General features: G+C 38.2%; 37 protein-coding genes. 28 read left to right on the top strand and 9 right to left on the bottom strand.

The genetic code is table 11. The annotated features are described in order from the left end of the window. Nucleotides 1-340: 340 nt before the first annotated feature. Nucleotides 341-856, bottom strand: a complete 516-nt coding sequence (gene purE, locus BC008_RS44825; protein ID WP_027846864.1) for a 5-(carboxyamino)imidazole ribonucleotide mutase — start codon at nucleotides 854-856, stop codon at nucleotides 341-343. 342 nt (nucleotides 857-1198) lie between these two features. Between purE and nagA the strand changes: the two genes are divergently transcribed. Further along, on the top strand, nucleotides 1199-2389 hold the full coding sequence (nagA, locus tag BC008_RS44830; RefSeq protein WP_036269010.1) for an N-acetylglucosamine-6-phosphate deacetylase: 1191 nt from the start codon (nucleotides 1199-1201) through the stop codon (nucleotides 2387-2389). Between the two features lie 60 nt (nucleotides 2390-2449). Here the strand turns inward: nagA and BC008_RS52410 are convergent, their stop codons facing one another. Further along, nucleotides 2450-2581, bottom strand: a complete 132-nt coding sequence (locus tag BC008_RS52410; protein WP_268768298.1) for a hypothetical protein — start codon at nucleotides 2579-2581, stop codon at nucleotides 2450-2452. A 158-nt stretch (nucleotides 2582-2739) separates the two neighbouring features. On the opposite strand from BC008_RS52410, the gene bchM reads away from it, so the two are divergent. The 3 genes from bchM to BC008_RS44845 all read left to right on the top strand — a co-directional run bounded on the left by bchM (nucleotide 2740) and on the right by BC008_RS44845 (nucleotide 4741). Then, nucleotides 2740-3429: a magnesium protoporphyrin IX methyltransferase gene (gene bchM / locus BC008_RS44835; RefSeq protein ID WP_027846086.1), complete on the top strand. Its 690-nt coding sequence runs from the start codon at nucleotides 2740-2742 to the stop codon at nucleotides 3427-3429. Between the two features lie 43 nt (nucleotides 3430-3472). Then, nucleotides 3473-3937 (top strand): hypothetical protein, encoded by a 465-nt coding sequence (locus BC008_RS44840; RefSeq protein ID WP_063800877.1) that lies wholly within the window; start codon nucleotides 3473-3475, stop codon nucleotides 3935-3937. A gap of 309 nt (nucleotides 3938-4246) precedes the next feature. Beyond that, entirely contained in the window at nucleotides 4247-4741 is a 495-nt protein-coding gene (locus tag BC008_RS44845) for a hypothetical protein (RefSeq protein WP_027846087.1), read from the top strand. Between the two features lie 284 nt (nucleotides 4742-5025). Here BC008_RS44845 and BC008_RS44850 read toward each other — a convergent pair whose 3' ends face one another. From BC008_RS44850 to BC008_RS44865, 4 genes are all read right to left on the bottom strand, one after another. Next, the gene (locus BC008_RS44850; RefSeq protein ID WP_027846089.1) at nucleotides 5026-5634 is read right to left on the bottom strand and encodes a flavodoxin domain-containing protein; all 609 of its coding nucleotides are present in this window, start codon (nucleotides 5632-5634) and stop codon (nucleotides 5026-5028) included. Nucleotides 5635-5709: 75 nt separating this feature from the next. Next, a complete protein-coding gene (locus BC008_RS44855; protein ID WP_027846090.1) occupies nucleotides 5710-6444 on the bottom strand; it encodes an SDR family oxidoreductase in 735 nt (244 codons plus the stop codon). Between the two features lie 303 nt (nucleotides 6445-6747). Beyond that, nucleotides 6748-8214, bottom strand: coding sequence for an aldehyde dehydrogenase family protein (locus BC008_RS44860; protein ID WP_027846091.1), 1467 nt, complete (start codon nucleotides 8212-8214; stop codon nucleotides 6748-6750). Nucleotides 8215-8307: 93 nt separating this feature from the next. Then, nucleotides 8308-9336, bottom strand: a complete 1029-nt coding sequence (locus BC008_RS44865) for an MBL fold metallo-hydrolase (RefSeq protein ID WP_201026242.1) — start codon at nucleotides 9334-9336, stop codon at nucleotides 8308-8310. A 665-nt stretch (nucleotides 9337-10001) separates the two neighbouring features. Between BC008_RS44865 and BC008_RS44870 the strand changes: the two genes are divergently transcribed. Further along, entirely contained in the window at nucleotides 10002-10877 is an 876-nt protein-coding gene (locus BC008_RS44870; protein WP_027842378.1) for a LysR family transcriptional regulator, read from the top strand. Between the two features lie 535 nt (nucleotides 10878-11412). Then, nucleotides 11413-11793 (top strand): DUF423 domain-containing protein, encoded by a 381-nt coding sequence (locus BC008_RS44875; protein WP_027842377.1) that lies wholly within the window; start codon nucleotides 11413-11415, stop codon nucleotides 11791-11793. 1134 nt (nucleotides 11794-12927) lie between these two features. Here BC008_RS44875 and katG read toward each other — a convergent pair. Continuing rightward, entirely contained in the window at nucleotides 12928-15123 is a 2196-nt protein-coding gene (gene katG / locus BC008_RS44885) for a catalase/peroxidase HPI (protein WP_027842375.1), read from the bottom strand. Nucleotides 15124-15776: 653 nt separating this feature from the next. On the opposite strand from katG, the gene BC008_RS44890 reads away from it, so the two are divergent. The 9 genes from BC008_RS44890 (at nucleotide 15777) to BC008_RS44930 (ending at nucleotide 24935) form a co-directional block, all read left to right on the top strand. Beyond that, nucleotides 15777-16295 (top strand): phycocyanin subunit beta, encoded by a 519-nt coding sequence (locus BC008_RS44890; protein ID WP_027842374.1) that lies wholly within the window; start codon nucleotides 15777-15779, stop codon nucleotides 16293-16295. Between the two features lie 78 nt (nucleotides 16296-16373). Beyond that, nucleotides 16374-16862 (top strand): phycocyanin subunit alpha, encoded by a 489-nt coding sequence (gene cpcA, locus BC008_RS44895; protein WP_027842373.1) that lies wholly within the window; start codon nucleotides 16374-16376, stop codon nucleotides 16860-16862. A 244-nt stretch (nucleotides 16863-17106) separates the two neighbouring features. Continuing rightward, the gene (locus tag BC008_RS44900; protein WP_027842372.1) at nucleotides 17107-17925 is read left to right on the top strand and encodes a phycobilisome linker polypeptide; all 819 of its coding nucleotides are present in this window, start codon (nucleotides 17107-17109) and stop codon (nucleotides 17923-17925) included. Between the two features lie 54 nt (nucleotides 17926-17979). Further along, nucleotides 17980-18840 (top strand): phycobilisome linker polypeptide, encoded by an 861-nt coding sequence (locus tag BC008_RS44905; protein WP_027842371.1) that lies wholly within the window; start codon nucleotides 17980-17982, stop codon nucleotides 18838-18840. 75 nt (nucleotides 18841-18915) lie between these two features. Next, nucleotides 18916-19173: a phycobilisome linker polypeptide gene (locus tag BC008_RS44910; protein ID WP_058184869.1), complete on the top strand. Its 258-nt coding sequence runs from the start codon at nucleotides 18916-18918 to the stop codon at nucleotides 19171-19173. Nucleotides 19174-19437: 264 nt separating this feature from the next. Then, nucleotides 19438-21735 (top strand): ATP-binding protein, encoded by a 2298-nt coding sequence (locus tag BC008_RS45980; RefSeq protein ID WP_058184871.1) that lies wholly within the window; start codon nucleotides 19438-19440, stop codon nucleotides 21733-21735. Next, the gene (locus tag BC008_RS44920) at nucleotides 21728-22108 is read left to right on the top strand and encodes a response regulator (RefSeq protein ID WP_027842370.1); all 381 of its coding nucleotides are present in this window, start codon (nucleotides 21728-21730) and stop codon (nucleotides 22106-22108) included. Before BC008_RS45980 ends, BC008_RS44920 begins: the two co-directional genes overlap by 8 nt. Nucleotides 22109-22581: 473 nt before the next feature. Further along, nucleotides 22582-24456, top strand: coding sequence for a response regulator (locus tag BC008_RS44925; protein ID WP_027842369.1), 1875 nt, complete (start codon nucleotides 22582-22584; stop codon nucleotides 24454-24456). Nucleotides 24457-24527: 71 nt separating this feature from the next. Continuing rightward, the gene (locus BC008_RS44930; protein ID WP_058184873.1) at nucleotides 24528-24935 is read left to right on the top strand and encodes an REP-associated tyrosine transposase; all 408 of its coding nucleotides are present in this window, start codon (nucleotides 24528-24530) and stop codon (nucleotides 24933-24935) included. Between the two features lie 248 nt (nucleotides 24936-25183). Here the strand turns inward: BC008_RS44930 and acnB are convergent, their stop codons facing one another. Beyond that, the gene (gene acnB, locus BC008_RS44935; RefSeq protein WP_027842368.1) at nucleotides 25184-27853 is read right to left on the bottom strand and encodes a bifunctional aconitate hydratase 2/2-methylisocitrate dehydratase; all 2670 of its coding nucleotides are present in this window, start codon (nucleotides 27851-27853) and stop codon (nucleotides 25184-25186) included. Between the two features lie 593 nt (nucleotides 27854-28446). On the opposite strand from acnB, the gene BC008_RS44940 reads away from it, so the two are divergent. The 13 genes from BC008_RS44940 to BC008_RS44995 all read left to right on the top strand — a co-directional run bounded on the left by BC008_RS44940 (nucleotide 28447) and on the right by BC008_RS44995 (nucleotide 45673). Then, nucleotides 28447-28767, top strand: a complete 321-nt coding sequence (locus tag BC008_RS44940; protein WP_027842367.1) for a 2Fe-2S iron-sulfur cluster-binding protein — start codon at nucleotides 28447-28449, stop codon at nucleotides 28765-28767. A gap of 645 nt (nucleotides 28768-29412) precedes the next feature. After that, a complete protein-coding gene (locus BC008_RS51050) occupies nucleotides 29413-29589 on the top strand; it encodes a hypothetical protein (RefSeq protein WP_201026243.1) in 177 nt (58 codons plus the stop codon). A gap of 181 nt (nucleotides 29590-29770) precedes the next feature. Beyond that, complete coding sequence (locus BC008_RS44945) at nucleotides 29771-30835, top strand: DUF3326 domain-containing protein (protein ID WP_027842366.1); 1065 nt, start codon at nucleotides 29771-29773, stop codon at nucleotides 30833-30835. 229 nt (nucleotides 30836-31064) lie between these two features. After that, nucleotides 31065-31670, top strand: coding sequence for a CPBP family intramembrane glutamic endopeptidase (locus tag BC008_RS44950; RefSeq protein ID WP_027842365.1), 606 nt, complete (start codon nucleotides 31065-31067; stop codon nucleotides 31668-31670). A gap of 700 nt (nucleotides 31671-32370) precedes the next feature. Beyond that, entirely contained in the window at nucleotides 32371-33969 is a 1599-nt protein-coding gene (locus BC008_RS44955) for a sensor histidine kinase (protein ID WP_036265043.1), read from the top strand. 799 nt (nucleotides 33970-34768) lie between these two features. Next, nucleotides 34769-35437, top strand: a complete 669-nt coding sequence (locus BC008_RS44960; protein WP_027842363.1) for a response regulator transcription factor — start codon at nucleotides 34769-34771, stop codon at nucleotides 35435-35437. An 84-nt stretch (nucleotides 35438-35521) separates the two neighbouring features. Further along, on the top strand, nucleotides 35522-35881 hold the full coding sequence (locus tag BC008_RS44965) for a response regulator transcription factor (protein ID WP_027842362.1): 360 nt from the start codon (nucleotides 35522-35524) through the stop codon (nucleotides 35879-35881). A 1068-nt stretch (nucleotides 35882-36949) separates the two neighbouring features. After that, on the top strand, nucleotides 36950-38206 hold the full coding sequence (locus tag BC008_RS44970) for a glycosyltransferase family protein (RefSeq protein ID WP_027842361.1): 1257 nt from the start codon (nucleotides 36950-36952) through the stop codon (nucleotides 38204-38206). Nucleotides 38207-38300: 94 nt separating this feature from the next. After that, complete coding sequence (locus BC008_RS44975) at nucleotides 38301-39506, top strand: glycosyltransferase family protein (protein WP_235596030.1); 1206 nt, start codon at nucleotides 38301-38303, stop codon at nucleotides 39504-39506. 72 nt (nucleotides 39507-39578) lie between these two features. After that, entirely contained in the window at nucleotides 39579-41435 is a 1857-nt protein-coding gene (locus BC008_RS44980) for an ABC transporter ATP-binding protein (RefSeq protein WP_027842359.1), read from the top strand. Further along, nucleotides 41419-42639 carry a histidine phosphatase family protein gene (locus BC008_RS44985; RefSeq protein ID WP_027842358.1) on the top strand — a complete coding sequence of 407 codons (1221 nt, stop codon included), beginning with the start codon at nucleotides 41419-41421 and terminating at the stop codon, nucleotides 42637-42639. Before BC008_RS44980 ends, BC008_RS44985 begins: the two co-directional genes overlap by 17 nt. A gap of 523 nt (nucleotides 42640-43162) precedes the next feature. Beyond that, nucleotides 43163-44452 (top strand): glycosyltransferase, encoded by a 1290-nt coding sequence (locus BC008_RS44990; RefSeq protein WP_027846775.1) that lies wholly within the window; start codon nucleotides 43163-43165, stop codon nucleotides 44450-44452. Between the two features lie 177 nt (nucleotides 44453-44629). Beyond that, nucleotides 44630-45673 carry a glycosyltransferase family 2 protein gene (locus tag BC008_RS44995; protein WP_027846774.1) on the top strand — a complete coding sequence of 348 codons (1044 nt, stop codon included), beginning with the start codon at nucleotides 44630-44632 and terminating at the stop codon, nucleotides 45671-45673. Between the two features lie 393 nt (nucleotides 45674-46066). On the opposite strand, the gene BC008_RS51985 is transcribed toward BC008_RS44995, so the two are convergent. After that, the coding region (locus BC008_RS51985) for a hypothetical protein (protein WP_235596031.1) at nucleotides 46067-46271 on the bottom strand (205 nt) is incomplete at its 5' end.

A 46271-nucleotide genomic window follows, 5' to 3' on the forward strand; every position in this document is an offset into this window, starting at 1 on the left:
AGACTGTTTTCTTGCATCTGAATATATTCCTTGGGTCTGATAATGTATTAACCATCACCTTTTTGTATTTATTCAGCAAGCCCTACCTAGTAGTGAATACAAAATATTAGAAGAATATTGTCTTGAAAACTAAGAAACTAAAAGACAAGTTATTCGTACCTTTATCCGAAATTTAAAATGACTATGGTCGCTGAAGTTATTGAAAAATATATTAATGACTCACATCATGGCTAATATTCACGGCAATCGAAATTGCCGCCAATTATTGAGTATTATTACTCGTTTCTGGGGAACGGATTACGCCCTGATTGAAATTTAGGGGCTTCCCCTCGATATTTTCTTATGATTTTTGTAAATATTTTTGATAACCTAACTCATCAAGTCGTTCTTGTTTAGCCATCACAGAGTCATTCAAACTTTGACGGTACTGCTGTATTTTTTCTAATAATTCTGGTTGCTGTGTGCCAAGAATTTGTAATGCTAATAGTCCGGCATTTTTAGCATTACCGATCGCAACGGTCGCGACAGGAATACCCCCCGGCATTTGAACTATAGAATAAAGCGAATCAACTCCTTGTAAGTTGCGAGTTGCGACGGGAACGCCAATAACTGGTAGAGGTGTTAAAGATGCAACCATACCGGGAAGATGGGCTGCACCGCCAGCCCCTGCAATAATTACTTTTATCCCGCGCTCATGTGCTGATTGGGCGTATTCAAACATTCGTTGGGGAGTGCGATGGGCGCTAACGATTGCAACTTCTGTGCTTACATTAAATTCTTCACAAATTGCGATCGCAGCTTGCATGGTGGGCAAATCTGAATCACTGCCCATAATGATACTAATAAGAGGGTTCATAGGGGATTAGGGATTGGCGACTAGGGACTGGGGATAGCACTGCGTGCCGCCTTGCGGCATAGAGCCTACGGCGTCGGCAGATCCGCAGGTGACGGCTCCGGATCCGTAGGTAGCGCAGCTATAGGTAGCGCAGCTATAGTCATAGCCTCTGCCGACTGGGAAAAAGTAAGAAAATTTCTAACCTATTGTGTTCGGGTATACTTCCGCTAAGTGCTAACGTAATGGAGCAATTACGTAAATTTTGCGTAAGTCCCATAATAGATGACCGCAGGTCATATGTTTACTTTTTACTTGCGCGTAGCGCCATAATCGGTTCATATTTAGCGATTTTTGCCAAAATTCATGATTCAAAACCAAGATAATCTTAATCTTATACCTAAACCTTTTAATATTATTAACGCTCGGTTACCGGGTTCTAAAAATTTACATACGCTCTTTATTAACCGTGAAGGTAATGTGGAGCAAATACTTCCAATGGATGCAATCCTTAAACAGGAACCTATAAGTGATTTACAAATATTGGACTTTGCTGGTGACTGGGTATCTTTAGGTGGAGTAGATTTACAGATTAATGGTGCTTTGGGTTTAGCATTTCCAGATTTGTGCTCGGAAAATGCCGATATGTTGCCAAAAATATCGCAGTTTTTGTGGAAAATGGGGATAGATGCATTTTTACCAACTTTAGTAACTACCTCTGTAGAAAATATTCACCGTTCCTTAGCTGCGATCGCTAATGAAAAAGAAAAAACTGAAAGCAGCGCTAAAATTATCGGAGTTCATTTAGAAGGTCCATTTTTAAACTCCGAAAAACGGGGCGCTCATCCTGAAGAATACTTGTTACCCCTAACAGTAGAAGAAGTAAAGCGGATCCTAAGCGATTATACTCATTTAGTAAAAATAATTACTATCGCTCCTGAATTAGATACAACTGGAGAAGTAATTCCATATTTAATTTCCCAAGGAATTACCGTTAGTTTGGGACATTCTCAAGCAACAGAAGTCCAAGCAAGAAAAGCTTTTGAGCAAGGTGCAACAATGATAACCCATGCTTTTAATGCTATGCCACCACTGCACCATCGCGAGCCTGGTTTATTAGGTGCGGCGTTATTAAACGAAAGAGTAATGTGCGGTTTAATTGCTGACGGTAAGCATGTTTGCCCAACGATGATAAATATATTATTACGTGCGAGCAAATTCGCCGGTGGAATTTTCTTGGTTAGCGATGCTTTAGCACCTTTAGGATTACCTGATGGTACTTATCCTTGGGATAGCCGGGAGATAGTGGTTAAAGATGGTACTGCTCGACTGCATAATGGAACTTTATCTGGGACAACTTTACCCTTATTGGTGGGAGCACAAAATTTAGTTAAGTGGGGAATTTGCGATGTTGAGACTGCAATTGAATTAGCGACAGAAGCACCGCGCAAAGCCATGAATTTACCAGGTTTAAATGGTGGTGCAATGGCAAATAAATTGACTCGATGGCATTTTGATGAGAAGAGTAAAGAACTATCTTGGCAGCGTTTGGAGTAATGAGTAATAAGTAATAAGTAATGAGTAATAAGTAAGGAGTAATAAGTAATAAGTAAGGAGTCAGTTACTCATAAATATGTTCTTCCAAATATCTAAATACCTAATACCCAAACTTACACTACTTTCTAAACTTCCCAAACTCCTCACACTTCCCACACTTCCCACACTCCCCACACTCCCCACACTCCCCACACTTTCCTAATCACCACACTCCCCACACTTTCCCAATCCCCTTATGACGCTTTCGCGTCACGCTGAGAACGCGCTGCGCGAACGCTAACGCTAATCCCCAATACCCCAATTCATGATACGTTTAAGCATTGAAACCACTAAACTAAATTTCGACTTTCATGAACGCAGCTGACGATAAAACAATTGTTAAGGATTATTTTAATTCCACAGGCTTTGACCGTTGGAAGCGTATCTACGGTCAAGGAGAAGATGTCAATAAAGTTCAACTAGACATCCGCACCGGACATCAACAAACTGTAGATAAAGTTATAGGTTGGCTGCAAGCGGATGGTAATTTGTCAGAAATATCTGTTTGTGATGCTGGATGTGGCGTTGGTAGTTTAAGTATTCCCCTAGCCCAAGAAGGTGCAAAAATATTTGCTAGTGATATTTCTGAAAAAATGGTCGAAGAGGGGAAACAAAGAGCTGCAAGTAATTCTAAAAGTAGTGAAAATATAACTTTTAATGTCCAAGATTTAGAAAGCTTAAGTGGAAATTACCACACGGTTGCTTGTTTAGATGTGCTGATTCATTATCCCCAAGATAAAGCAGACCAAATGATTTCCCATTTGTGTAGCTTAGCAGAATCACGGGTCATTCTAAGTTTTGCTCCCAAAACTCCAGCTTTATGTATTCTAAAGAAAATTGGAAGTTTCTTCCCCGGTCCAAGTAAAGCTACTCGCGCCTACTTACACCGCGAAGCAAAAATTGTCAAAGCCTTTGAAAATAATGGCTTTCAAGTGGGAAGAAAGGAAATGACTAAAACTCGCTTCTATTTTTCTCGCCTGTTGGAAGCTACGCGTAAGTAAGGTTAAGATCGCGGCAAGATAGGTAGTGTCTTCTGCTGCGATTATGAAATTTTTAAAAAAGATAAGTGCAGCTTGTTTGCTGTCAATAGGATTCTTATTTGCAATGTACGGCGTTGCTCAAATGCCGGAATTAGCAAATGAAGAACAGACCCATGAGTCAAAGCTTGAGATTAGAGAAAGCTTTTTTATGAGCATGGGTATTAGCGTACCAATGCTAGCAGGCGGAGGATTAATGCTTTGGAGATTACACCAAAGGAATAAAAAGCAATTGCGCGATCGCCTAGATCGGATTTTTTACCGGATATTGAAAATTAATCAAGGAAAAATAACTATCTTAGAATTTGCAATGGAAGGTAATCTTTCTGGAGAAGAAGCCAGAAAATACCTTGATACCAAAGCTAAGGAGTTTAACGCCCATTTTGAAACTGATGATAAAGGGCATATTAATTATCGTTTTGAAGTTCCGGTAAGTTTTTTCTATATTCCCAGTCAAATTGATTACTCATAAATAAAAAAGATATTTTTATTTATTAACTACGATTCCCAACGAAAAATCAGCTAAACTATAATTCAGAGAAAAACTACAGAAAGATCGAAATTAACGGGACAAAGCTATTTGTCAATCTATTTAATTTATCAGCTTAATCTACCAGTTCATTTTACAAAAATACACTAATCCAAAGTGTATTTTTTGTGGTACGTATTCTAAGTTAGAGGTATAAGTGCCTTAAACTAAGTGTGAATTCGTTTTTTCTTTCTGGAAGCTTTTTGCAGCAAGAGTTAAAATCGCAGATAAAGTAAAAATTTCACATGACCTATGAAGACTGCTGAAAAGTTCGCTGCAGGTTGGTTGTTGATACTTGGATTTATATTTTTAAGTTTATCTATTTCGGCAAAATTAGAAAAAGGTGTTTTTGAAAAAGCACTTAACAGAACTCCGGATCGATTTGAATTTGGTGTTCCAGATGACGAATTGATAGATGCAATTGAGGAAAAAAATAATCAATTTGTTGGAGGTCTTGCTTTTGGCTTACCCACATCAATTTTGGGAGGTTGGTTAGCTTTATCCTTATACCGTGACAAACGACAGCAAAGAAATGCGTTGAATCAAAAAATTAACGAACAGCTCCAATCAACTTTTTACCGCATGGTTTTGGAAAATGAAGGACGAATTACCGTTTTGAAATTTGCGATGCACTCCCAATTACCCCCTGCTACAGCAAGGGAATATCTTGACCAAAAAGCTAAAGAATTCAATGCTGATTTTAATGTCAACGAAGATGGAGGAATATCTTACTATTTCGATGTCTAATGGGAATTGGCAATTTTTCCGCAATAACAAATTCAGCACTTTTGATTTGCGGGACTCATATCTTGACAATAACCAAGCTACAAATATTGCTTCTTCTTTTGCTAATAAATCTGCTATTTACTGAAACTTCGATCTTCAGTGAATTTAAAAACAAAACTACGCCTTATAGAAATCAAATCCAGTTTTATAATATCAAGGATGTGAATAAGTCTTGAAAATTTGTTGCTTGGTTATCGCCACAAGATTTGCAACTTTAATTTCTAATTTCTATAAGGCGTAGATCGCTAACTGATAAACAGTTTTAAAACTTCAGGGGGAGGTGCAATGTTACCTTTGGCAAATAAATTTTTACCTTGGAGTTCTTTCGTGATACGGGCAATATTAGCTCCGTGATGATAGCCAGCTTGAGTCATTTCTTCCGTAATTCCCACAGGTTCCATTAGCGCTCCTCCAGAACGTCCATTTGGTCCCCAGTGCATTCCAGCGACGCCAAATCCAGGAGTCGTTTTCGGAAGGGTAACAATAATCATGCCACAACCAGCCATTGCACTTAGCATTCCTAACTGTGCGAGTTCGCAACCAGCGCCCATATTTCCGTATCCACCACCAACGGTAAATACTCCACCGACTTTACCTACCAATTCATCGGTTAGCCATAACTGTTCGAGAGTGTCTTCGATGAATTTTTTAATCCGAGCATCAGCAGTACGGTGACGAATGGGAGAACCCATAATTAAAGCGTCACAATTTTTGACATCATCTTTCGTTGCTCCATCGGAAGATTTGAGGGTAACTTCTGCTGCTTCGACAGAGCTAGCTCCGTCAGCAACTGCTTGAGCCATTTTTTGAGTATTGCCGAGACTTGTTGTATAAACTATTAAAATTTTTGTCATGAAAATAATCTAATTGTCCCGTTCAATAAATAATAATTATTAGTTTTTGGGTGTAAGCGCGATCAGATTACTGCGCTATACGTAACCACCACCTACTTGAAAAACATGTCCAGTCATCCAGCGACAATCATCGCTGACAACAAAAGCAACAACATCAGCAATATCTTTCGGTTGTCCGATACGATTAAAAGGTGACTGTGCTGCTGCTGCTTGAGCGTCATCACCAGAATTTGCGTACATTTCGGTTTCGGTAGGACCGGGAGAAACAACATTAACTGTAATATTGCGATCGCCTAATTCCATCGCTAATACTTTACTCATTGATTCTACTGCTGCTTTAGAACCAATATAAAGACTAAAACCAGGTTGGGGACGTACTACCAAACCGCTAGAAACAGTAACAATACGACCATTGTCTTTAAGTCGTTTAGCAGCTTCTTTCATGCAGAAAAAAGTACCTTTGGTATTTAAACCAAACACCTTATCAAAAGCTGCTTCATCCATTTCTGCTAATTTACCAACATCCCCAGTACCGGCAAAGTTCACCACTATATCTGGCTTTCCTAATTGTTGCTCAGTTTGCTCGAATAGCTTAACGACATCTGTGCTAACGCTCAAGTTTGCTTGGAGAGCGATCGCTTCACCATTTTGCTCCTTGATTTTGCTTACTACTTTCTCTGCAGCATCTTTACTACCACCGTAATGAACAACGACTTTAGCACCAAGTTCGGCAAGTTTTAAACAGACAGCAGAACCTATACCGCCAGAACCACCAGTAATGATGGCGATTTTTCCAGAAATTGTATTCATTTCACTATTATTCCTTGTTGAGTCATTAACCTAGGTTGCTAATTACAAATATTAGACTTTTAGATTTCCCCTACTGCCTTTCTAGGGGGGGAAATTAGACCCAAGTCCCCCTTCTTTAGACTGATTTAGGGGGACTCAAGAGAATTTGAATTAAAAAGTTTTGCTTATAATTAGCAAACTTGAGTTGTGATTTTTTAGATATTTTAGAGCGCAGTCAGACTTGTGTCTTGTCTTTCATTGTCGCGATTAGTCTTTTCTTGCTGTCTCACCTTTACGTAACTCATTTAACAAAGCACCACATTATTATTCTGAAGATATTAAGGAAGGTTTTTCCGAAACAGTGAACCAACGCCACTGGGTATATTCATTCCAATTTACGTAGCTACCATAACGTCCACCATTACCAGATAGTTTTACCCCGCCAAAGGGCACGTAAGCACTATCATCAGTAGTGCGATCATTAATATGGATCATTCCGGTGTGAATTTGTTCGGCGACGCGAGTCGCTCGTGTGGGCGAGCCAAAAACTGCTCCAGAGAGACCGTAGGGTGTATCATTAGCTTTGGCAATCGCTTCAGAGTCTGTATCGAAGACAGTAATAGCGGCAATCGGACCAAAGATTTCTTGTTGCCATGCTTGCATTTCGGGAGTTACATCACTCAAGACAGTGGGATAAAAGAAAGAACCTTTTGCTTCACCACCCAAGTGTAATTTAGCTCCTTTTGCTACAGCATCTCGGACAATTTCTGTTTGACGTTTTACGGACCCTGGCTGAATCATTGGACCATAAAAAGTATCGGGATTGGTTACAGGATTATCAACAACTAATTCCTTCGCAGCAGCGACAAAACGCTGGAGATATTCGTTGTATAGACTGCGATGTACTAAATGTCTGCCCGCAGTCATACATGACTGTCCCCCAAAGTAGAAAGTGCTAAATATGGCATTGGAAATCAGCGCATCCATATCTTCCACGTCATCAAGTACTACCAAGGGATTTTTACCGCTACCACTAACGGAAACTTTTTTGAGGGAGCGACTTGCAACTTCCGCAATTTTTTGAGCAGTTGAAGAAGACCCTGTAAAGTGAACCATTGAAATATTAGGATCGCTTTCGAAAGCCTCATTATCTTTACCCCTAGCAGGAATTACATGGAGCAGTCCATCGGGGAGACCTGCTTCTTCAAACAGACGGGCGAAAATAAAACCACCACAGACAATAGAACTGGGATGGGGTCTCAACAATACAGCATTTCCGGTAGCGATGGCAGGAGCTATAACTCGTGCTGCTAATATCAACGGTACGTTGGAGGGTGTAATTGCTGCCACGACTCCATAAGGAACTCGCATACCGTAACTTTTACGATTGGCTCGGTCTGCTAAGAATGTCCCAAAATTTTGAGTAGGGTAAGAAGCAGCTTCTAAAAATTCATCAGAACAAAAGTTAATTTCAAACTGGGCTTTGGAGCGAGTCGCACCAATTTCGTACATGGTCCATTCGCAGATTTCATCGGCATATTGATGTAACAGGGTATCGACTTTAATCAAAAGCGATCGCTTTTCTTCTGGGGGAACTTTTACCCATTCTTTCTGGGCTTTGGCAGCTATTTTGGCAGCTTTAGCAATGATTTCGGCAGAACCAAGAGCAACTTGTCCGATTGTTTTTTCCGTTGCAGGTTCAATGATATCCATTTTTTTGACGCCGTCTCTCCAGCCTTGACTGTAGAGCTTACCGTCCATTTGATCCCAATTCAAAAGTTTATCAGCCATGATTTTATTAGTAGGTAAAGCAAAGCAATTAAGAATTAAGAACTAAGAATTAAGAGCTAAAAACTATGAAACTATGAATTACGAAGGTATGAATTACGAAGGTTTAAACTCCCACTGAATCGGCTCCCATTCGTAATGGTCGCTGCGCGCTCTCACATGACCTATTCCCGGAAATGGCATATGGGGAACTAACAATAACTGACGGTCGCGACTAAATTTTTTTAAGACTCGCTGACGGGTCGCAACTCCCAAAGCAGGATCGACATCAAATCTGACTTCCCAGTCTGGATGCTCTAAATTGAGAGGATCGCTGTAGAAAACATCGCCAGTTACGGTTAACTGTTCCTTACCGGAAGTAATTAAATAAGCAGATTGTCCTGGAGTATGACCCGAAACATCAACAGCTTCGATTCCTGGTACTACTTCATTTCCTGGTTGAAATAGAGTGACGCGATTAGCCATCGCTTTAAGCTGTGGTTTTACTGCATCAATTGTTTGCCGTTTGTACTCTTCGTCTAGTAAAGAATTAGGCATCTTCACAGTAGGTGCAGTCCAGAAATCCCACTCTTTCTTTGCAAGATAGTAACGGGCGTTGGGAAAATTCAATTTTCCAGTTGTGGTAGTAATACCGCCGACATGGTCTGGATGAGCGTGGGTAATAATGACCGTATCGATATCTTTGGCTTTAACTCCACTAGCTTCAAGATTAGCAACCAGTTGACCGACTGTACCTTGCCCAGTTTTACCCGCACCCATATCAATTAAAACTTTATTCCTACCTGTATTTAAATAGAGAACATTAACGTAAATAGATAGTTCTTTGGGTGCTAAAAAGTCTTCTCTTAAAGATGCTTCAATTTCTTTTGGATCAGCATTTGGGAGAAAAAAGGTTGGGGGAAAAGATAAGTTTCCGTCACTAACCGACATTGCATTCCACTTACCAATTTTGAAATGATATATAGCAGCGTTAGTTATTGGAATAGAAGATCGATTTTGAGCTTGGAGCAACTGAGTTGTTCCCAGTGCAAGAGAAAATACGACAACTATCAAAAAACCACACACCAAAAAAATTGCAATCTTGAATAATTTTGATGTGGTCAGACGATCATAGAGATCGTTCACCTTAAAAACCTCCTCTATATTTTTGACTGACTACGTCGGAAGGAAGAGGGAAGAAGGAAGAAGTGTAATAAATTTATATGCAGATAATCCTTCTTTCTATTGCTAACGTAGCGCTTTTAGCTGACGCCGACGCTGCAGGCTCTAGCGGCGCTGCGCGAGCGGTATGACTTCGCTTACGCTGTTATTTTAAGTAAACAAATATAAATAAAAGTGTCTATTTGTTTTTTGCATAATTTGTACTTTTCTTGCTCAAACTTGACAAAATATTCATTATTATCCGCCTTCGGCGGAAGGCAGAAGTACGAGGGCAGAGGGCAGAAGGAAAAACCTGGTATAAAAACTAAAACTTCTTGCCTATTACTAACGTAACGCTGCGCTAACCGCCACTGGGGTTTAAAACCCCACCGTCTTACGGTGTCCACAATTAGTTGGGGTTTAAATCCCCATCTAATTGAACTTCTGCCTTCTGCCTCCTGCCTTCTGCCTTTTTTAATTTCCTCATACTTGTTATTTTTTCTATGTCACGTTCGGAGTGATAATATCGCCAAGAGCGCTAACTTAATTGTTTTATTTGTAGTAATTGTCCCTTTGTTAACGTACAGAATTGGTTTGTTTTTGTCCAATACCAAACTTGTACCCAACTGATACTTTTAAGGTATATATAAATGGAACTTCGCCAACTACAATACTTTTTAGCTGTAGCCGAAGAATTAAGTTTTATTCGAGCAGCAGAACGCCTTCAAATGGCTCAACCACCTTTGAGTCGCCAAATTCGTCAGTTGGAGATTGAATTAGGTATAGAACTTTTTTATCGCACCAAGCGTCGAGTTGAATTAACTAACGGAGGTCAAGCATTTGTAGTAGAAGCGAATCAAATACTTGCACGCATTGAGCAAGGAATACGAGTCGCACAGCGAGCTAGTAGAGGTGAAATTGGTCAGCTAACAATAGGTTTTGAGGGTTCTTCTACTTATGATGTGATTCCTAAATCCTTGAAAATTTACCGAGATCGTTTTCCCCAAGTAGATCTTGCAGTTTTTGCAATGACCACAGAAGAGCAGATAGAGGCTTTATTCAAAGGGGATATTGAGTTAGGATTTGTAGTGTCGCCCCTCAATGATAATCGATTAACTATTGAAACCATCTTAAGCGAGTCTTTGGTCGTAGCTTTACCAGAAAATCATCCCTTAGTTACTCAAAGTGAAGTGGAAGTAGAGCAACTAGAAAACGAAGCTTTTATTACTTTTCAAAGGAATCGGGGCTGCGGAATTTATGATCGCATAATTGCTGTTTGTCAAAATGCTGGTTTCAGCCCTAGAGTAATTCAGGAGGCTGACGAAATGCAAGTAATATTAGGTTTTGTGGCTGCTGGACTGGGAATTAGTTTGCTATCAGCTTCCGTTGAAAATTTTCACAGACCAGGGGTAACTTACCGAAAGTTACATTCATCTACACCGAAGGTATCTTTAGCTTTGGCTTGGAGAAAAGAGAACTCATCTGTTGTGCGACAAAATTTTATTCAGGTTGTAAAGGAATTTTAAGCGGATACTTGTCTACGTGAATTGCTCGCTAGGAAATAATTTTCCGCCTTTATCCTGATTGGCATAATAATTAATTTTCCTGCTATCGCAGCTATCCTCTAAGTAATAATACTAGATAATTATTATCTAAATTGTTATTTACGTTTTCACTGAGCAATATTTACTACGCAAACCAATGTTGTTCGATTCGAATTCGCACAGCATAGACATACAAATGTACTGTTTTAATAAGTCTATGAAGCCTTTTTGGCAAAGTGAGACACGTCTATTATTCTATTGACGAATATTTTTATGGGCAAAGTCGATCTAAATCTGCCTGCGACCGTGATGGAAAAATTTTAACTGCTACTATAGTTTTTGACATTCTCCCACGGCTCATCCGGCGTAAGCCACCCCACAGGGTAGGTGCACCTATTCATCCCACGACTAAAAGCCGTGGGCTTTCTACTCCGAGGCTGTAAAGCAGTCCTTAAATAACAGTAAAAAAATAATTTTCTTGCTACGATCCATAGAAGAATAAGTTGCATTTGGCAATATGACCCAATTTTTTTTAAGTTTAGCGGCTGTTTTCGGTGGTTTATCTGTTGCTGCTGGAGCTTTTGCATCCCATGCTTTGAAGGAAAGAATTAGCGAACATTATTTAGAAGTTTTTCAATTAGGTGCTCGCTATCAGATGTACCATGCTTTAGCTTTGTTGTTCGTAGCAGTGTTAATGACACGTGCTCAACCTCCTGAGGGTGTACTTATCGCTAGTGGTTGGCTTTTCATTATCGGCACTTTTATTTTTTCTGGTAGCTTGTATTTGTTGAGTTTAACTGGAATCAAGTATCTCGGTGCAATTGCACCTTTGGGAGGAGCAGCTTTTATTGCAGGTTGGGGTGCTTTGGCTTTTGCTGCTTGGACCGTTAAATTTTAATTGGTAGTTGGTAATAGGTATATTGCGTTTGGCAAAAAACTTACAAAATTGACTTGTAAAATTTGCTTACAAAATTATTCAAAGTTCAAAGTCCCATAGTTCAAAGTCCCATAGTTCAAAGCCCCATAGTTCAAAGTCCCGTAGTTCAAAGCCCCATCTTTGCAGTGTGAAGATTTCTGCATGCTTTATGGGGCTAACTGTGTTTTCTTGGTATGAGCGAAACTCCTAACAAGTCTATAATTCCACAAGCAAGGAGTAAAAAAATCTTGGTGGTTACTCGGGTAAATGAATAAATTTTTGAGAATAGCCACACCATCAAAACAAATGTAAACCATTGAATTGCGGAAAGAAACTCAAGCAGGATAATACAAAATTTTTGAATATGACTAACTAATTTATTGCTAGATTGTATCTTTTTTGTAGAGGTCGAGTGTGTCGATATATTTATAGTAGAAGCTTGTGGTAAGACGAACAACCACAAAACAACAACAAAAACTATGATTCCAACTACAAATAGTTTCAGAAAGCGAAAGACTTTATTAGATAGATGTGGTTCTCTATTTATTTGAGATCTAAAAAAGGATATTGTCCCTAATATTGCAGAGATTAAAGAAATTGTAAATTCAATAATTTCCAGCATATTTATTTTCTGACCAGTAACAAGAATTTGGCTTGCTTTGCGATCTATGCTCTGATAAAAAATCGGATCTTGCTTGAAACTTACTCTCTATCAAACCCCTTCTGTAAATGTTGGAATTTCTCCAACACTCATTTATAGTGTTTGGATTGGAGTAAACATTTACAATCTGTGCATGCAAAATCCACGAATACAAAATTTATCCATCAATTTCATTGTACTGATAGCCTCCAAAATAGATATATTGTATGTAGTTGTTTAGTTATTTGTTAGAAATTTGTAGTTTATTTGGATTTGTGACATTTTTAATATACAGAATTAATAAGTTGGATAATAGTACACTTGAGGGTAATTTTTTAGTTCGTAGATTAAATTCACTACTTCTACAGGACTCTCAACAAATTATCTTTTCTTAAATGAAACCTCAAGCAATCATTCAGATAAGATGATTGCTTGAGGCGATGCTTAGAAATCTTCGAAGACCATTTTCCCTAAGACTAGGAAAGATCGAAGCGATCAAGATTCATCACTTTATTCCATGCTGCCACAAAGTCGTACACAAATTTTTGCTGTGAGTCTTCACATCCGTAAACTTCAGCAATAGCTCGAAGTTGAGAGTTTGAACCAAAGATGAGGTCAACACGAGTACCGACCCACTTAAGTTTACCTGTTGCGCTATCGCTCCCTTCAAACAAATCTTCAGCTTCAGAGACAGCCTTCCAGGTCACACCAAGGTCGAGTAAGTTCACGAAGAAATCATTGCTCAATGTCTCTGGTAGCTTGGTAAAAACACCATATTGTGTCTGTCCAAAGTTTGTATTCAAGACACGCATACCACCGATTAGAACCGTCATCTCAGGCGCGGTCAGATTCAGCAACTGTGCCCGATCCACCAGCAGTTTCTCTGCTGGTATGGTGTATCCATCTTTGAGATAGTTGCGGAATCCGTCCGCTATCGGTTCAAGGACTGCGAAGGAGTCCACATCCGTTTGCGCCTGCGATGCATCTGTACGTCCCGGCTTAAAGGGAACCTTGACATCATAACCGGCATTTTTCACTGCTTGCTCAACAGCTGCACATCCACCTAGAATGATTGTATCAGCAAGGGAAACCCTCTTCCCGCCAGACTGAGAATCATTGAAGGTTCTTTGGATTGCTTCCAGAGTCTGCAGCACAGTAGCTAATTTTTCCGGTTGGTTAACTTCCCAATCCTTCTGCGGTGCAAGACTAATGCGCGCTCCGTTTGCCCCACCGCGCATATCAGAGCCACGGAAAGTTGAGGCTGATGCCCAGGCAGTCGAAACCAGTTGGGAAATAGATAGACTTGAAGCAAGAATTTGTCTTTTAAGCATAGCGATATCCTGCTCATCAATCAATTCATGAGTGACTGCAGGGACTGGATCTTGCCAGATTAACTCCTCCGATGGAACCTCAGGACCCAGGTAGCGTACGCGGGGTCCCATGTCGCGGTGTGTTAGCTTAAACCATGCACGGGCAAAAGCATCTGCAAACTGTTCTGGGTGCTCAAAGAAGCGCCGTGAAATTGGCTCGTAAATGGGGTCCATTTTCATCGCCATATCTGCTGTGGTCATTATGGGAGCATGCCGCTTTGATGGATCGTGTGCATCAGGCACCGCATTTGCAGCAGCACCTCCCTTAGGAACCCATTGGTGTGCGCCAGCAGGACTTTTTACCAGTTCCCACTCATAACCGAAAAGATTTTCAAAGTAGTTATTGTCCCATTTCACCGGGTTGCTAGTCCATGCACCTTCGATCCCACTAGTAATCGTATGAACGCCTTTGCCGCTACCAAACCTGTTCTTCCAACCCAGACCTTGTTCCTCAATGGGAGCTCCCTCGGGTTCGCGACCAACAAGTGTCGCATCGCCAGCACCATGACATTTGCCGAAGGTATGACCACCAGCAACAAGCGCAACAGTCTCTTCGTCATTCATTGCCATCCGTCCGAAGGTTTCACGAATATCTCGACCTGAAGCGACTGGGTCAGGACGTCCATTTGGACCTTCCGGATTCACGTAGATGAGACCCATTTGAACTGCACCTAACGGATCTTCGAGTTCGCGCTCACCAGTATAGCGTTTGTCACCAAGCCACTCAGCTTCAGAGCCCCAGTAAATATCTTCTTCCGGCTCCCAAACATCTTCACGCCCACCTGCGAAACCAAACGTTTTGAATCCCATCGACTCCAAAGCACAATTACCAGCAAGGATTATTAGGTCAGCCCAAGAAATCTTCTTCCCATATTTCTGCTTAATTGGCCAAAGCAAGCGGCGAGCCTTGTCAAGATTTCCATTATCAGGCCAACTGTTGAGAGGCGCAAAGCGTTGGGTCCCAGTACCAGCACCACCGCGACCATCACCGATGCGGTATGTACCAGCGCTGTGCCAAGCCATCCGTATAAAGAGTGGCCCATAGTGACCATAATCTGCTGGCCACCACTCCTGGGATGTAGTCATTAACTCGAAAATATCTCTCTTCACCTCATTTAAGTCGAGACTCTCAAATTCCTTGGCATAGTTAAATACATCACCCATGGGATTAGACTTAGAGGAGTGCTGGTGGAGAATTTTTAGGTTCAACTGATTGGGCCACCAATTTTGGTTAGATGTTCCACTGCCAGCGGTAAATTTCCGAGTCATACCGGTGAATGGACATCCACTTTGAATAGTCATAATATCTCCTTTGGTGTGTATGGTGCGAATTCTTTTTGATTTTCTACTGATATACCTAAATAGGCAAGATAACTCTTAATCATATTATTTTTCATTACCATGATTAATATTGTATGGTAGGAAAAACTTTATCTGATAGGCAATATTTACTAACAAGTTAAGACTATCTATTAAAAGTACATTGAATCAAAAATGATGTCTACCATGATGGGATTTGTTCCATAAATAAGCCCTAAAAGGAGAAAATAATGTAACTATGGGTGTAATTTTGTTTACACTCAAAAAAATAACGACGAGAAATACTTGACTGGTTTCATAAGACTGGAGAACCTGTATCAAGCTGGTAGCTCTAGTCAAAAGATATTTGTTACTCAAAACTACTTTATTTTAAGTTTTAGTTACACAAAGAAACAATTGTTTAACATTTGCTAATGCAATTGCACCAGAATTGCACAAAAACTTTGGTTATATAGTTATAGTCCGAAAGCCGCTGAATTCCTAACTTGAACGCAAAAAATTAATGTTTTTTGAGTCAAGCGAGAAATCGAATTCACTCAGTTCTATCCTTAGCTAACCCTCAGTTTTTTGTGAAAAGTTAGGTTTCAGCTTTCTAGAATTCCATTTGTGCGATTAGATATATAGGGGATACTTAGATGTTAGATGCATTCACCCGGGTTATTTCCCAAGCTGATACTCGGGGTGTTTACCTTAGCAACGAGCAATTTGACGCCCTCAGCAATATGGTTGCTGAAAGCAATAAGCGTATGGATGTAGTTAATCGCATCACAGGTAATGCTTCAACTATTGTTGCTAATGCTGCTCGCGCTTTATTTGCCGAACAACCCCAGTTGATTGCTCCTGGTGGTAATGCTTATACCAGTCGTCGTATGGCTGCTTGTTTGCGAGATATGGAAATTGTCTTGCGCTATGTTACTTACGCTGTTTTTGCTGGTGATGCTTCTGTTTTAGAGGATCGCTGTTTGAATGGTTTACGAGAAACCTATGTTGCTCTGGGAGTACCTGGCGGTTCTGTTGCTGAAGGTATTAATAAAATGAAGGAAGCTGCGATCGCAATTGCAGGTAACAGAGAAGGTATCACCCCTGGGGATTGTAGTTCTTTGATGTCTGAATTGGGTAGTTACTTCGACCGTGCAGCATCAGCAGTTGGTTAGTAGTTTTCAAAGCCAACATAGATATTTCTTGTATTTCAATAGCAAATAGTAAGTCAAATTTCCAAAGGAAAATTATCGATGAAAACTCCAATTACTGAAGCAGTATCTTCCGCTGATTCCCAAGGTCGCTTCCTTAGTAGTACCGAAATTCAGGTTGCATTTGGTCGTTTTCGTCAGGCTAGTGCAAGTTTAGAAGCTGCTAAGTCACTCACTAACAATGCGGATCGTTTAATTAATGGTGCAGCACAAGCTGTTTATCAAAAATTTCCTTATACGACCCAAATGCAAGGAGCAAACTATGCTTCAACCCCTGAGGGTAAAGCTAAATGTGCTCGAGATATTGGTTACTACTTACGTATGGTTACCTACTGTCTTGTAGCTGGAGGTACTGGTCCTATGGATGACTACCTGATATCGGGAATTGCTGAAATTAACAGTACTTTTGAGTTATCTCCAAGCTGGTACGTAGAGGCTCTCAAATATATTAAAGGAAACCATGGTTTAAGTGGTGATCCTGCTGTTGAAGCAAACTCCTACATTGATTACGCGATCAATGCTTTGAGCTAGAACTTTAAGCTAAAAATTTCTCATTGCTCGGCGTTACAAGTAGCTATCAGTTAAAGTCTATTTATCAGTATTTACTAGATACTTAGCTTTTAGATATTTTCTTGTAATTCCGAGCAATACCAAAAAAATAATCTTAAGAAAATAAATCTCGTTCGTGGCGCAGACATAGGATTCAATAAGCAAAATCCAGGAATACAATCTAAGAAGACATAATTTAGAAAAGCACAATCTAGGAGTAAAATCAGTGGCAATTACTGCAACCGCATCTCGTTTAGGAACTTCTGCATTTAGCGATGAAACTCCTTTAGAATTGCGTCCTAACTGGAATCAAGAGGATGCAAAATTTGTCATTAATGCCATTTACCGACAAGTTCTAGGGAACGACCATCTGATGCAATCTGAGCGTCTCACCAGTGCTGAATCTTTATTATGTAATGGTGCAATATCTGTTCGCGAATTTGTACGCGGAGTCGCGAAGTCGGAACTTTATAAATCAAAATTTTTCTACAATAATTATCATCCACGCACAATTGAGTTAAACTTCAAACACTTACTCGGTCGCGCACCTTACGACGAATCTGAAATTATTTACCACCTAGATATTTATCAGAATCAAGGCTTTGAGGCAGATATCGATTCTTATATTGACTCTGAAGAATATAACGAAAGTTTTGGCGATAATATTGTACCTTACTACCGTGGTTTTTCTAACCAACCAGGACAGAAAACCGTCGGTTTTACCAGAATGTTTCAGCTATATCGGGGTTATGCTAACAGCGATCGCGCTCAAGGAAATAAAGGTCGCCCTAGTTTAACTTACGAATTAGCTCGCAATATGGCAAATCCCATTCGTACCCCAGATATGGGACAAGCGTTGAGTGGAGTTACTGCGACTGGTCGAGGAAATTTATATCGCTTGCGGGTAAGCCAAGGAGCGCGGGGACGTGCGCCCCAATTAAGACGTAGCATTAAGGAATATGTTGTTCCCTACGAAAGACTTTCTGGAATTTTACAAAATTTGAACAAGAATGGCTGTCAAATTCTTAGCATTGAAAATGCCTAAGCGAGGATTAATTTTGGCACATCTAAATTTATACTTATAGGGGAGAATAAAAACGTGGCAATTACACAAGCAGCATCCCGTTTAGGAGTTTCTGCATTTAGTCAAAGCAAACCTGTAGAGTTACGACCTAACTGGAGTAACGAAGATGCTCAAATCGCCATCCAAGCAGTTTATCGACAGGTACTTGGTAATGACTATATTATGGCTTCTGAGCGTTTAATTAGTATAGAATCTTTGCTATGTAATGGTTCGATTACGGTGCGGGAATTTGTACGGGCTGTCGCTAAATCGGAACTGTATAAGTCTAAATTTCTTTATGGTAGTTTCCAGACCAGAACTATTGAGTTAAATTTAAAACATTTGCTTGGTCGCGCTCCTTACGATGAATCAGAGGTAATTTATCACCTTGACCTGTACCAAAATAAAGGTTTTGAGGCAGATATTGACTCTTATATTGATTCTGCGGAATATGATGAAAATTTTGGTGATGATGTAGTACCTTTTTACCGAGGTTTTTCTACCCAGTTTCAGCAAAAAACAGTTGGTTTTACCCGGATGTTTCAATTGTATCGGGGTTACGCCAATAGTGATCGCGCTCAGATCGCAGGTACTAAGTCTCGTTTAGCAAAAGAATTAGCATCTAATAAAGCTTCTGCGGTGGTCAGTCCTTCGGGAGGTGGTGATGGTTGGGCTTATCAAGCTTCTAACCAAGGTATTGCTCAAAATAAAACTTTTCGGAATTCTAATCGGGAAGGTCGCGTTTATCGTATAGAAGTTTCGGGGATGAATTTACCGAGATATCCAAAAGTACGACGTGTTAGTAAAGCATTATTGGTTCCCTACGAACAGCTATCAGATACTTTACAACAAATCAATAAAATGGGTGGCAAAGTTGCGAGTATTACTTTGGCGTAAGTAATTCTAGCATGAGTCAGTCTGGCATAGATTAAGTCTGATATTTATATAAAAGTATCTGAGGGTATTTAAGAAATGTTGGGAAAATCTTTAATCGGTGGTAGATCGAATTCCGTTTCAAGTAACCGTATTTTTGTTTATGAGGTTACTGGATTAAGACAAAATGACCAAAATGATGCTAATAGCTATCCTTTCCGTACTAGTGGTAGTGTTTTCATTCAAGTTCCTTACAGTCGCATGAATGCAGAAATGGTTCGTATTACTCGTATGGGAGGAAAAATCGTTGGTATTCGTCCTCTCGATGCGGTAGAAAACAGTACTCCATCTGAGTAATTGGTTGCAATCTTAAACTTTATATTTTGTGAAGACGATCTAACCCTCTCCTAGCCTCCCCTAGGGAAGAAGGGTTGGGTTGTCTGTACCGGATTTTGACTTTTCATAATAAATCTTTCATGACAAAAGTGAAAGGACACACAAACATTCACACATCCTTATTTTCATTTAATGGGTTAATTTTGATTAACTTTTAATTGCAAAACTTAAAATAGAGTTAATCTATAATAAAAAATTAATAAATAATTCAAAAATTAAAAACTTATGCAGCGAGTAGGAGAATTTCAAGGAGAGAAATCATTACTCCAAGCTGTATTTGAACATTCTGCTGAAGCGATCGCAATTCTCGACCAACAAAATAATTTTGTAGAGGTCAATCGAGCAGCTTGTGAGTTATTTGGTTCGACAAAGAAAGATTTAATTGGTCAGTCGATAGCAGTTTTTTTAACCTCCCCTCTTAATTGGGAGCAGGAGCAAGATATCGAAGAAATTCAAATTCGACATCTTGATGGGACAATCCGAACTGTAGAACATAGTAGAGTTAAAGAATTATTACCCAACTACAACTTATTAGTTTTCAGAGATGTTACCGATCTCAAGCGAGCAGTAGCAGAAGAACTCCACCGCGAACATCAACGAGTAGAGTTATTTGCGGAAGTGACCCTCAAAATTCGTCAATCACTCCAACTCAGAGAGATTTTACAGACTGCGGTTGATGAAGTACAAAGAATTTTGGATGCCGACCGAGTATTAATTTACCAGGTTTTTGCCAATGGTACTGGTAAATCCATTAGTGAGGCTGTGTTACCTGAATATCCTGCTGTTTTAGGTGTTGTGTTTCCTGAAGAAGTATTTCCCCAAGAATATCGAGAACTCTATGGAGGGGGAAGGGTAAAAGCTATAGCTGACATACATTCTCCTGATGCAGGATTAGCTGAATGCTTAGTTGAATTTATGGACGAATGGACAGTAAAAGCTAAATTAGTGGTACCAATCCTGCAAAATCTTAACCCTCAGACTAACGATTCTAAAACTAAAGATTCTCAAACTAAAGATTCTCAAACTAATAACTCCAAAAGTAGTGATTTTAAAACTAGTCATTACAAAAATAACGATTCTAAAACTAATGATTCTAAAACTAATGATTCTAAAACTGATGAGTCTGGAATTCATAGCCAGTTATGGGGTTTATTAATTGCTCATCAATGCAAAAATACCCGAGAATGGAAAGATTTTGAGTTGGAGTTAATGCAACAACTTGCAGACCAAATCGGTATTGCTTTATCACAAGGTGAATTACTAGAGAATTTAGAAGAATTAATCGCCCAACGGACTGCGAAACTAAGACAGGTTAACAGTAATCTTCAGCAGGAAATTAACGATCGCCTGACGGTAGAAGCTGCATTACGTCGCAGCGAAGAGCAATTACGTTTGATAGCTAATGGATTACCAGTTTTAATTGCGTATGTGGATAAAAACCAGCTTTATCGTTTCAACAATGAAGCTTACCAAACCTGGTTAGGGTTATCCCCAAGTAAAATTTATGGCTGTCATCTCAAGAAAGTTCATGGAGCAGAAGAATATCAAAAGATTCGGAAGTATGTTGAAAGTGCACTTTCAGGACAAAAAGTTACTTATGAGGAAGATATCACTTTCCAAGATGGATGCAGTCACTCTGTCAATATTACCTATATACCCCACATTAATGAACAGGAGAAAAATGTAGTCAAAGGATTTTTTGCTCTTACTAGCGATATTAGCGAACGCAAAGCTATTGAACGGATGAAAGATGAATTTATTTCTGTTGTTAGTCACGAACTGCGTACACCACTAACATCTATTCACAGTTCTTTGAAAATTCTGGCGACCGGAAAACTGGGTAACCTTTCCAATAAAGGACAGCGGATGTTACAAATTGCTGACGAACAAACAGAACGTTTGGTGCGTTTAGTTAACAATGTCCTAGACTTACAAAGCATCCAGTCAGGCAAAATAAAAATGAATAAGAAAGCCTGCAAAGTTACGGAATTAATGATTGAAGCAGCCCAAACTATGCAAACAATGGCTACTGAGCATGGAGTTAAGCTATTTACTGAGTCGGTTGATTTCGTAGTTTGGGCAGATCGCGATTATATCGTTCAAACCCTGACTAACTTATTGAGTAATGCAATTAAATTTTCCCCTCGAGATAGTCGCGTTTGGCTTTCCGCAAAAATGGAAGTATTAGCAAAGAAAACCAAAGGTAAAAAATCAATTCCTTACGTCACCTTTGAAGTTAAAGACCGAGGACAGGGAATTCCTACAAGTCAATTAGAAACGATTTTTGAGCGTTTTCACCAAGTTGATTCTTCCAACTCTCGTAAAAAAGGTGGAACTGGTTTAGGATTAGCAATTTGTCGACAAATTATTGAAGGACATGGAGGGAAAATTTGGGCGGAGAGTTGCTTAGAAGAAGGCAGCACTTTTTACTTTACCTTACCTGCAATCATACAAAAGAACAGTGAACTGACAAAGATTGAAGCAAAAAAAAGTGAACCGAAAGAGAGCGATCGCCATGAGTGAAAAATGTATTTTGCTGATTGATGATGAAGAAACGATTCAGGAAGTCGTGCAAATTGGTATAGAAATTGAAACAGATTGGAAAGTATATATTGCTTCTTCGGGTTCGGAAGGAATAACTACAGCACAAACAGAACAACCAGACGCAATTCTCCTCGATGTGATGATGCCGGATATGGATGGAATTTCCACCCTTGCAAAGTTAAAATCAAACCCCGAAACTAAATCAATTCCAGTAATTTTACTTACAGCAAAAACCCAAGTCGCCGATAAAAATGAGTTTCAAAATCTGGGGGTGATTGATGTCATCACTAAACCTTTTAATTCAGTGACTTTAGCTAGTAAAATCGCCAAAATACTTCATTGGGAACTGTAATATAAAATGAGTAACATGAATAATAAATTAGTTATTTAAAGCTATATATAGGTAGATAAATTACTTTTAATTTTAATAAATTAGTAATGTTAAGCTAATAAGTGAAAATATATGAATTGATTACATTTTAAAATAATTATCTTAGTTTAAAGTCTTAACGTACCGCAATTGAAATTAATGTTATATATGAGAAAATTATTGTAGATATAAAACATAGAAAAATAGTGGTGTTAATATTAGGTTATATATCTATTAATTTAAGAGAAACAATCATTTATAAAGTCTATCATTTGGTTAAGATAAATCCAGATTTCTGCTTTTTATTCTCTCATAACTACTTAATGATTTAAATTCATGAATTATCAAATACTTACAGCCCCCTATATTTTTAATTGTGAGAATATTTTCTGAATATGTTAATTGAATAACGCTAAAGTTATTAAAGGGAACAGGCAATTTTGGGGGATGTCAACATGAGAATATTAGTAGTAGATGACGATCGAACCTTAGTTGATGTACTCAAAAAAAGTCTTGCTGAATTGAATTATGCGATCGATGCTGTTACTGATGGAGAACAGGGATGGATTTATGGTTCTACCTACACATATGATTTGATTATCCTGGATTGGTCTTTACCTAGGCTCGATGGTATTAGCCTTTGTGAGCGTTTTCGTGAAAATGGCTATCATATGCCTATTCTTTTACTAACATCTCGCAACGGTAGTCAAGCGAAAATTCAGGGACTTGATGCAGGAGCAGACGATTATTTGGGTAAACCTTTTGATATTGATGAATTAGCTGCTCGTATTCGAGCTTTATTGCGTCGCGTAAACTCCAACTCCCGTCCAGTTTTAAGTTGGGGGAATTTACAATTAGATCCTTGTAGTGGTGAAGTTAACTATCAGGGACAATTGCTATTCTTAACAGGAAAAGAATACGGATTACTTGAATTATTTTTACGCCACAGTCAAAAAATTTTTAGCATCGAAGAAATTATTCAAAGTTTATGGTCTTCCGTAGAATATCCTGCTCATGCAACAGTTCGCTCTCATTTAAGACGTTTAAGAAATCAATTAAAATTAGCTGGTTTACCAGAAGACCCCATTGAGACCGTACGAGGACGAGGATATTGTTTAAAAAATGCACCTCAAGTTAATAATCCTCAAAACCGAATTAAATCAAATGTTGCAAAAGATAGTAAAAATGACAAAAAATCCCTACATTTAACAGCATTAAACTCAGTCTGGGAAAAACATCGACAGCGGAACAAACAGCAATTATTAATTTTAGAATCAGCTATCAAAGCTTTAAAAGAGGAAAATCTCAATCAAAGCGATCGCCAAGAAGCAAAATTAATTGCTCACAATTTAGCAGGAAATTTGGGTATTTTTGGTTTTGATACGGAATCGGAATTAGCAAAAGAATTAGAGCAACTTTTGGAGACAAATATTAGTCAAGACAGCCTAGAATTGCAGCAAGTAGAAAGCATTTTTAACACTTTAAATCAAAACTTATTTGGAGAAGAGGAGCCGGAAAATAATCTTTCCGATCAAGTGTCTTCCCAATTAGGGCAACATTCACCTTTGTTATTAATTGTGGATGATGATACAAAATTTACCGAACAGTTAACCCAAGAAGCAACGACTCAAGGAATTAGAACCGCGATCGCAACAACTCCTGATTCAGCTAGATCTTGGTTGGATGGAGAAGAACATCAAGAATTTCCCGATGTAGTTATTATCAAGGTGTCTTTTGCTCGCTCTGCATTCGATCCAACATTGCGCTCCAAATATTTATCTTTAATTGCTGAATTCAACTTACTCACACCATCAATTCCCGTTTTGGCGATCGCCGATAGCGATCGAGTTGAAGACCGCTTACATGTAGCGCGACATGGAAGTTCTTTTTATTTAAAACAGCCAATTACCCCCATCCAAGTAATTGACTTTTGTAAACAAGTAATAGAACGTTCCCGGGACAAAAGAATTATGGTCGTAGATGATGACTCAGACTTGTTACGATTATTACCGTCCCTATTAGAACCCTGGAAATTTCAGCTTACAACCTTAGACGATCCGCGACAATTTTGGGAAGTACTTCAAGTTATAAATCCCCATTTACTGGTACTAGATATTGAAATGCCGCATATCAGTGGTATTGAATTGTGTCAAGTACTTCGCAATCATTCTTATTGGTGTAAACTTCCCGTTTTATTCCTCAGCATTCATCAGGATGTAGCTCTGCGAGAACAAGCACTGACGAGTGGTGCTGATGATTTTGTAAATAAACCCGTGATAGCTAAACAGCTTGCTGTTCGCATTATTAATTGTTTAGAACGAAGGGCTTAAATTTTGAAACAGTAACGCAACAACTGGGATTAATAAATTTAGGGCAAAAATCATGTAAGCTACCCTAAAATATGCCGAATTATAAAAGATTTATAGTTACAGGTCGTACCTATTTTTTCACGCGAGTTACCTATCAACGTTACCCTTGGCTGTGTACAGAAAATGCACGTCAAATATTAAGAGTAAGTATAAATAAAGTACGTCAAACCTATCTCTTCAAAATAGAAGCTTTGGTTTTGTTGCCAGGTTATCTCCACTGTGTATGGATATTACCACCAGAAGATAGCAACTATGCAACTCGTTGGCGAATGATAAAAATATTTGTCAGCAAAAATTATGTTAATCAATTGCCATCATATTTAAACATTACAACATCTAGAGGAAAACGTAAAGAATCTAATCTATGGCAAAGAAGATTTTGGGAACATTTAATTCGTGACGAAAATAATTTTATCAACCATTGTAATTACATCTATTAATATATTTACATAAGATAATAATTATTAAATACTTGTTTTTTATATTTCGAAAATATTTTCAATTGCGTGTACCCGAAAAATTTTGTGGTGCGTTAGCGACAGCGTAACGCACCCTACTGGACTGACACAGCTAAAATAGTGCGTTAGCAAAATCCAAAAATCATTAATTGAAATAAATTTTAGGACAAATCTATTGCATCATTTTAGGCGTGTCAGTCCACTACATTCACATTTATACTAGAAAATAATTATTTAACACCGGCTTTTGGCATTCCCAAAATATCCTCAATTCTCGGCATTTCTTCTAACGGAATCACCCTTCCTTCATCTTCAAAACCAGATATTTGGTCAAAGTTCAAATACCGATATAGATCGTCAGCAAAGGGATGAATTTTCTTCGCTACAATATCCATATATTCCTCTACCGTGGGCATTTTACCTAACAAAGCACAAACTGCAGCTAATTCCGCCGAACCGAGGTAAACTTGTGCACCTTTACCCATACGGTTATTAAAGTTACGGGTGGAAGTAGAAAATACTGTGGCGTTATCTTCTACTCGGGCTTGGTTACCCATACATAGACTACATCCTGGCATTTCGGTACGCGCACCAGCCCCACCAAATATACCGTAAACTCCTTCTTCTTTGAGTTGTTTTTCATCCATGCGGGTTGGAGGACAAATCCACAAACGAGTAGTAACTGTTCCCGAACCTTCCAAGACCTTAGCAGTAGCGCGATAATGTCCGATGTTGGTCATGCAAGAACCAATGAAGACTTCATCTATGCGATCGCCCACAACCTCTGATAATAATTTCACGTTATCGGGGTCGTTAGGAGCAGCAACAATCGGTTCTTTGATTTCGTTTAAGTCGATTTCGATGATTTCGGTATATTCTGCATCGGGATCAGCCGACATTAATTGGGGGTTTTCTAACCATTCTTCCATTTTGGCGACGCGACGCATAATGGTTTTTGCATCGGTGTAACCCCGCGCTACCATGTTTTTCAATAAGGCGACATTGGAACGCAGATATTCGGATATGGTTTCGGTTCCTAATTTAATCGTACAGCCAGCACAGGAACGTTCGGCACTTGCATCGGTAAGTTCGAATGCTTGTTCTACTTTTAAATCTGGTAAACCTTCAATTTCCAAGATTCGTCCGGCGAAGACATTTTTCTTATTCTTTTTCTCTACCGTCAGCAAACCTTTCTGAATGGCGACATAGGGAATCGCATTCACAATGTCTCGCAAGGTTATACCCGGCTGCAATTCTCCTTTGAAGCGTACTAATACTGATTCTGGCATATCTAAGGGCATTACCCCTAATGCAGCAGCAAAAGCTACTAACCCAGAACCTGCAGGGAAGGAAATTCCCAGGGGAAAACGAGTGTGGGAGTCACCACCAGTTCCTACGGTATCCGGTAATAACATCCGGTTTAACCAGGAATGAATAATTCCATCACCGGGACGTAAAGCAACCCCAGCACGTTGGGCGAAGAAATCAGGTAATTCTTTATGAGTTTTGACGTCAACTGGTTTGGGATAAGCTGCTGTATGACAGAAACTTTGCATCACTAAGTCTGCACTAAAACCCAAACAAGCCAATTCTTTTAATTCATCCCTAGTCATGGGACCTGTGGTATCTTGGGAACCAACGGTTGTCATAATTGGTTCGCATGACATTCCCGGATGTACCCCAGGTAAACCACAAGCTTTCCCGACCATTTTCTGAGCGAGTGTATAACCCTTACCGGAATCACTGGGGGGTGTAGGACGCTTGAAAATAGTACTCGGTTCTAAACCTAATGCTTCGCGGGTTTTATCGGTGAGACTGCGCCCAATTAATAAAGGAATCCGTCCCCCGGCGCGAACCTCATCTAAAATAGTTTCAGGCTTTAAGGTAAAAGTGGAAATAACTTCCCCTGCTTCGTTGGTAATTTCACCTTTGTAGGGATGGATGGTAATTACCATACCGGTTTCCATTTTGGTGACGTCACACTCAATCGGTAATGCACCAGCATCTTCAGCAGTATTAAAAAATATTGGGGCGATACTTCCACCTAAAATATATCCGCCAGCCCGTTTGTTAGGTACAAAAGGAATATCATTACCAAGGTGCCATAATACGGAATTAATTGCTGATTTGCGGGAAGAACCGGTTCCTACCACGTCTCCCACATATGCTACCGGGTGTCCTTTCTGCTTTAATTTGGTGATCGTCTCTAAACTTCCTGGTTGGCGAGATTCCAACATTGATAAAGCATGAAGGGGAATATCGGGACGGGTTGTGGCTTCTGTTGCAGGGGATAAATCATCAGTATTGGTTTCCCCAGGAACTTTAAAAACGGTAACAGTAATTTCTGCTGCTACTTCCGGACGAGATGTGAACCACTCAGCTTCAGCCCAAGAATCCACAACTCTTTTCGCGTAGGGATTTGCTTTGGATAAATCCATGATATCGTTAAAGGCGTCATACACCAGCAAAGTTTTGCTCAATGCCATTGAAGCGTATGTAGCCAAAGGTTCTTTTGCTTCGCCCCACATTACCAAGGGTGTTTCTGATGATTTTGATTGGGACAAGCTAGAATTAGAAGTCTGTAGCAGGTCAATTAAAGACTGTACGTTGTAACCCCCAACCATGGTACCCAGCAATTGCACCGCTTCAACCGGCGATATCAGGGGAGAAGTTATTTCTTGTTTAGCGATCGCGCTTAAAAAACCAGCTTTGACATACGCTGCTGGATCCACCCCAGGGGAAACTCGGTCTCTCAACAAATTCAGTAACGTTTCTTCTTCACCTTCTGGGGGGTTCTTCAGTAATTCACACAATTCTGATGTTTGCTTTGCATCTAGTGGTAAAGGAGGAATTCCCAGCGCAGCTCTTTCTTCGACTTGTTTGCGGTATGATTCCAACATTTGACTCTCCATGGTTCGATAAATTTAGATCGGCAATGATAAAACTCTGTTTACAATTGCTGTAATTCTCCGGGGATTCATTCTACTGTCATAGCTCTGCACACTATCAACTAAAAAGTAATAAATCAGAAAATGGATGGTTCAGAAAGTAATATCTCTGTTATCCATAGAACATGATTTTAAAGACTTGTACGGTGATTTGATGACAGGAATGAGGTAGTAAAATCATTTCAAAAGTTTGGATGGAGAGCTAAAATTAAACACTCAGATAATCGTAATTATAGTTACTTACATTTTATTCAAAAAGATTCTACTATACAAGTAGCAATATGTTTTTTTGGTTATTTATCAGAGTCATTACTTTTATTTTACAGCTACTTCCAATTAAAACCCATTCTTATCCATCACCACAGTCTGATTTTGGGTAAAAACTAAAGTTTTTTAACTGATATGATTTATTATTCAATATCCCCTTGTGAAGTGAAGTTTTTGAAATAATGATTTTACTAATTTTTGTAGCTTAGGTTTATGCCCTATTACTTATAAGATAAAATATTTTATTTGTTTGCTGCATTAATTCTAGGGGAATACATATGTCTAAAACTTACACGGTTGAAATCCTCCATCAAGGGGAAACTCATACTTTAGAAGTTCCTGAAAATCAAACTATCTTGTCTGTGGCTGGTGAATCGGGGCTGGAGTTACCTTCTTCCTGTCATGCTGGTGTTTGCACTACCTGTGCGGGCAAAATTATTAACGATGGTAAAGTAGATCAAACTGATGGTATGGGGGTTAGTCCAGACCTACAAGCACAAGGTTATGTTTTACTTTGTGTTGCATATCCTCGCTCCGATCTAAAAATAGAAACGGAAAAAGAAGAGACTGTTTACCAAAAGCAGTTTGGTAAAGGTTAATTGACTGTTGCGAACGCCTGCTAGTTGTTAGTGGTTAGTTGCTGTTTACTATAGTTTTCATCAAAATATAGATGAGAAATTAGATCTAGGATAATAGAGTATTTATATTCTCATGATTTAGGATCTATTGCTATAGTTCATTACAATTAACCATTAACTATTAGCCAAAACTAATTGATATCAATTTGCTTTAAGGTTGATACACTTTATTTATAAAAGGGAATGGAAAAAGGAGAATAGATTCCAATAATTGATGTGCAGCAGTATTTTTTAATTGGTACGAGTTAATTTAAAGGAAATATATTTCATTAAAAATTATTGTCTTAGTACTTGATATATAGTTTTTGTATACGAGCCATAAGTATAATATATAAGTGTTGAGCGATAAATATCGAACTATAAAAATTGAACCACAAATATTGGACTATAAATATTGAAATTTGATATTTCTATCTCAAATTAAAAAGCTTCAATTCTAGTCTGACTGTTATAAATTTTCACTGGTAAAGACTTAATAACAACAGAGGATACTGCTCGATAATAAAAATTAGTAAAAGCAGCCAAATAAATTAATTTTTTTATCCTTTGCTGTATCTGAAAGATTATCCGTTAATCTGTAGTAACAAATAGCCTGAAGTTACTTCAATGACAACTCACTTTATTAGTACAGAAATCGACCTGCAAGATAATCCACATGAATTACAACTAGCGATCAAAACAGAATTACAGAAACAAGGAGAACCTCTACGCTGGGCGATTACTTCTGTAGATACAGAACAGCAAAAGGTAAAGGTAGAAGCAGTTGTTACCAGAATTAGCTAGTAGGGAAAGGGATACAGAAAATAGTTTAGCGGTCACAAAGTTGACTGCAGGTAATTAATGATTCTCAGACAATACCAAAAAAGTAAATAATCCCATACTATTGATTTCATTCATGGTGCATTACGGCTAAAGCCTAATACAATCTACAAAATCTGATAACTGATAACTGATAACTGAATAAATGCGTCCATACACTGCGATTTTAATTGTCCCCACAGGGGTAGGAGCTGCAATTGGTGGTTATGCTGGCGATGCAATTCCTGTCGCTAAAGCCCTTTCTCAAGTTTGCGATCGTCTAATAACTCATCCCAATGTTCTCAATGCTGCAACAATGTATTGGAATTTACCCAACGCCCTATATGTTGAAGGTTATGGGTTAGATAAATTTGCTGCAGGGTCTTGGGGTTTGCGTCCAGTACATCAAAATAAAATAGGTTTACTCTTAGATGGAGGAATTGAACCAGATTTACGTTTGCGACATTTGCAAGCATCTGATGCAGCCAGAGCAACATTAGGGCTTTCTCTCACAGATTATGTTATTACTGATGCTCCCTTAAATGTAGAGTTACGCAATTCCCCGAGTGGTGCAAGTTGGGGAACCATTGGAAATCTAGATAGCTTGTTGAGAGCAGCAGATATTTTGATAAATAAAGCTGGTGCGGAAGCGATCGCTGTGGTAGCTCGTTTCCCCGATGAGGTCGATCCAGAAACAGAAAATAATTACCGTCAAGGTAAAGGAGTAGATCCCATCGCTGGAGCTGAAGCGGTAATTAGTCATTCCATCGTCCGAACCTTCAAAATACCTTGTGCTCATTCACCTGCTTTTTTACCCGCACCTCTCGACTCAAACTTATCTCCCCGTTCGGCAGCGGAAGAATTGGGCTATACTTTTATACCTAGTGTTTTTGTGGGTTTAAATCGAGCGCCTCAGTTTATTGTCGAGGGAAACGATCAACATCCCCAACCCGGAGATATTTGGGCGAATCAAATTGACGCCGCGATCGCACCAGTTAATGCTTGTGGAGGTAGCGCTTTACTCAGTTTAAATCAGCAAAGATGTGAAATTATTGTTGTAGAAGAAAATCAAACCCAAATTCAAGTACCTCCAGAACCTTTGGGAATTAAGTCAGTGCGAGTAAATTCCTATTTAGAAGCTGTAGGTTTTATCGCCGCACATAAAGCAGGTATTAATCCTTCTGCCCTTGGTTCAAATATATATCCTTTGCACTCTTTAAGGAATAATTAATTATATTAACTCGAACAAAATTGACTATGTAACAAAAAATCAAAGTCAAAAAGTTAAAATCTCATATCAATTCCAAAAAACTGCTACACATCAATTATTTGAATCTGTTTCCCATTCCCCATTTCCTGTTCCCTGTTCCCTTTTATAAAAGAAGTGAGCAATTTTAAAAGAAATTGGTATGACTTTGTGACAAAAGAACCCTTGACGGTTAACCAGTAATAAATTACTCATGACAAATGACCAAAAGCCCGAATCAGAAATTCCTCCATATCTGACCCGCACTCAAGTACTTGCAGCAATTGGAGCAACAGCAATATTTTTATGGATAATTGCTAAATTGTGGTTGCGATTTAGTAATGTTTATTTGATGTCTTGGCGCTGGGAAGAAAACGAATTATTTTTAGGAGCAGTTCTAGGACTAATTATAACTATTTTCAGCAGCCTAGCTTACAAGTTTTGGAACTCGTACCGTCTAAGTGCAGATTATTATCTGGACATAGTTCTTAAGCCTTTGGTATTACCCGATTTAATTTGGGTCGGATTGTTACCTGGTTTAAGTGAAGAATTATTGTTTCGCGGGGTGATGTTACCTGCTTTGGGATTTAACCACCTAGCTGTAATTATCTCTAGTATTTGTTTTGGTGTCTTACACTTGAACGACTCTCAACAATGGTCTTATGTCATTTGGGCTACTGTTGTTGGTTTTGTGTTAGGTTACAGCGCAATAATCAGTGGAAATTTATTGGTACCCATAGTTGCTCATATTACTACCAATTTACTTTCAAGTTTTATTTGGAAATTGCTTCAATACTTTGAAATCAATCATCAGAAGTAAAATATAATTTAGTGCAATCAAGTTCTATGATTGATGTATAAATCCTAAGGATATAAATCAAATAAACTTACATAACGCCCAAATCATACTTTGCCTTCAGTAGTATGTCTTTAAGTATGCCTGCTTCTAAGAATAGTTACGAATCATTGACATTTGAAAACAAAATTAATTAATACATACAAATAAACAATTAAAAAAATAGATATAAATATTTGCGCTTATATTACTAATTATTTTGATTTTGCAAAATTTTACTTATAAGCCAATATAAAGTAAACCATATAAATAAATATAAAATATACAATAAATAATTCATTACCTACACTGGATAGATTATTCTTGTATGATAAATTTTAAGATTACTGAGAATTTAACTAAGTATTTACTTTAACATTTTGATGTAGAATATTTGCGAATATGAAATTATTATTTGACTTATTTTATATTTGCTGACTTTCTAATCATTAAGAATTACGATGTAAATATAGGGTTACTGTAAAGGTCTTTGTCAGTATATCCTAGGCTCAATCATGCGTAGCCTGTGCTTGCATTTAAAATCTTATTACACTTTATCTTACCTGTGCCCTGTTAATAGTTTAATTGCTACAAGAGTTGTCATGACTGCTCAACGCAAAAACATAAACTAAATCTTGTATAGGTTAGTTCCCTACCCAAATTATTAGCTATTGCTCGGATAGTTATGGACAGTACCAATAGCAACAAATTTTCATCTCCAATAGAGAACCTTAAAATCAAAAGTCAAATCCTGAATCCTCGTCGAGGTTTTTTTTGGGCTGCAAGAACCCGAATATTGTTTTGGTACGTACTAATTGTTGGTTTTATCTTTGTCGCTTCTATTCCAGCCTTTCGCCTGCTTTTATACCAGCGCGTTGATACTCGAGTTCGCAGAGAACTTAAGGAAAAGATGTACATATTTAATAAACTAGTTGACAATGATACATCTTCCGAAGATATCGATATTAGTGGTGGAATAGAAGGGATCCCCCTATGGTTAAAATATGGAGATGAAGAACTCAAACGACGCCTCAAACCTCCATCTTCAATTGCACAACTAGAAGACTTCTTCAATGCATTCATGGCAAAGCAACTCCCTGAAGATGATACATATTTGTTAACCTTTGTTGATGGAAGATTTTTCAAATCTAGTCCTAGGGGTAGACCAGAAATCTTCGACCGAGATACAAAATTAATGCAGGATTGGGCAAAGTTAACTAAACCAACCAAAGGTGAAATGCAAGCGACTGATGGAGAAACAGGTGGAATAATTTACATCGGTTATCCAGTGAAGTTTCAAGGTAAAACTTTAGGAGCGCTTGTAGTTGCTCATACTATTGACGGCGAACGTTCAGAAATTATTGAAGCTGTCAACGTTGTAATTCAAGTTAGTTGTATTATCTTGATCATAGCCTTAGTATTAGCATGGGTTGTTTCTGGTTGGGTACTTTCTCCCCTGCGATTATTAGCAGTAACCGCGCGTTCCATCGGTGAATCAGACTTAAATCAACGCATTCAAGTCGAAGGAAAAGGAGAAATTGCAGAATTAGCTACCACATTTAATGAAATGATGGATCGCTTGCAAGCAGCTTTCAGTACTCAAAGAAATTTTATTAATGACGCTGGACACGAATTGAGAACGCCAATTACAATCATTCGGGGACACTTAGAATTGATGGGAGACGACCCCGAAGAAAAAGAGGAAACTGTAGCGTTGGTCTTAGATGAATTAGATCGCATGAGTCGGTTTGTAGAAGACTTGATTTTATTGGCAAAAGCTGAGCGTCCAGATTTTTTACTACTTGAAACAGTTGATGTTAAGCAATTGACAGAAGAGTTATTTATTAAAGCCAAGGGTTTAGCAGATCGTAACTGGTGTTTGGATGGAACTGCTACGTGTCATGTAGTAATAGATCGTCAACGTCTTACTCAAGCTGTAATGAATATGGCAGGTAATGCAACACATTACACTAGTCACAATAACACTATTGCAATTGGTTCTGCTTTAGTCAAAGATAAGGTACATTTTTGGGTACGGGATACCGGCGAAGGAATTGCTTACGAAGATCAAAAACGAATTTTTGAACGTTTTGCCCGTGCAGCTAATAGCCGTCGTCGCTCTGAAGGTGCAGGATTGGGACTATCTATTGTTAAGGCGATCGTTGAAGCTCATGATGGTGAAGTGACCCTTACAAGCAAACCAAAAAAAGGTTCAACTTTTACAATTATCTTACCCCTCCAACCACTAAACACTGAAGAAAAACCACAAGAAATAAAGGTCTAGGATTTCTACACCCCGATCGTTTCGACACCCTACTAATTTTGTCAATTAATCGATAGTAGTATCTTGGCTTTTTATTATTTAAAGTTCGACTGGATATAAACTTAATTTAAAACTAATTGGGATAGTAAGATGTATATATAATGACAAGCCTATAAGTATAGGAGCAAAATTAGCATTCGATCCCAATACTTTTACTTCTTCCGCTTAATCAATAATTCATATCTATGGCAGATTACAAATTAAAGAGGGATGATATAAGTTTTTCTTAAAAGCACACACACATAGATTAGTTTCGAGTTGTAATCGTGACTTCCTTACAGATGCGTAATATCTAGCGCAAGCGTACCGGATGAGTAGATAGCAGTCCGTTCCATAGGTACCGCATCTATAGCTAGAGGCTATAACTACGTTACCTATAGCTGCGCTACGTTCCGAACGGATCCACCGACGCCGAAGGCTCTGACTAACGTCACGTTCCGAGCCACCGCCGAGACCGCAGGCTATGACTACGTAACGTTCTGAGCCGCCAACGCCACAGACTCTAGCTGTAGTTATTGCGCAACCAATAGGTTAACATGTGCCGTTTTTACAACTTCTAATTTCCGTACAGACGCGACATGTGGCGTTTCTACAACTTTTGATTCCTAAATTCCAAGACAAATAATGATCGCACAAAAATGAAATTCTCATTCCATTTAAATTCTCATCGAAACAAACTTAAATTTTTCTTAGGGAAATAATAAATTTTCCCAATTATTACGATATTGATAATTGCTTAGTAAGTACTGATGATGTTTCTATGACCCAAGTTCTAATTGCTGAAGATGAATCTCGTATTGCAGCTTTTATAGCTAAAGGACTTCGCGCCAATGGATTTACTCCCACAGTTGCATCAACTGCTGATGAAGTCTTAAGGCTAGCTGTTGGCAAAAAATTTGATATGTTAATACTTGATTTAGGACTACCCGGTCAAGATGGCTTAGAAGTATTAGAAGAAATACGCGGACAAGGAGAGCAGTTACCTGTAATCATACTTACTGCCCGTGATGATATTAACGACAAAATAGCCGGTTTTGAAGGTGGTGCGGACGATTACATGACCAAACCTTTTCGGTTTGAGGAACTTCTAGCCAGGATTCGTGTCAGACTACGTAAAAAAAGTCAAGGGATTGCAAAAGAAGAAAATATTCTCAAAGCAGGTAACGTAGAACTCGATCTGCGAACTCGCAAAGCACGGGTAGCAAATGAAATCGTAGACTTACCCGCCCGAGAATTCACTTTAGCGGAAACATTTCTCCGTCATCCCGGACAAGTTATGAGTCGGGAACAATTATTAGACCGAGTTTGGGGGTATGATTATAATCCAGGTTCTAATATAGTCGATGTTTATGTAGGTTATCTGCGTAAAAAACTAGGGAATAATTTAATTGAAACTGTTAGAGGCATGGGGTATCGTTTGCGGGTATAAAAAATTTTTTTGAAATATAGTTAGTTTTGAAGTTTGACTGAGATAATTTAGCTTTAGTATGAAGCAATAATACAAAGTAGTAAAATGAGCAAAATTTTAATAGTCGAAGATGAAGCCCGTCTTGCAGCCTTTGTTGAAAAAGGTTTACGCAAGAGTGGGTTTCAAACTACGGTTGCAGAAGATGGAGAGCAAGCGATACTCAAAGCTGAATCCGATGATTTTGATTTAGTATTACTTGATTTGGGTCTTCCAATTAAGGATGGTTGGACGGTTTTGCGAGAACTACGTAACAAAGGAAAACTCTATCCAGTAATTGTAGTAACTGCTAATAGCGACGATCGCAATAAAGTAGTAGCAATGAGTGCTGGTGCGAATGATTTTGTCACCAAACCTTTTCGCTTTAAGGATTTACTACAAAGAGTAGTTGCACAATTACCAGCTTAGCTTATAGTAATAATTTGAAAATATAATCTAGTGATTTTCAAAATATAAAGTAAATTAAATTAAATTAATAGCATTATACTTACCAACAATTATGTGAGTTTGAAATATAGTACTGGTTATGAAATTGTACTCAAACAAATAAAGTCATTTTGAGATAAAAACTTATTGCTTTGAAAATTATAATTTTGCTAATTTTGAATTTGCTGAATTTAATCAAACCAAGTTAGTTTTTTCTGGGAAAACTTCAAATGTGCATTCAAACTGCTTGGTAAAAAATAGTTTTTTGTGACTCAAATGTGTACCGTATATAGCTGATCTTTACATAAGAGATTGTTTTTATTTCGTTTTCAACTCTCTAAAGTATGCATTTAAACTCGATTGTTGATACCTTGGAAACATTGCAGATAAAAGTATGTTTAGGGTGGAAATGCTACTATGGGTTTAATTGATTTACGGGGTGTTTATTTTTTATCCATGTAACATATATTTCACCCTTGGAGGCTTTTGATAATTTATTTAATGTGAATTTATCACCATACTATATACAGTTCTTTGTACGGGAACACAAAGGTTTTTAGGGTGACGCCAGACAACCGCCATAGCACGAAATATCTAGAGTAAGCATTCGCCATAAGGTTTTGAAGCAGAGTCGTTATCCACAGAATTTCTACTCCCTTAAGCATTCTTCCCTTTACCACAGGACTTGCGTAAACCCCGAAGCTTGTAAACCGGTATAAAACTACGACTTCTATGAGAAACTTCTCATGAAAACTTCATTCATAACTCATCACGAATTGTGAATCTGTATATAGAGAATCTCGGTTCAATTGTATTTCTCTGGTAGCCAAAACCCAGAAAGCAGTCAGCCTTCAAAGGCTGTAAGGTCAATAAAAAACCTTACAAAATACAAGCCGACCTTCCTTAAGGTTAAAGGCTGACTCTTTTCTTCTACAAGTAATTTGCCGGATTCCAGATTTCTCACATGACGAAGATTTCTACCACAGAAAACAGGAGTTAGTAAGAAATCGCAGTTTGTAAACAGTCCAAAAAATCGAGGAAAATCGAACTATGAGACTGATGGTTTACTCTCACGATGCTTTTGGTTTAGGGAATATTCGGAGGATGCTGGCTATATGCGAACATCTGCTGAGTGAGATAAATAATCTTTCAATACTGTTGATATCTGGCTCGCCGATGTTGCAAGGGTTTCGCTTACCACCAGGTCTAGATTACATTAAACTTCCTTGTCTTAATCGTGGTGAAATTGGCAAAGTTTCAGTCAAGTATCTGGGTACAGATGTCAATGAAACAGTCAAATTAAGATCGGATTTAATTTTATCTGCTGCGGTTAACTTTAAGCCAGATTTACTGATGGTGGACAAAAAACCCTACGGATTAAAAAATGAGTTACAGGAAACTATCCATTATCTCAACAATTCTCTTCCCCAAACGAAGTTAGTCCTTCTATTGCGCGATATTCTTGATACTCCAGAAAAAACTGTTTTGGAATGGCAAAGCCAATCCTACTACGAAGCGGTTGAAAAATTTTATGACCGGGTTTTAGTTGTAGGCATGCCTGAGGTTTTCGATGTTTGCAGAAAATATCAATTTCCAACAGTAATTGCCCATAAAACTAGTTATTGTGGTTATATTCGTCGCAAAGCAGGTTCTAAAAGTGCAGAACTGATCCGTAAAGAATTAACAATATCTGCAGAAGAACGTCTTATTTTAGTCACTCCCGGTGGCGGACAAGACGGTTACAATTTAATCGATACTTACTTAGCCGGCTTGGATTTTTTCTCAAAGGAAGGCCAATTTAAAATCAAAAGTCTAGTTCTCTGCGGTCCGGAAATGTGTGCATCTCGAAGAAAATCTTTATTTGAGAAAGCAGACAATTATCCACAGGTCGAAATGCGAGAGTTTACAGATGATTTGATGAGTTATATCGCGGCTGCAGATGCAGTAGTTGCAATGGGTGGGTATAACACCGTCTGCGAAATTCTTTCGGCAAGAAAACCTGCAACTATCGTACCTAGGTTTAAGCCTTCTAAAGAGCAATTAATGCGCGCAGCAAGAATCAGTCGGTTAGGGCTATGCAAAATGATTCACCCACAATATTTAACCCCTGACACCCTTGCAAATTCTTTATTGAGTCAGCTATCATTCGACCGACTCACTCCTAAGATTCAACTCGATCTTAATGCACTTCCAAGAATTTCTCATTATATTGGTCAGCTGTTATCTTTGAAAGAACAGAAAAGTAAAGTTTTTTACATTACTTCTTCCCATTCAGAATCATCAAATTTAGTTGCTGCGCTCCAATAAGTAACTTTAATAATCTGTATTTAATTAACTTTCATCTAAGATATACCAACTAATTTTAATATTTATCCGGGGAAGAATTTTTATGAAAAAGATTATGTTTTATTGCCAGTACTTGACAGGAATGGGGCATTTAGTTAGAAGTACAGAGATTGTGAGAAGTTTAGCCGAAAAATTTCAAGTTTACTTTATTAATGGTGGTCCGATAGTAGAAGGTTTCAAAATCCCCAAAAATGTGGAATCAATTCTTCTGCCGTCTCTTTGGTTAGAGAAAGGTAAATTTCAAATATCTGAAGGCTGTCAAAGTGTTGAACAAGTCAAAGAAATCAGAAAAAATCAGTTAATAAATGCTTTTGAGCGCATTAGACCTGATTGTTTAATCACAGAATTTTTTCCCTTTGGCAGGCATAAATTATTCTTTGAATTACTTCCCTTGCTAGAACATGTAAAATCTTCATCTCCTGAAACAAAAATTGTATCTAGCATTAGAGATGTAATTGGTAGAAAAACTCTCAATGAAGAATCAGATATTATTTGTAAACTCATCAACCAATACTTTGATTTGATTCTTTGTCATTCCGATCCAAGTTTCCAAACATTTCCAGATAACTTCCCTAGATATCAAGAACTTAAGTGCGAAGTAAAATATACTGGATTTGTAGCTCAATCATTGGCAGAAAACTTACAAAAACCCTCCGAGCAGCTAGATATAGATGTTGATAAACCTTTTATTGTTGCTAGTGTTGGTGGTGGGAGATTAGGTTATGGATTATTAGAAACAATTATCGAAAGCGGTAAAATATTAGCACACAAGATTCCTCATAATATTCATATATTTACTGGCCCATTTATGCCAGATAGTCAATTTTTTACGTTACAAAAGGCTGCTGCTAGCGAAAAAAATATTAAGTTAAAAAAGTATACTTCCCTGTTGGCTGAATATATGAAACAAGCCGAGCTTTCTATCAGCTTAACTGGTTATAACACTACAATGAATATTCTTCGCACAGGTGTCCGTTCCATTGTGGCACCTATTGGACATTATAGCCAAGATAATGAACAACTAATTAGGACTAATAAATTAGAAAAGCTAGGTATCGTAGAGGTTGTAGACCCAAATTACTTGGAATCAAATCACCTCGCAGCAAAAATTATTGAATCTCTAAATCATAAAAAAATTGATAATTATACCAAGTTATTTGATTTGGAAGGTTCACAAAAAACTCTAAATATTTTGGAAGAATTTTTGGGAGTTAGCAAAGTATCAACGGTTAATTGTCAACCTTCAATGATCAATTATTAAATTTCATTTTTAATCATCGGGCTATTTTAAGAATCAAAGCCCAACCCTGATGACTTAGCTGATATAAATAAAATGAAAAATCGACGCAAACAAAAAACAACAAAGGGAGTTATCTCCGGAATTTTCAAAATATTACGAAAATTGTCTCCCTATCTTCGCAAACACAGAATTCCAATCGCACTTTCATTTCTCGCGTTGTTATTTGAATCAGGATTGCAGTTATTAGAACCTTGGCCTCTTAAATATGTATTTGACCATATTCTAATCCCGGCACACAATAATTCTCCAGGAACAGCAGGGGCTTTTGGAATGCCGACCATGGTCTTACTTGGTCTTTTGACTGTTGGTATAGTGGGGATAGCAGGTTTGTCTAGCATGGCATCCTACCTCAGTACCTACGGTATTTCAATGGTTGTGGTACAAATCCTATCGGAAGTACGGGGTAAGCTTTTCTCTCACCTGCAACGCTTGTCTCTTTCTTTTCACCAGCAATTTAAGAGTGGAGACTTGATTACTCGGGTGACAACCGATATGGACAAAATGCGGAATGTCGCTATTAGCAATGCTCTACCCTTAGTAACAAATTTGATATTTCTTTTGGGTATGTCCATAGTAATGTTTTGGCTTAATTGGGAGCTTGCATTACTAGCAATGGCAATTTTCCCTTTATTTATAATTTTAAATGCCCATCTACTAATAAGAATTCGGAGTTTTTCTAGTCAACACCGCCAATCGGAAGGGGTTTTAGCTTCTACTACTGGCGAGACGATGGGTGCGATTAAGGTCATACAGGCGCTATCTTTACATGATCGCCAACAGAGTATCTTTGTAGAACAAAATAAGAAAAGTTTAGAGGAAGTTATTCAGTCTTTAAGACTTTCCGCTGCGCTACAACGAACTGTCAAGGTATTAATGGCTATAATCGTTGCTGTTGTTTTATGGCGCGGTTCCCAAGTAGTACAACACCAAGAATTAACTCCAGGGGAACTTTTAGTATTTATCACTTACCTGAAGAATGCTTTCCAACCCATACGCAAATTATCCAACCAAATCCGCCAAATAACTAAGGCTGTAGCTTCGGGAGAACGGGTAATCGAACTATTGGAATACGAACCAAATGTGCGAGATTTACCAAATTCCAAAAAAGCTCACCTTTTCTTTGGTGCGGTACGTTTTGAAAATGTCAGCTTTGGTTACGATCCAGAGCGAACTTTATTAAAAAACATCAACTTCTCGGTACAACCAGGTCAAACATTAGCGTTAGTTGGACCCTCCGGTAATGGTAAATCAACTTTACTCAGTTTAATTCTTCGTCTTTATGACCCCCAAAAAGGTCGAATTTTAATTGATGGTCAGGATATTCGCGAGTATAAATTGGACTCATTGCGCCAACAAATCAGCATAGTTTTGCAAGAAAGTGTTTTATTTGCAGCTAGTGTCCGAGAAAACATTGCTTGTGGTAAGATTGGTGCTTCCGATAAAGAAGTAGAGAAAGCTGCTCGGTTAGCAAATGCCCATGAGTTCATCATGAAATTACCCCAGGGATATGACACTGTTCTGGGAGAACGCGGTGCAACATTATCAGGTGGTCAAAGACAGCGAATTGCTATTGCTCGGGCGGCGATTCGTAAAGCACCAATTGTGATTCTTGACGAGCCAACAACCGGTTTGGACAGCGCTAGCGAGTACAGCGTAAATTCTGCTCTCAAACAAATAACCAAAAACCAAACAACTTTCATGATTTCCCACAACCTTAGAGCAACTCAAGATGCAGATTTAATTCTCTATGTTGAAAGCGGGACCGTACGGGAAAAAGGTACTCATGAAGAACTAATGCGCCTGGGTGGTTGCTACGCAACTTTGTATCGGCTGCAAAATATTGTAAGTGAGGATAAATACAGAGGAGATACCTATGCCTTCGAAAATTAAGGAAGATTCCAAGACCCGGATAATACTTTTACGTCATGGAGAAAGTACTTATAATCGGCTTGGATTATACCAAGGCAGTTGTAATGATTCTGTATTAACAACTAATGGGATTCTTGATGCTCAACACACTGGAATTTACTTGGCAGAGTTGGGATTAAACAACAAAAATCTGGATCTAATCTATTCGAGTTCCTTAAGGCGATCTTATGATACAGCCCAAGAGATAGCACAAGCAATCGCTAATACTTTTGAACCAAAAATTATTCATACCAGCGATCTACTTTGGGAAACAGATTTACCGCAATGGCGAGGTTTGGGGATTAAGTACGTACGGAAAAGTTTTCCCGAAGAATATCACACTTGGAAGCACAATCCCCAAGATTTTTTTATGGAATCTATTGAACGAGTAGATAATGAAGTAGATAGTATTTCTCGTTTTTATCCCCTTGTGGATCTCTATAGCAAAATTCGCTTATTTTGGCAGGATCTGCTACGGAATCATTTTGGTCAAACTATTTTAGTTGTAGCCCATGGAGGTAGTAACCGCGCTTTAATTAGTGCAGCACTGGGAATCGAACCCAAACGCTATCATTGCATTCAACAATCAAATTGCGGCATTAGTGTATTGCAATTTAGGGGTAATTCTTTGGAGTCAGGACAACTCGAAGCAATGAACCTAAACTCTCATATGGGTTATACCATACCCAAACTTCAAGAGGGTGCTGGAGGTATACGTTTATTGTTAGTATGTTCCGAAAATGATGTAGTTAATAAACATAAATTAATTTCATGTTTGAGAAATATTGTTTTAGATTTTAGTATTTTAGAGGAAGGTAGTAATTCCTTTCATACTGGACAACAGATTTTAAAATATCATTCAGCTACATCACAAATGTCAGCAAATTCTTCAAATTTTCTGCAACATTACACCAAAATCATTAAGAAAAGACTTAATATCAGCACAGAAAACAAGTTATCTAACGGGCTAGTTGTAGCTGAATTAGAAACCATTAAGAAACTTATAGGTAACATCTTGGGAATGAGTTCCCAAAATTTAGAAAAATTAAATCTACAACCAGGAACAATTAGCGCCATTCACTATCCCAGTGTTGAGCTTCCCCCGGTTTTACAAGCAATGAATACATCAGAATCAGAAAAATATTTAATTCATAAACCTGAGTTTGCTCAAAGTTATTTGTTTTAAATTTTTCTGAGCGAAGATGTGATTTATCCCATCTAATAATTTTAGTTTAAACACTTTTCTAGCAGGATTTAAGAGACAGGATTCAGGAGTGAAACTTGCTTCAAGTATAACTTTCAGTTTTACCTAACTTACTTGCAACTTGCTATAATCTAAATACTTTTAATCCAAACACTTTTAATTCAAATACTTTTTATTAGCACCCTAAAAGATAAATAAAACAAATTTAAATAATTTTACCCCTGATAAAATATAAATTATTTGAACATTTTCCTTGTTCCTATTCCCTATTCTCTGTTCTCTTTTATAAACCAACACGGTTCAGTGAAGTATTTTCGTAGGTGGGGTTAAGCGACAGCGCAACCCAATAAAACCTGATTATTGTTGGGTTAACGCTTTGCTAAACTGCGTCAAGCCAACCTACTTCAATCTTGAGATTTAGCATTAACTGAACTGTATTGTTTCATAAAGTAAGTTTAATAAAACTAAAAAATTGGTCTTACAAGATTTTTTTATAAAACAAACTATGAAAATAGCTTTTCTAGTGTGGCGTTTCCCGGTGATTTCAGAAGCATTTATCTTAAATCAGATTACGGGATTAATCGACCGAGGACATGAAGTTCATATTCACGCAGTGAACGGTCCTCCTGTTAATATGCCTAAAGTACATCCAGCAGTTGAAAAATATCGCCTGATGGAACGTACTTATTATCCCCCAACCCGACCCGGTAATTATCTATGGCGATTACTCAAAGGTCTGAGGTTGATTTTCAATAATCTCCAACGAGGTTCTTTAGACTGCTTAAAATTATTGAATTTTTTTAGATACGGTCACCAAATTACCTCATTAAAAGCATTATATAGAGCAATCCCCCTACTTAGCGATCGCTCATATGATATTATTCACTGTCAGTTTGGCACAATTGGACCTGTTGCTTTAAAGTTTCGTCAAACTGGCATACTTAGCGGTAAAATTATCACTACTTTTCGTGGAATTGATATTAGTCGACATATTCAAGAACAGGGAGAAGACGTTTATGACGAACTCTTTGTTGAAGGAGACTTCTTCTTTGCTAATTGTAATTTTTTCCGCGATCGCGCCATAAAACTTGGTTGCGACCCAAACAAAATAGTCGTTCATGGTTCGGGAATTGATTGTTCAAAATTTGCTTTCAAGTCTCGCTTATTTCCGAACGACGGTAAAATTAACATTGCTACTACAGGTCGTCTGGTTGAAAAAAAAGGTATAGAATATGCTATTCATGCAGTAGCAAAAATAGTTGAGACCTATCCCAATCTTGAATATAACATCATTGGTGATGGCGAATTAATGAAAGATTTCCAACAACTCATCGCAGAACTTAAAGTTGGTAACACCATAAAGTTACTCGGTTGGAAAGATTCCTCAGAAATCGCTAACATCTTGGATCGCAGCCACATTTTTATTGCTCCCAGCGTTACTGCTGCTGATGGAAATCAAGATGCACCCGTAAATACTTTAAAAGAAGCCATGGCGATGGGTTTACCCGTAATTAGTACTTTCCACGGTGGTATTCCCGAATTAGTAGAGGATGAGATTTCTGGTTTTCTCGTCCCTGAACGTAATGCTAATGCGATAGCCGAAAAATTACGGATGATTATAGAAAATCCAGAATTATGGGGGGAAATGGGGAAAAATGGTCGAAAAAAAGTAGAGGAAAAATATGACATGAATAAACTCAATGATGAGTTAGTTTCAGTCTACGAGCAACTTTTAGAATCTAAAGTTCATCCCTCGATTTCATTGGATAGATCTCTTGCAAGTCATCATATTTAAATTAAAAAATATTTTAAATATTAATTTAACACTGATATTTAAACATGATGATTTTCATACCATCTAATTAATCTCTTCACAGTATTATTTAATCCAATATTAAATATATCCTTCCTTCAGGAAGCCTCTACCAAACTGTTCATTATAATTAATGCGTGTTGCAATAGATTACTAACTATGCAAGAACCACAAGTAACAATTGTAGTAGTACCAAGGGAGCGTTTTAGCTGTACCCAACGCTCTCTAGAAAGTATCTACGAACATACAAAATTACCTTTCAAATTAATTTATGTTGATGGGAATTCCCCAAAGAAAGTTCGACAGTATATAGAAAGTCAGGCGCAAGAAAAAGACTTTAAAGTTATTCGTACAGATTACTATCTATCTCCCAATCACGCTCGGAATATCGGTCTAAGCCACGTTGATACTAAATATGTGCTGTTTGCTGACAATGATATAGTTGTATCTCCAAATTGGCTCAAAGCTTTAGTTAACTGCGCAGAGGAAACAGGTGCAACAGTAGTTGGTCCTCTCATGTGTGAAAAAGAACCAGTACATCAAAGAATTCATTTTGCAGGTGGAGAATCCCATATTGTTACCGATGTCAACGGTAGACGACATCTGCGCGAAAAGATGTACAAACAAGGTCAACAAGTAGCAGATTTACGTCCCCAGCTTCAACGTACCGAAACAGAATTGGCAGAATTCCATTGCGTGCTAGTTCGCACAGAAATATTTGAGCGCATCGGTTATCTGGATGAGGGGATGTTAAATACTAAAGAGCATCTTGATTTTAGCATGACAGTTGCAGAGGCTGGAGATAAGGTATATTTTGAACCTGATAGCCTAATTACATATGTACCTGGTCCTCCCCAGGACTTGACAGATATGCACTTTTATATGTTGCGTTGGAGTGATGCTTGGACTTTGGATAGTTTGAAGCATATCCGTAAAAAGTGGGATTTGTCGGAAGATGGATATTTCAAAAATAAATACAAGAAATTGGGATGGCGTCGTAGTGGGACAATAATTAAACCTTTTGTACGTCGCGTGAGTTTCGGTTGGGAAAATAAACCTCTGAAAAGGATTTTGAAGTTTTTTGATAGAATTTTGAATCGCTATATAACCAATCGTTATGCTGAAAATTTTGCTCAACACAAGCTGGAGTTAAGACCTATCAATAAATCTGAATCGAACGCACAAGAATTATCACAGGTTTAATTGGGCTTCCTGCTCCGATACAGTGAAACTTACAAAGTGAACCAAGCATAAGATTCAGAACAAAGTACAAAGATGAGTGGAGGCGCAGTGGCTGGCAGTTGCGTTGTGCAGTAGCAAATTACTTTATCGATCTCCATTTGTATTCGGCATTGAACACTATGTCAGGCGTTTTCAAATCTTGTCATTTCATTCAATGTAAATGACGCAACTGCACCTTCTGTTGCCTTCATGTGGTTTTGCCACAGTTAACGATTCTCCCATCTCTCGTAGAACAGAAATACCACTGGATTTTCGTTATCCTGATGTAGCACTGCAAAGTTTCAATGTGAACGTAGTCAAATATAGGCATCTATCACATGATTTTTGAATAATTGCCTAAAAATGGTAATATACCTATGTTCTATAGTTCAAATGCTTTTGGTTAAGAAGCACGCAATTAAAAGACACCATTCCTATTTCAAAGAAATAGATAATTTGTGCTTTTTGGAAAAAAATCTTTATAACTATGCCAATTACAGCACTTTTCAGGTAAGTGAGGTACAGTAACAACAACTTGTGAACCAGTTTTTTAAATGCTTGGGATTGACTAGATCGAGGG

Origin of the sequence: Mastigocoleus testarum BC008, assembly GCF_001456025.1 — a bacterium.
In the GTDB taxonomy this organism is placed as follows: domain Bacteria; phylum Cyanobacteriota; class Cyanobacteriia; order Cyanobacteriales; family Nostocaceae; genus Mastigocoleus; species Mastigocoleus testarum.

What these genes read in the sequence shown, in the direction of transcription:
- BC008_RS44960 (WP_027842363.1), top strand. Translation starts at nt 34,769, where the DNA reads ATGACCCAAGTTCTAATTGCTGAAGATGAATCTCGTATTGCAGCTTTT.
- acnB (WP_027842368.1), bottom strand. Translation starts at nt 27,853, where the DNA reads ATGTTGGAATCATACCGCAAACAAGTCGAAGAAAGAGCTGCGCTGGGA.
- katG (WP_027842375.1), bottom strand. Translation starts at nt 15,123, where the DNA reads ATGACTATTCAAAGTGGATGTCCATTCACCGGTATGACTCGGAAATTT.
- BC008_RS44950 (WP_027842365.1), top strand. Translation starts at nt 31,065, where the DNA reads ATGACAAATGACCAAAAGCCCGAATCAGAAATTCCTCCATATCTGACC.
- BC008_RS44890 (WP_027842374.1), top strand. Translation starts at nt 15,777, where the DNA reads ATGTTAGATGCATTCACCCGGGTTATTTCCCAAGCTGATACTCGGGGT.
- BC008_RS44975 (WP_235596030.1), top strand. Translation starts at nt 38,301, where the DNA reads ATGTTTTATTGCCAGTACTTGACAGGAATGGGGCATTTAGTTAGAAGT.
- BC008_RS44870 (WP_027842378.1), top strand. Translation starts at nt 10,002, where the DNA reads ATGGAACTTCGCCAACTACAATACTTTTTAGCTGTAGCCGAAGAATTA.
- BC008_RS44985 (WP_027842358.1), top strand. Translation starts at nt 41,419, where the DNA reads ATGCCTTCGAAAATTAAGGAAGATTCCAAGACCCGGATAATACTTTTA.
- BC008_RS51050 (WP_201026243.1), top strand. Translation starts at nt 29,413, where the DNA reads ATGACAACTCACTTTATTAGTACAGAAATCGACCTGCAAGATAATCCA.
- bchM (WP_027846086.1), top strand. Translation starts at nt 2,740, where the DNA reads ATGAACGCAGCTGACGATAAAACAATTGTTAAGGATTATTTTAATTCC.
- BC008_RS44990 (WP_027846775.1), top strand. Translation starts at nt 43,163, where the DNA reads ATGAAAATAGCTTTTCTAGTGTGGCGTTTCCCGGTGATTTCAGAAGCA.
- BC008_RS44995 (WP_027846774.1), top strand. Translation starts at nt 44,630, where the DNA reads ATGCAAGAACCACAAGTAACAATTGTAGTAGTACCAAGGGAGCGTTTT.
- BC008_RS44945 (WP_027842366.1), top strand. Translation starts at nt 29,771, where the DNA reads ATGCGTCCATACACTGCGATTTTAATTGTCCCCACAGGGGTAGGAGCT.
- cpcA (WP_027842373.1), top strand. Translation starts at nt 16,374, where the DNA reads ATGAAAACTCCAATTACTGAAGCAGTATCTTCCGCTGATTCCCAAGGT.
- BC008_RS45980 (WP_058184871.1), top strand. Translation starts at nt 19,438, where the DNA reads ATGCAGCGAGTAGGAGAATTTCAAGGAGAGAAATCATTACTCCAAGCT.
- BC008_RS44910 (WP_058184869.1), top strand. Translation starts at nt 18,916, where the DNA reads ATGTTGGGAAAATCTTTAATCGGTGGTAGATCGAATTCCGTTTCAAGT.
- BC008_RS44980 (WP_027842359.1), top strand. Translation starts at nt 39,579, where the DNA reads ATGAAAAATCGACGCAAACAAAAAACAACAAAGGGAGTTATCTCCGGA.
- BC008_RS44955 (WP_036265043.1), top strand. Translation starts at nt 32,371, where the DNA reads ATGGACAGTACCAATAGCAACAAATTTTCATCTCCAATAGAGAACCTT.
- BC008_RS44965 (WP_027842362.1), top strand. Translation starts at nt 35,522, where the DNA reads ATGAGCAAAATTTTAATAGTCGAAGATGAAGCCCGTCTTGCAGCCTTT.
- BC008_RS44850 (WP_027846089.1), bottom strand. Translation starts at nt 5,634, where the DNA reads ATGACAAAAATTTTAATAGTTTATACAACAAGTCTCGGCAATACTCAA.
- BC008_RS44855 (WP_027846090.1), bottom strand. Translation starts at nt 6,444, where the DNA reads ATGAATACAATTTCTGGAAAAATCGCCATCATTACTGGTGGTTCTGGC.
- nagA (WP_036269010.1), top strand. Translation starts at nt 1,199, where the DNA reads ATGATTCAAAACCAAGATAATCTTAATCTTATACCTAAACCTTTTAAT.
- BC008_RS44875 (WP_027842377.1), top strand. Translation starts at nt 11,413, where the DNA reads ATGACCCAATTTTTTTTAAGTTTAGCGGCTGTTTTCGGTGGTTTATCT.
- BC008_RS44970 (WP_027842361.1), top strand. Translation starts at nt 36,950, where the DNA reads ATGAGACTGATGGTTTACTCTCACGATGCTTTTGGTTTAGGGAATATT.
- BC008_RS44845 (WP_027846087.1), top strand. Translation starts at nt 4,247, where the DNA reads ATGAAGACTGCTGAAAAGTTCGCTGCAGGTTGGTTGTTGATACTTGGA.
- BC008_RS44840 (WP_063800877.1), top strand. Translation starts at nt 3,473, where the DNA reads ATGAAATTTTTAAAAAAGATAAGTGCAGCTTGTTTGCTGTCAATAGGA.
- BC008_RS44930 (WP_058184873.1), top strand. Translation starts at nt 24,528, where the DNA reads ATGCCGAATTATAAAAGATTTATAGTTACAGGTCGTACCTATTTTTTC.
- BC008_RS44860 (WP_027846091.1), bottom strand. Translation starts at nt 8,214, where the DNA reads ATGGCTGATAAACTTTTGAATTGGGATCAAATGGACGGTAAGCTCTAC.
- BC008_RS44940 (WP_027842367.1), top strand. Translation starts at nt 28,447, where the DNA reads ATGTCTAAAACTTACACGGTTGAAATCCTCCATCAAGGGGAAACTCAT.
- BC008_RS44920 (WP_027842370.1), top strand. Translation starts at nt 21,728, where the DNA reads ATGAGTGAAAAATGTATTTTGCTGATTGATGATGAAGAAACGATTCAG.
- BC008_RS44925 (WP_027842369.1), top strand. Translation starts at nt 22,582, where the DNA reads ATGAGAATATTAGTAGTAGATGACGATCGAACCTTAGTTGATGTACTC.
- purE (WP_027846864.1), bottom strand. Translation starts at nt 856, where the DNA reads ATGAACCCTCTTATTAGTATCATTATGGGCAGTGATTCAGATTTGCCC.